Origin of the sequence: Flammeovirga aprica JL-4, assembly GCF_012844305.1 — a bacterium.
Lineage (GTDB): Bacteria > Bacteroidota > Bacteroidia > Cytophagales > Flammeovirgaceae > Flammeovirga > Flammeovirga aprica.
Genome location: NZ_JABANE010000063.1, coordinates 1 through 52,102 on the forward strand (window position 1 = coordinate 1; position 52,102 = coordinate 52,102).

Below are 52,102 nucleotides of genomic sequence, written 5' to 3' on the forward strand. Positions count from 1 at the left end.
TAATGTAAATCAGTTAACCGTAACAGAAGTACGTTTTATGATTTAGGGCGATCTAAGTTCATATACCTATATATATATATACAATGAAATGCTTCAGTAATATAAAAAGATATTTAAAATACGATTTGTATTCTGAAAGATATTATAAGTGATAAAGCAGTAATTTAATTGAAATGAGTCGCTAAAACTAACCAATTAAAAATGGAAAGGGGCTACTCTTAGTAGTAGCCCTCTTTTTTAAAAACTAAAACCACCAACATTGAAATCATAATACCTAAAACTATCTATGAAGTAAACACACAATTAGTATTTATAACAATAGTAGACTATCACAGAAAGCAAGAAAGTACTTACAATTTTACAACTGCTAATAAATCTTTGTCCTATAAAGGCGAGTTGAAACGGGATTTATTATACTCTTATGAGAGTAGATGTTTTGTAGTAATAGTGCTGAGAAAATGATTCTAGTATAGTAAGCTCATCTAATGGTTTAGGTGAGCTTTACTTTTGTCCCAGTATTTATAATGTTATCCTAATAATGTTTAAGTACTAACTAAATAAATTATTAAATAATGGTTGATATTAAACTAAATAAATATATTTGTTTCTGATTCATTCACAACGAATTTAATTAGAAATGAGAACTAAAATACTATCCCTACTTTTCATCTTGAACTTATTTATTTTTGATAAGGCTCAAGCATTTACTTTTATGGATTCCACTGAAATCAACACTTTGGAAGAAGGAAAAAAAGAGAAAAAAAAGAAGACTAAAAACGAAGAACCACAAAAAGGAAAACTTTATGCCGCACCTCTGCCGGTGGTGGCGTCAAACCCTACATTTGGTGTGCTTTACGGTTTTGCAGGATCTTTCAACATGTTTATGGGTGATCCTTCCACTACACGTATGTCGACCTCATTAGGTACATTGACTTATTCTACTAAGAATCAATTAATGTTTACTTACAAAAGCAATATCTATTTGCCAGAAGATAAAATGATTCTACTGGGAGATTGGAGAATGTTTGATACTTCTCAGCCTACATTTGGTTTGGGAACGGGACCTGCTGATCAAAAATCTTTAGCAGGTAGCTTGGGCGAAGGTTTTGCTCCAGGATATGATGCACAGCTTTTGGAATTTAAATATTTCAGATTTCATGAAACAGCATTATTCAAAGTAAAGAAAAACTTTTATGCTGGTGTGGGATACCATATGGATTATCATTATGATATCAAAGACACTTATTATGAGGAACATGGGTATTCAAGTCATAAAGCTTACTCTGATTACTATGGCATCAATGATGAAGAGTATGTGTTATCAGGTGTTTCTTTAAACTTGATGTACGACAGTAGAGATAATGCCGCCAATCCTTATGAAGGGAGGTATGCATTGTTAACCTACAGGATAAATCCAGAATGGATGGGAAGTACAGTGGCTTCAAGTTCACTTTGGTTAGAATATAGAGATTACTTCGCATTGGGTAAAAAGAAGTCTGGTTTACAACCTAATCATATGCTGGCATTTTGGGGATATGGTAATTTTGTGACATCAGGAGTGACACCATACATGAACCTTCCAGCTTTAGGTTGGGATCAGTTTGGACGATCAGGAAGAGCGTATACACAGGGAAGATTCAGAGGTGAGAATATTGTTTATACTGAATTGGAATACAGAGCACATCTTTACGGAACAAAGAAGAACCCTAACTTATTAGGTGCAGTGGCTTTTGCTAATGCTACTACAGCAAGCAGTGACCACGCTAATATTGACCTTTTCCAGAATTATAATTTTGGATATGGAGTGGGTTTGAGATGTATGTTGAATAAAAAGTCAAGAACCAATATTACATTGGATTATGCTTGGGGTGATTATGGAGCCAAAGGACTTTTCCTTAGTTTAAATGAAACATTCTAAATTTTAGGCATTTAAACTCTTAAGACTTAAAATGACAAAAGGCTATAATGTGGATACATTATAGCCTTTTGTTTTGAGCATGTTTGGAATATTTTTTACGAAAAAGATGTTTCAAACATGCTTTTATAGTATTTCGAAATGCTTGAACATCTCGTCTCTATTTTGTTTGCTGACAGGAAGTTTATAACGTTCGTCCAATATGATGGAGTTACTGTCAAATGAGGTGACATAATTAATGTTGATGATGTAGCTACGGTGAATTCTTAAAAAGAAGGGATACTTTAATTTTTCCTGAATCTTTCTCATTACCATGGAGTACGTATAGTTTACATCCTTGGTGTGAATGACCGTATAATTACTGTCAGCTTCAAGATACATGATATCTTCTATATTGACCTTTTTATAAATATTATCCTGTTTGATATACAAAGGTTTTAGTACTGTACCATTACCTTGTACAGCTCCGCTTTCATAGTGTGGACTGTCTTTTGGAGGTTCAAGTGCTAGGTCAATCGACATGCTTATCATTCTATCATTAAAGGGTTTTAGAAGGTAGGCGTTAGGTCTGAAGAGTTTTGCATTTTCAAAAGTTTTCTGGTCAGAATGGGACGTCAAAAAGATAAAAGGAATATGGAAACTCTCGTTTACTGTTGCTGCAAGGTCAATTCCCGATCTTTGTCCTTTTAAAGTGATATCAATAATCAGAAAATCTATTTTTGAAGTCGATAATACTTCTACTGCCTCTGTATAACTCTGAGCTAGTATTGTTTTGTAGCCACTATTAGTTTCAAGACGTAATTGTAAATCCTGAGCTAGCAGTACTTCATCTTCTACAATTAATATATGGATTTGATTACTCATAATTATTTATTGATCACTAAAATACAAGTTGTGCCTCTGCCTATCTCAAAAGAAATGTTGCCATCAAGCTGTTTTACCAGAGAGTCTACAAGGTTTAAACCGAAATTGGTGCCAGTTGACTTTCCGCTATTGAGTCCTACACCATTGTCTATAACTTTAATGATAACCTTATTATCAGATTCTCTTAAATGTATTTTTAGTTGAGGTTCTTTGATTCCATCAAATGCATATTTCATGGCATTCGTCACAAATTCATTGATAATTAACCCCATTGGGATTGCCTTGTCAATATGCAGCATTACAGGTCTGGTATTGAATTCAGGAGTAAAAGGAGCATCAAAACTATAGCACAGGTTAAGTACCAGTTCCTCGATGTAGTTTTCGATGGCAATTTCAGAGTGCAACTCGGTCTGATATAATTTTTGATGAATCAATGACATGGCTTCTACTCTGAATCTTCCAGAATCAATTGCTTTAACAGCAGGATGATCTCCTAGTTTTCTACTCTGCAGATTGAGCAGACTGGAGATCATTTGTAAATTATTTTTTACTCTATGGTTTAACTCTTTTAGCAACACTTCTTTTTCTATTTCTCTGCCTGCAATCAGGTTTTTCTGGAATTGAAGTTTAGCATTACTTTTCTTTCTTCTGAGATTGATGACAAAGAAATAAGCTAAGAACATTAAAATAACAACGATGATCGCCAAATTAATTTTATTGGTTTGCCCACGGAAGATGGCTTCTTGTCGGAGTAAATCCATTTCATGTTCCATCTCATTGATTTCTATCTGATGCTTCCCTTGTTCCATTTTCTTGATCGTTTCTTTATTGATCAAAGAGTCTCTGTATAGTGCATTTTCCCTTTCGTAGAACAAGGCTTTGTCCAACTGCTCTATTTCCTCATAAAAAGAGGCTAACAGTTCTGAAATATCTCTGATTTGTTCTTTTGCATGAAGTGATTTGAATCGTTTATAAGCACTAAGGAATATCGTTTCGGCATATTCCTCATTTTTTTCCTGTAGGCGTAGTTTTCCTAACTCTACTCTAAAAATTTCTGCAGTTAAATGATCTCCAACTCTTTTTAAGTAATGTACACCAAGTTTTAGATTTTTTTCAGCTTCAAAAGTTTGTTGGATGGACATCTGAGCCATGCCTAGATTACCATGTGCATACCCAAATATTATCTCATTTTTTTTTGTTGCTTCATTTAATGATAAAACTTCAGTGAATGAATTTATTGCTCTAGTGTAATCTTTAAGAATTCTGTAAGTGTCTCCTGTATTTAATATCAGCATCATATAGTTTAATAATGAAGCTTTTGAATTATCCTGAAAGTTTTTTGGAAAAATAGCTAAAGCTTTTTCATAATATTCTTTTGCTTTTATATAATCTTTGTCTGAATAGTAAATATTGGCAAGTTGAGAGTAGTTTAATGCTTCGAGATCTCTATTGTTGAACTCTTTATTTATTTCAATTGCTTGTAAGATATAGTTGATAGCTTTAACCTTATTTCCTAACAGTCGGTGAATGTTGCTTATATTTTCTAATATTTTTGATTGGAGTTCAAGGTTATTAGTCTTTTTTGTAATTTCAATTGCCTTATGCAAATATTGTAGACCATTAAAATTGTTTAAGTTGTAACCAATTCTAGAGTAATAAAATGCGGTAGAATCCTCAGATAAAATATCTTTATTTACATTAACATAAGTAATCAGCCTATCAGCTAATTTTTTATTTTCAGCTGATAGGTTATGACAACATAAAAAAAAGCTAATTAAAAAAAAGTAGTATATTTTCTTTATGTTCATGATAATATTTTATGTTTGATCTCTACTAATCTGCCCAATTGGATCAATTATGCAATAGTATTTTTGAACATCTCCATTTTCATCCTTCAGTTTAAATTTCAGAACTACATAATAAGAGATCAAAATATCATCTTTGTCTTCCTCAAATTTGACTGTTTTTGCATTGATTTCCCCATCGTCACCAGGCTCAAAATAGATACAGCCATTAGGAGCGATAGTTGTTAACTTTTTGTCAGTAGGGTCTTTAAAATCAAAATACTTTGACCAAGCTACTTTACCCATGATGTCTTTAGAGTTGGTAGTTAAGTTTTGTACTTGAAGGTAGATCAACTTTGCTTTTAGCTTATCTACAGTTTCTTGAGCAAGTTTGACATTGATTGTTTCTCCAGATTTGATGTTTTTGATACCACTGATATCCGTTTTTACAAAAGGATCAATGACTACAGGCTGTACAGGAGAACCTGTTTCAGTGTACATGTTGTTGAAGTTTTTGATGATTTCATCCGCATAAAGCTCAACCTCAATGACGTTGGGAGCAACTAGTTGTTCAGACATAGTCAGTAATTAAATTAAATAGTTTGTGATAAGTTTATAGAATAAACATCCTATAATAATAGATAAAGAAAAAACGCTGAAAAATCCATTGATTCTGATAATCAGGAGATAAAATAGAGTGCTTTTCCAGTAAATATTTTCCATATCAAGTTGCATACTTTTTTTTCAAAACACAAAAAAAAATCCATTTACTAAAAAAATAGTGCCATTCACACATTTCTTATTTCATTTTAAAAATGAATGTTCTTACTTGCGGACGTACCAAAAAGGAAACTATTAATGACGATGTCACAGAAAATATATGATGATAATAAAACTAATCAACTAATTGAAAGAGAAGCTCTTCAATCTAAGGAAGGAGATTTTGTTGTCTTTGGTGTTTATGAACATGTAAATGATAGATATACGAGGGTACCTGAGGGTATGGAAATCTGTATCTTATCAGATAGCAACTATCATGTTACAGATGCACTGGTAAAACAGCTGAAGGAACAGAAAGCTATTCACTCTCTGGGGTATTACAAAAAAGAAGAGTGGGTAGAAGTAAACCCTGTCATATATAAAGAAGGAGATATGGTACCCAACCATATGATGACAATGTTTCCTCAAGGGATGATTTCTCAAATAGGAACTTCCCATACTCAGGGTATCACACAAAGAATAAGTTTAGAGAATTTGTGGATTCACATGAAATCTGCAAATAATAACAATAAAAATATTAGGTGTTTTTGGACAGCCAATAAGTTGACTAATCCCGTGCTTCACCCACAACTATTATTTCATATTACCAAATCTTAATACTAATAATCAAATTTCAGAATACACATTAGACTTACTTTGCAAAGGAGATCGGTTTTGCCGATCGTTTTTGTTACATGTTGTAGGAGGTACTTTCACATTATAATGTGGAGTACCTTTTTTTGTGAAGAAAAGATGCTATCCAATTGCTTAAAAAAAGAATAAGTACCAGGACAAAAGTTTTGGAACAATAATTACGTGCACCATGACTGGAAGTCATGGGCTTATGGGAAGCAATCACATTTTTCAACTTTCATTATAATCTTGACATACCTCAAAGATTTACTGGCTTTATAGCCATTTAAATACGGATAAGCCAAATATTATAATTATAAGTTGATAAATGATTTATCTTCCCAAAAGCCCATAATTTCAATTATGGGTCTACGAAACACTCGTTTTCGTTTGTCCTAGTACTTACCAACACTAAGGCTAATATTCTTGTATGTATATGATGTGTGTGAAAAATTTTCATCCCTTAAAATTCATGTTTGTGTATTGGGCTAGAACTCTTTTTAAGGAAAAAATAAATTTTATTTACGGCCTCCTAAAGGGATGCTGAAGCTTACCCCTGCCGAAATACTTTGTTCTTGGTCTTGAATATCATGTACATACCCTACTCTTGGGCAGATGTAGCCAAATCCTTTGATAGGTATAAAGTACATCACAAAACCGTCGACATAATCATTGCCTAGTTTGAAATCACTTCCACTGATTATGTCTTTGGCATAACCACCACCAACACCCCAATGTTTATTTTTTCCAAAAAGATAAGTACCATAAATAGCAATTGAGCTTTTGAAAGGTTGGTCGGTTTCGACACTTCTCTGTACATCTCCAACAAATGATGTAGTGGTTTCTCTTTCCCAATCACCAATAAGTGACACACCAATCATCCATGAATCAGAGACATAATGATTATAATCCATACTTAAGATTTTTGAATAGGCATCTCTCTGCATTACTCTAGAACCTGAAGTCGTTACTGATAGGTATCCTTTTGGTCGGTCTTGTGCAGATAAATTACCAATGGTAAGTATAATTAGTGCCGCAATGAAGAAATAGGGCATGGTCTTAAATAACCTGTTTTCCATTTTGTTTTTATTTTTCTGAGTTTATTCACGAAAGAACTTTTGCCTCTCATATAGAAAAGGGAAATACAACTCAGAAAACCCTAAGCTTTATATAGAAATGATCTATCAAATAGAGTGATACAGCAAAAAATTATAGGTTTTGGGCTGAATAGAATGCATTTATGATGTATCCTCACTTAACTTTTATATAGAAGTTAAGTTCATGAAAAATAAGTGTACGTTTAAAATTGAAACAATAATGTTTTCTGAATTTAGAATCGATTAGAAATAACGGTTTATGTGTGTTTATCAAATAAAAAGAGATACGAAAGGAATGTCGCTATCGCTTAACATTCGCGTCAGTGGTCTCTCTATCCATTTCGTTTGGTAGTACTTCCCCGGCTTTTCACTTCTAAACTTTGAAGTAGAACATCAAAAATTTACTGAAATGCCTATTGAAAGTTTACGGTGATTTAGTTTAAGGCAATAGGAAATAGAATAGGGGAATTAGCAAGCAAATTCCCTTTTAAAGTAAAAGTGGCAATTTTAACGAAGAAAAATGAAAAACTTATTATTTAGCTTGCTGGCATCTATTGTGCTATTTGGAAATTATGTGATGGCACAAGATGAAACCATTGATGCATCAAAGCCCACCAACTTTTATTCTCAGGCAGATATTCAGTTTGAAGTAGGAGCCTCGAATCAAATTGGTTTAAGAAATTCTTTTATTATCGCACCTTCTGATAAACATTTGATTTTGGGTGAAATTCCTATTCTTATGAATACAGAGACAAATGCAACAGGTATTGGTGATGTTCGTTTGCGTTATTTCTATTTACCTTACAAGAATTACGATAAATTATTAGGAGCGTTTGGTCCCTCAGTAGACGTTTATAGCCCTACCGGTAATGTGGATCAAGGTCTAGGGAATGGCCGTTGGGTGGTTGCTCCAGGTCTTACATTGGGAGTGATGGCATTTGAAAAAGTGCAGTTTTTCCCAATTATCTCTTATCAGTATATGTCTGAAAAAGCAGGGCAGATCAATGAGAATGGAGAAAATGTAGCATTACACGGTATGACTTTCCAAGTGATTACACCTATTGTACTTAGTCCGAAAACTTATGTGCAAGTAACACCCATCGTACAGTTACCTGATTTTAGGTATTCGACTACAAATCTTGCGTGTGAGGTGTTAGTGGCTTACGCCTTGAAAGAAAAATTACAGTTGTCAGGCTTCTACAAAGCAGATCAAACTTACGGACAAACTTTCAGAGTAGGAACTACAATATTTTTCTAGAAAATATTTGATATAAATGTGAGTGAAGGCCTGATAATTTCGATTGTCGGGTCTTTTTTGTAAGGTAAAAAGCATAAAAAAATAGGGAGAAAGTTTATCATCTTAACAGAGCATAGTATATTGATGATTACCAGTAAATCTATGAAAATGAATTATTACCAACAATTACTTACTTACTTCACCTTCATCTGTACTTTAAGTTTATCTCCTTCAGTTGAAGCCGTCGAATTTGTTATCCATCAGCTCCCATTGCATCATCCAGAAGAGGAACCTCTTTTTATGGTAGGGTCTTTTAATGCTTGGAACCCTTCAGACGCGAAGTATCAGTTTCATCGAAATCAAAAAGGAGAGTGGGTGGCCACAATTTCTTCAAGCTTGAATGCCTTTGAGTATAAAATTACAAGAGGAAGCTGGGAAAAAGTGGAAGCTACGCATGATGGAAAGCCAAAAGCCAACCGTGTGTTTATCTCCGAAAATGAATCTGATACAGTCTTCTTAGATATATTAGGATGGGAAGACCTTGCCGGACAAACCACTATTTTACTTCAAGACTTACCTCCTTCAACGCCTTATGAATCTAAATTCTTCCTGACAGGTGATTTTAATAATTGGGAGCCTTCTGACTTGAATTATCAGTTTCATAAAAACGAGAAAGGAGTTTACGCCTTGACGTTGCCTTCTATTCTATCAAGTTTTGAGTTTAAAATAACTAGGGGAAGTTGGTCATCAATAGAATGTCTTTCCAACGGAAAATACAGGCCCAATAGAATGTATACGCATCATAGTAAGGGGCCGGAGCAATTGGAGTTAGTAATTGAGGATTGGGAAGATGTTCACAAGGCAAAGGTTTGGGAATTGCCTTCATTGACACAATTTGTACTTTTTCATCTTTTACTCTTATTGTTGTTTTTTCTTTGGATTAACCATGAACAACCACTATTTAAGTTCTCCTTGTTGATATTAAGTATCAATTTTTCGGTAGTATTACTGTTTGCAACTTCGCTCTGTATGCCCTTTAAAAATAGTTTTAGTGGATTACACTTAGTGCATTATCTCTCTATTCCATTATTATTGATTGGCAGTGGAATTATTCAAAATCTGACGTTCCGTTTCTCACAAAGCAATAAACCTATTCTATTAGTACTAATTATTTGTTCACTTATTTCTTTCAGTCTTTATTTCTTTCAGGAAGAAACACTGTTGACTATTTTCTTAGAGCGGAAATACCCTACAATTAATCTTTTTATCAAATTAATAATGGTATTGATTGTAGTTTTCAGTTTGAATAACTCACGGAAAAATTTACAAGCTTACCCTACAGATATGTTCCAGAGTAATACTGTAAAAGGAGTAAAAGAAGCATTCTTACTTCATCAAAAAAGTACTGTATTATTACTTGTTGCTTATGCAATTTCCGTTGTAATTCAAATTTACAGAGCTGTTGTTTTTTCTTCTCAATTTTTATTGCAGGATCTATCAGATGAAGTGATTTGGTATTCTACTTTCGCGTATCTGATATTTATTTCAGCGTGGATTTTTCGTTATCATTCTATTTTGAAGCCTATAGAATTAAAGAACACATATAAAAAAGAAGAACTTCCTTCTAATGATAAAGAAGTAACTGCTTTTGTAGAACAAATAACAGTGCTTTTTGAAAAAGAAAATTTCTATACCAAGCAAGACTTAACATTGAATGATGTTTCTAATGTAATGAATATCCCGTCTCATAAATTGACAAAATTGATTCAGCAGTCATTCAAAAAGAATTTTCCAGAATTGGTCAACGAGTATAGAGTGCAGGCATTTATTAAAAGAGTAATGATGGGAGATGCTGAGAAAACAACATTATTGAGTATTGCTTACGAGGTAGGTTTTCATTCCAAAAGCACATTTAACCGCGCTTTTAAGAAATCAACAGGAATGACGCCAAAGGAGTTTATGAAAAAAACAGCTGTGAAGAAGATTTTAGAATAAAAATGAGTATCGAATAAAGAATAAATAGGTGTCAATAATATAAAATGTAAAAAATACATCAAAAGATATATATAGTTGTATATGAATTGTTTATGAGTATCAATTTGTAAAAATGGTACTTGTTTTTTGAGTCTATTCATTTCAATTTATGAATCTTAGACGATTGCAATATGTTTAGGTTTGTAAGATTGCAACATCAATCTATTGAACATTTTTTTAGAGTTAGCGCTCTTAAGAAGATGCTCATTGTATAAATCTAAGTATGAAAAAATGAAAATGAATTTAAGATCAATTCTACTTTTCTCATCTCTGACTTTAGGAGGTTTATCTTGTACTCAAATTCTGGATCAAGAAGAAAGTAGTATTCCAGCTCATGAACCAAAAGCAAGCATGAACTTGCAGGTGACCAACCACGACGGTGCACCATTTGTAACTAACGAATCTTCCAACAAAAGATATTATGACAGCCCGGGAGGTCCGGTGATGATGCAGGCGTTTTACTGGGATGTACCTGCAGGCGGTAATTGGTGGAATACCGTAAAAGGAAAACTAAATGGATGGAGCAATCAAGGTATTGGTTCTATTTGGTTACCACCAGCTTCAAAAGCTCAAAACGGTCCTTTCTCTATGGGCTATGATCCAATGGATTACTTTGACTTTGGAGATTACAATCAAATGGGATCTACAGAAACAAGATTTGGATCTGGTTCTGAGTTAAGGTCTCTGATTGGTGAGGCACACAACCAGAATATGGAAGTGTATGCTGATATTGTATTGAATCACAACAGTGGCGGTCAACTAGAGGCTAATCCATACACTGGTACTAATACATGGACAAAGTTTGAGCCTGCTTCAGGCAAATTCTTCAGAACGTACAATGATTTTCACCCGAACTTAGACGCCAACAATGATGAAGGTGTATTTGGTGGATTCCCTGACTTGAGCCACGTAAAAGGTTACGTACAGGACTGGTTATGGAGAAGCAACGAAAGTGTAGGTAAGTACTATAAAAATAATCTTGGCTTTGATGGCTGGAGATTTGATTATGTGAAAGGCTTTGGCGGCTGGGTTGTCAAAGAGTGGATGAATCATGTTGGTGGATTTGCCGTAGGTGAGCTTTGGGATGGAAATGCCAATACACTAAAATGGTGGGTAGACAACACAGATAGAAAATCTGCAGCGTTTGACTTTGCCGCTTACTACGCCATGAAAAGAGCCTTTGATGGTAATAACCTTTGGGAATTGAATAGCGACATGCTTTGGAAAAAAGACAGCTACAGAGCAGTGACGTTCGTAGCGAATCATGATACTGATGAAATCTGGAACAAGCATTTAGCTTATGCTTACATCTTAACGCATGAGGGTTACCCTTGTTTATTCTACAAAGATTATGAAGAGTGGTTGGACAAAAACATGATGAATAACTTATTATGGATTCACAAGAGTTTTGCAACTGGTAATACTTCTATCCTTCACGTTGACAATGACGAATACATTGCAAGAAGAAACGGTTACAACGGCAATCCTGGATTGGTAGTTTATATCAATAACTCAGACAATTGGCAGGAGCGTTGGATTCCTACAAACTGGAGCAACAGACAGATCAAAGACTATACAGGACATTCTAATTGGGAGCCATGGGTACAAAGTGGTTCATGGGTGAAAATCCAATGTCCTCCAAGAAGTTTCTCGATCTGGTCGACAAAGTAATAATCATTTCAAGTTAATTTTCGAGTGCCTGGATTCTATTCAGGTACTCCTTTTTGATTTATAGCCAATGCGAATTTTAATACTTCTTCTTCTGTTTCTTTCGGCATGTAATATAAAACAACCTCAAAAGGAGACAGCAAAAAAACAGGATCAGTGGCTTTATGACGCCCGTCAAACCACTTTGAAGATAAATGATAACGACTGTGAAATAACGATCAAGGCAGTGCCGGAATCACATGAACTGCTATACATAATAAAGTATGACGGCAGTGGTTACTTAGAGCCATTGCAATTGTCTACCATTGACAGCAGACCTTCAGCAGTATTAGTTGCTGGAAGAACTTGGATAGAAAATGATACTATCATTTCAAAAACAGTCAGCCCTCTCAATAACACCTTAAAATATACTCAGATCAATGAAAGCGGCCCTTTGAGGAGTCATTATATGATCAGTTACCAAGAAGAAGGGCAGTTGCAGTACATCAGGTTTCAGCTGAATTCTAAAGTGTATAATTATTATTTAGAAACTTTCCCTTATGTATCCAACAAAAAGAGCTATCATTTATCTCAAAATAACCTCAATTGGGAGGAGAAAATAAGTGCTCACTTAAAGCAGAAACTTAGTGCTAAAAGAGACATAAAAGGAGCGGAAAGTATGGTGATGTCAGAAAATGAATGGAATGTGGCAGGGTTGATCAGTCATATAAATTGTGTGTATGATGGTGAGAAGCTCAACCTTGAAGTGATCTGGATCAATCATACAGAACTAGATCTGTGGCTTACTACTCCAAAACCTTATCTCCATATCGATCAGCAGAAAATACCTGTTTCATGGACTTCTTTTGAAGGTAAATTAGCATTGGGGAAAGGAAAAAGAATCAGTATGAAAACGAGCTTGGCAATAGATAAAGCACCAATTGAAGCGACGTTTCCGGTTGAGAATATTTTGTTTTATGATGAGGAAATATTTTTTCCGAAGGGAATGCAAATAGATTTAGTGAATGATGATTCTATTTAGTAGAAAAAATAAATGCAATAAAAAAAGGTCAAAATCTTTCGATTCTGACCTTTTTTAGTGACCCCGCCAGGATTCAAACCTGGAACCTTCACAGCCGTAATGTGATGCTCTATTCAGTTGAGCTACGGAGCCATTTTGCTCTCTAGGAAAAAGATTGTGACCCCGCCAGGATTCAAACCTGGAACCTTCACAGCCGTAATGTGATGCTCTATTCAGTTGAGCTACGGAGCCATTTGAAGTGCTTTTTCCTTTAAAGCGATGCAAAAGTAGAGGAATATTTTTTACAAACCAAATTATTGAACGTATTATATTAATAATAAACGTCAATATTTTATTTTATCTGCTCGTTTCCATGGATTTGTAGATAGCAGACTGAATATTCTCTCTTATATTTTCTTTCGCTAATTTATTATTTCTTGCCGTTGGGTACACTCTGTTAGATAAAAATACATAGACAATCTGATTATCCGGATCCACCCATGCACACGTTCCTGTAAAGCCAGTGTGACCAAAAGTAGATTTTGGAGCTTCAGGGGCTGTATTGCCAGAATCTCCTTTTTTAGGTGGTTTATCCCATCCTAAGCCCCTTCTGTTTTTAAATCTGAGGTAGGGCTGACGGTTATATTTGTTGAGTGTTGCTTTATCAAAATAAGTTTTCTCTCCATAAGAGCCATTTTGCAGGTTCATCTGCATCAGAATTGCTAAATCATGTGCATTGGAGAAAACACCGGCGTGTCCGCCTACACCACCCATCAAGTCAGCAGAAGGGTCGTGTACATATCCTTTGATTAAGGACTGTCTGTAATTGATATCCATCTCAGTTGGGGGAATTCTTGAAATATTCACCCTTTTCAATGGCATGTAGCCCAGAGTTCTTGTTCCTAATGGATTGTAGAGGCTGTCTTGAGTAAATCTATCCAGTGACATACGAGTCTTGCTTTCCACCACTCTTTGAAGGAAATAATAGCCTAAATCACTGTACCAGTACCTGTAAATTTCTGAAGTATATTTTCTTCTTGTAGAAATAGGAGATTCCAGAAGCCATTTCCACATAGTGTCTTTTATACTGTCGGTTGCATACAAATCAGGAGTAACCTGTACAGAGAAACCGTCTTTTTTGATGGGGCTTAAGTAGGTGGGATTGTATTTCTTTGTGTCTTTGTCATAAACATGTCCCCAGAAATAATAACCACCTCTGAGTGGAGCTGTGTGAGTAAGAAACTGAATCAGTCTTATATTTCCTTTATTGGTGGTATCAGTTTCAGGAAGATAATCTTTCAGTCTGCTATTGACATTGATACTGTCTTTATAATCCAGCATCATTAAAGCCTGAGTAGTAGAAGCTACTTTTGTAACGGAGGCAATATCATAAACGGTTTGGTTCGTAACGGGCACTTCTTTCTCATAAGTGAAATAACCGTATGATTTTTCAAAAACAATTTTTCCATTTTTAGCCACAACCACTTGACAGCCGGGAGTCGCTTCCATATTGATAGCTTGATTTGCTATGCTGTCTATCAGGTGACTTAAAACCTCTCCATCAAGGCCCACTTGCTCCGGTTTGCCATAACCAAGCCTTCCCATACTTTTAACTTTTTCTCCTGTATTTAACGCAAAACGATCTGTAATATTTACAGGCAGTTTACCATTAGTAGCCAAAGCTCCTGCAATCACCTGTGCATTTGCTTTTTGGGCATAATCAGTTGTGGAGTAATTGATCAGCAAGTTTCTAGTTTTAGAAAGATACTTTAAACCATTAGGCTGACCGCTTATCACTACAATCACATTTGTTTTTCGCTGTAGCTGTTCTATCAATTGCTCCGTAGCATAACTCACCCCGAAACGGTGCTTAGAATTTTCCTGCTGGCATACAATATTAATCAGTACAATATCTTTTTTCTTACAAGTTTCTAAAAGAAGATTGACTTGTGCGGTGGAAAAGCTGGAATGCTCAATCTTATGATAATCAAAATCAATAAACATTTTCAATGTACTGGCAAAAACATCGTCTGTTTTTCGTGTTCCAATACTGATCAGCTGATATTTCTTTGTATTCAGACTAGGGAGAGGAATTATAGAATCAAGATTTGAAAGTACTGTGACTGACTTTTCATAAGTTTCAGAACCAATAGCATCCAATTCATGAGGATTAGAATAGTCTATAATGTGATTATCCTTGTCAGCCTTATATTTTTTGATTTTCTCATAGTGCTCGTCAATAATTTCCATGGCTAACGTTCCTTGTTTCACCGCTATTTTAATGGCTTTGATTACTTCAAGGTGATGGTCCGAAAGCACCAGCACATCATGCCCTCTTTTCAGAGCTTCAATAGCATTTTTTTTTGTATCCTGAATACTTGCCCCTGCCGATAAATCACCTGTAAAGAGTAGCCCATTGTAAGAAAGGGAATCAGTCAGAAAGTGAATAAATGTAGTATTGAATAGAGAAACATCAAAAAGTACATCTGAAGGAGTGATAATATTCAAGCTGTCTTTCAGTAACTGTTTTAAAACCTGTTGCTCATTATTGTCTAAAGTCTCATAAAACTCAGATTTTACAGGCAGTTCAGTTCCTGCTAGAATTTGTGATTGATGAAGTCCCTTAAGAGCTGCATGATTTTTTTGTTGCACATTATTGGGGTCGCTTCCAAACCCATAAAGTTTTGAACTGTTGTTGTGCTGTATAGATAACGTTTCCGCAAGGAAAAAATCAATATTCAGTTTCTTATTGATTTTACCGATTTCATGATAAGTATTATAAGTGAAAATATTGCTTCCAATAGCACTCAAATGGTATTTATCAGGTAAAACGTTATAGTTGTTATCAAGACAATGGATAGCCTCTTGTGACTTCACTCCAATCAGTACAGGTACTTTATTAGGCAGTTTGTTGAGGTTGTTGAAATAAGTGTAGGTGTTTTTAGAACAGTATTTATCAAAAATAACACCCCCCAATTTATTTTCTCTTCCAAGTGCTTTTATCTCCTTGTCATTTTGCTGAGGAAGTGCAAAAACAAGCTGCCCGATTTTTTGCTCTAAGGTAAGCTGATTGAACAGGCTGTCTTTTTCTGCTCCGAAAGAAAAGTTCGGAATAGAAAAACTGCACATCAAAAATAAGGTAGATAGAATATATATATTTTTACTCTGAATCATTCGTACGGATAAGGTTACACAACAGTGTACAGAAGGCGGATTAAAAAAATTAAAAACTACGAATTTGTTTGTTACAATAGTAGCTTTTCAATTCGGTATCGAAATTTACATCATACTTTGTTAAAATTAAATGAAACTGTAAATCTTTGAAAAAAAATAGTAGGATTTAATAAACAAAATCGCTTAAAAATAGTGTTAACAAGTTACTATTTTACTTAGTATCAATTCTAATCCATAAAAATGTGTTAGATTTGTAATTAGAAAATCAAATAAAATTTACAAGTGGAAAGTACAACAGTTAAATACAAGGTTAAAGATATTTCTTTAGCTGACTGGGGAAGAAAAGAAATTGAACTGGCTGAAGCAGAAATGCCAGGTTTAATGTCTTTAAGAGAAGAGTTCGGACCTTCTAAGCCATTGAAAGGTGCTAGAATTGCTGGATGTCTTCACATGACTATTCAAACAGCCGTTTTAATCGAGACTCTTGTTGAGTTAGGTGCTGAGGTAACATGGTCATCATGTAACATATTCTCAACTCAAGACCAAGCAGCGGCAGCAATTGCAGCGGCAGGTGTTCCAGTTTATGCTTGGAAAGGTTTAACTGAGGAAGAGTTTGATTGGTGTATTGAGCAAACTTTACACGCTTTCGAAGACGGTAAGCCTCTAAACATGATCTTAGATGATGGTGGAGACCTTACTAACATGGTTTTCGACCGTTACCCTGAATTAGTAAGCGGTATCAAAGGTCTTTCTGAAGAAACTACAACAGGTGTATTGAGATTACATGACCGTGAGAAAAACGGTACTTTACCAATCCCTGCTATCAATATCAACGACTCAGTAACAAAGTCTAAGTTTGATAACAAATACGGATGTAAAGAATCATTAGTAGACGGTATCCGTCGTGCTACTGACGTAATGATTGCAGGTAAAGTTGCAGTTGTTGCTGGTTACGGTGATGTAGGTAAAGGTTCTGCTGCTTCATTAAGAGGTGCAGGTGCTCGTGTTATCGTTACTGAAATCGATCCAATCTGTGCTTTACAAGCTGCAATGGACGGTTTTGAAGTGAAGAAAATGGATGACGCTATTTTAGAAGGTGATATCGTTGTTACTACTACTGGTAACAAAGACATCGTTGTAGGTCGTCACTTCGAGAAAGTAAAAGATAAAGCTATCGTTTGTAACATCGGTCACTTCGACAACGAAATCGATATGGCTTGGTTAAACGAGACTTATGGTGACACTAAAGTGAACATCAAACCTCAAGTAGACAAGTACACTGTTGCTTCAGGAAATGATGTAATCATCTTAGCAGAAGGTAGATTAGTAAACTTAGGTTGTGCTACTGGCCACCCTTCGTTTGTAATGTCTAACTCTTTCACTAACCAAACTTTAGCACAGCTTGAGTTATGGCAAAATACTGATCAGTACGAAAATAAAGTTTACATGTTACCTAAGCACTTAGATGAGAAAGTAGCAAGACTTCATTTAGCGAAGATCGGTGTTGAGTTAGAGACACTTTCAGAAGATCAAGCAAATTACATCGGTGTAAAAGTAGATGGTCCTTACAAAGTGGAGCACTACCGTTACTAAGAATTGATCAGACACTGTCTGTTTAAAAATATAGAGCTAGTTCATTGATTTGAGCTAGCTTTTTTTGTGCCTTAATTTTAGAGTAAACCAACGCCTGTTATCATTTGTGGGTCAATAGAGTAGTGTCAATGAACTATTTACAAAACTATAACTCTAAATGAATTACTTCTTCAGCCTTTTTATTCTTTTATTCATTCATCAGCTTACTTACAGTCAAACAGCTTTTAATGGTCAAATTAAAAGTGAAGAATCAGACAATGTAATACCTTATGTCAATATTGGTTTAGCCGATAAAGGTATTGGGACTATTTCAGATCAAAAGGGAAATTTTGTACTAAAAATACCTTCAGGTATAGATGAAAAGGAGATAGTGACATTTTCTTGTATTGGCTATAAAACGAAGGGAATTTCAATCGAAAAACTTCATCATACTTCTGAAATCTTATTGAAGAAGGACACGGTTTTTCTAGAGACCGTGAGTGTTACTTCTGAAAATCATAAAGAGAAGAACCCTAAACCTAAAAAGCTAGGGAAGGCCTATACTTTGCTCGCTTTTTTTCATAATAATTTTTTTATCTACGGAGAGGTTGAGTCTAATCATATAGGGAAAGAAAGAGGAATGATTCTTCCAGTAAAGAAAAATTGCTTACTACAATCTCTTAATTTTCACGTCAGCAGTAATGAATATAGGTTTGTCAAATTCCGCTTACATTTTTATACAATAGAAAACGGTGAGCCTGCTGAACTAATCAATGATCAAGACATTATTTTCAAGATAGAGAATCAGTTTAGAGGCTGGCATAAAGTTGATTTGAAACCTTACAGCATTCATCTTGATAAAAGCTTAGAAAATGTTGGGGTTTCATTGCAATGGATAGATAGTGAAAATACGGATAAAGAGAGTAAGTTTTTCTCTATATCTGCGACTCCTCTGTCTTCAGCTCGTCATATTGCAAGAGAAAAGGTATTAGGCAAATGGAAAGTGAGCAAATTCAAACTTAATTTTTATCTGGATTACTTGGAGGAAGAAAACCTCTAAGCGAAAGCACTCTCAGAAGCTATTTTAATGTTTAAGCACAGGACAGAAAAGGGATATTTTTTGATGAAGAATGATGAATGAAGAAAAATGTGTAGTGTTCTGGTAAATAAAATGGTATTTATGATGGTGGATACCGTTACAGAGATGTTGTATTGCAACGTGCACACGGACCACAGTACAGATCACCTTGTCTTAATTCTTAACTCTTCATTCAAAAAGTCCTAGTACTTATTACACTGTAAACTAAATTATGGCAATTAGAAATCAGGAGATTTCTGATGATCTGTAGGATACAAATGACGCTTATGCTTAACATTCGCGCCAATGGACTTTCTACTCTATTCATTTGGTAGTGCTCCCCCGGCCTTGAAGGGAAAAGCGTTAAGAATTTCATGTATTGAGCCGTTAAAAATGATTTTCTTGTTTGAGCTTTAGCGAGTTTAAAATCATTTAGGCGAGAGGAATGGAATTTAGCTTTTGACTTCAAAGCCTTGACTTTTTTGCTTCGTTTTTGTGTTAAGACAAAAATGAAGAAGAAGGTTGCTTGGAAGTAGAACATAAAAAGCTTACAGAAAAATCGATTGAAAGTTGACGAAAATTGAAGAGTATTCTTAGCACATAAAAAAGTCCTACCCTTGGGAGGGGTAGGACTATATATTTTCGATTTGGGGCTTACAATAAACCTAGTTTACGGGGTAAATACAACGGTATTCACCTTCGACTTAAGATTTGTGCTGGGATTACTCAGCAGCTTCTTCAGTTGACTCTTCTGAAGCGTCCTCTGCAGGAGCCTCTTCAGCAGCTTCTTCAGCTTTTTTTGCAGCTTCAGCAGCGGCAGCAGCAGCAAGAGCTTCAGCCTCAGCTTTTTTCTCAGCTTCTTCAGCAGCCTTACGAGCAGCAATACCAGCTTCTAATTCAGCTTTAACAGCAGCTTCAGCAGCAGCTTTCTTAGCTTCTAAATCAGCAGCATAAGCAGAAGATCTTTCTGACATCCAAGCGTCAAATAATTGATCTGCCTCTTCTTGTGTTTTTGCACCTTTGTTAACACCAACTTGAAGGTGTTTCTTGTACATCGCACCAGCTTTAGAAAGAACCATACGAGCTGTATCAGTTGGTTGAGCACCATCTAATAACCACTTAGCTGCAGCTGCAGGATCGATATCGATAGTTGCAGGATCAGTGTTAGGGTTAAAAGTACCTAATTTCTCGATGAAACGACCGTCACGTGGAGCTCTAGCGTCTGCTACTACTACGTTGTAAATAGGTCTTCTCTTACGGCCACGACGTGCCAAACGGATTTTTACTGCCATTTTTAAAGCAATTTGTGTGTTGGAAAGGAACTCGTCCTTTATGACACAGTTAAACATTGAGGAAACTCGTTCCCCTTAAAGCGGTGCAAATATAATAGATTGAAACTTAAAGTACTACAGTTTTCTGTAAATAAAGACTTATCAAATTTTAATACTTGTCATTTATTTACAAATACACCTTACAAAATCATAATTTATAACGCTTCCTTACTCACTTTTTTTAAACCTACACTTTATCAACTAACTTGCAGTCTCAAAGTTATAATTTAGATTACGTACATGAATCTCACATTAATTCTTATCATATTAAATGTTGGCATCAGTTATTATGCATGGCAAAAACCTGCCTTATTGGATAAAATGATGATGCAGCCTTATTTGGTGCAAAAGCAAAATCAATGGTACCGTTTTGTATCTTCTGCTTTTGTACATGGAAGTTGGATGCATCTTTTCTTCAATATGTTTACACTGTATTTCTTCGGGAGCAATATTGATGCATGGTTTAATTATCTGTTAGGAGATCCAATTTTAGGGGCTGTAGCTTATTTTGGTCTATTTATATTAGGAGCTGTGGTTGCTGATATTCCAACTTTTCTTAAGCATAAGAATAATTATCACTATAGATCTTTAGGTGCTTCGGGCGGTGTTTCTGCTATTATTTTCGCAAGCATTTTATATACACCTTTAAATGATATCTGTTTATATGGAGTTTTATGTTTTCCAGGTTTCATTTGGGGTGCGATTTATCTGATTTATTCACAATATCAAACCAATAATATGGATAGTAATATCAACCACTCAGCTCACTTATACGGTGCTTTGTTCGGTATTGTCTATGCTATTATTATTGAGCCTTCTTCAGTTCCTCATTTTATTCAGCAAATAGCTTCATGGAGATTTTAGAAAAAATCCGTCTTTCTGTCAAACATACAGTTACACACCGTGTTTTAGTACCGTTGCGTACACTATTAAGACAAGGTTTAACTCCTTCTAAACTAGCGTGGAGTTTTGCAGTAGGATTATTGATAGGTTCATCACCATTGTTGGGTTTTTGTACATGGATTTGTCTGATTGCCGCTTCAGTTTTAAGACTGAATCAACTGGCAATACAGATTGCCAACTATGCTATTTATCCTCTGCAAGTTCTTCTGATAGTTCCTTATATCGAACTAGGTTCATCATGGTTCGGAAAGAAAGCGGAAGGTGTGACTTTTGAAAAACTACAAGCGAGTATTGATGCAGGCTTATTGGAGGGTTTGAAAGAAATTGGTCTTTTGATGCTTCAAGGCGGTGCAGCTTGGTTAGTTGTAGCTTTGATTTTGGTGTATCCAATGAAGGTAATTTTAGAGAAAATATTTAGCAAGATGTTGACAAGAATGCAACATCTTGAAAAGGCAGAACAATAACAATGGACTTTTCGACACAGCTAATCAGCTGGTATGAACAAAATAAAAGGGATTTACCCTGGAGGCATACCAACGACCCTTATAAGATTTGGCTTTCAGAAATAATACTACAGCAAACAAGAGTACAGCAAGGACTTCCTTACTATGAGAAGTTCCTTCAAAACTTCCCCACTGTCAAAGATTTTGCAGAAGCAGAGATTGACAAAATACTTCATCTGTGGCAGGGATTAGGTTATTATTCCAGAGCAAGGAATATGCATAAGGCCGCTAATGAAGTAATGGAACAATGGGGAGGAAAATTCCCGGAGAATTACAAAGACTTGTTGACCTTGAAAGGGGTTGGTAAATATACAGCGGCGGCTATTGCTTCTTTTGCATTTGGAGAAAAAGTAGCCACAGTTGACGGAAACGTATATAGAGTACTTTCCAGAGTTTTTGACATAAAAGAAGACATTGCTTCAGGAAAAGGACAGAAAGTGTTTTCGGAAGTAGCCAATGAATTGATATCAGAAACCTCACCCGATATTTTCAATCAGGCACTCATGGAAATGGGAGCAATTCAATGTGTTCCAAAGAGTCCAAAATGTGAACCCTGCCCATTTGTTCAAGAATGTCTGGCAAGGGAGAATGACAGTATTGGAAGCCTTCCTGTAAAGCTAAAAAAGGTCAAAGTCACAGACCATTATTATCAGTATCTCGTTATAGAATATAAAGGGAAATTGATGATGAAGAAAAGAGAAGGAAAAGGAATATGGAATGGACTTTATGACTTTCCTTTGATTCATCATTCAGAGAAGGTAGAAGAGTTGAAAAAAGAGCAGGTGAAAGAACAGACACTTTTAGAGCTTTCATTTCCAGTTCATTATCAAAAATCGGAATCATATAAACACATTCTTTCTCATCAAAGATTGTACATTGATTTTTATCATATCACTTTAGAAAATGAAATTGATCTGTCAAATGGTCAGTTTGATTATAAATGGTATGATATTGATGCCATAAAAGATATCGGGAAGCCGATTATTATAGAGAATTATTTGTCGAAATATATTTATTAAGTATTTTGTTGAATGGAAGAAAATCTTCACATATTACATCATTAGACTTAATGATTCATATTTTAATTTATTATCGAAACAACTAAAAATACAAAATGGCCGGAGTAAACAAAGTCATACTAGTAGGACACTTAGGTAGAGACCCAGAAGTTAGACACCTTGAAGGAGGTGCTAGCGTTGCTTCATTCTCTCTTGCAACAACTGAGAACTATACAGACAGAGATGGTAATAAACAAAGTCAAACAGAATGGCACAACGTAGTAATGTGGAGAGGTTTGGCTACTATCGCAGAAAGATATTTGAAAAAAGGTAGTAAAATTTACGTAGAAGGTAAATTATCTACTCGTAGTTATGAAAAAGACGGTATTACTCGTTACACAACTGATGTTGTAGCTAGAGAGATGCAAATGCTGGATAATAGACCAGAAGGTCAAGACAGTGGTTATGTACCTCCAACTGCAGCTGATGCACCTGCAGCAGTAAACGCAACACCATCTGCACCAAGTGCTAGTCCTGCGGCGACACCTACTCCTGATTTAAGTTCAACAGAAGGTGGTAACGACGACCTGCCTTTCTAATAGATTTTTGATTTTAAGAAACATACATGGAAGGTGATCCTTTAATACCACTATTAGCGTTTATACTCAATGATATACCATTGGGTCCTTCACTGATAGTGGTGCTTTTACTTATTACTTCTGGCTTGATATCAGGTTCAGAAGTCGCATTTTTCTCCTTAACCGCTGATCAAGTCAAAGCGTGCCACGAAGACGACGATAATATCGGAAAGAGTGTTTTCGAGCTTTTACAAAAACCACAGGAGCTTTTAGCCACCATTTTGATCTGTAATAATTTTGTCAATGTAGCAGTTGTAATGATTTCAACTTTTATTGCATGGCAGATAGCTGATCAGATTGATATCCCAAGAGACGGTATTGAGATTTTTATATCCCTGACTTTTGTGGTGACTGCATTAGTAGTCTTTATTGGTGAAATTGTACCTAAAATTTACGCAACAAACAACAGCCTGTTATTTGCCAAAAAAATGGTGATCTTCTGGGTAGTAGCCATCAAGATCTTTAAGCCGTTTGCTTACTTGCTTACAAGTATGGGCAATTACATGGAAAAAGCTTTAGCTAAAAGAAATTATAACCTTGAAGTTTCCGTACAGGAAATTGACCAAGCTGTAAATCTTGCCACTGATCAATCTGATGATAAAGCCACAGAAATGTTGAAAGGCATCATCCGTTTTGGATCGAAAACAGTAAAGCAAATCATGGTTTCGAGAACGGACATGAATGCTTTGGACAAGTCGATTAATTTCCATGAATTAATGGATACAATCAATAAGTCACGTTTTTCAAGACTGCCGGTTTACATCGATACTATTGACTCCTTATTTGGTGTATTATATATCAAAGACCTTCTTCCTTATTTAGATAAAAACGAGCATTTTGAATGGCAGCGTATCGTTCGCAAAGACATTTATTATGTTCCAGAATCAAAGAAAATTGATGAACTGCTACGTGACTTCCAAGAGAGAAGAGTTCACATGGCTATCATTGTGGATGAATATGGAGGAACAACAGGATTGGTAACGCTTGAAGATATTATTGAGGAGATCGTAGGAGAAATCAATGATGAGTTTGATGCTGATTTACTAGAAAACTTCCAGACTGAAGACGCTTCCTTTATCTTTGACGGGAAAACGTCTTTGATTGATTTTGAAAGAATGGTGCTTCTTGATCCTGATTATTTTGATAAAGTAAAAGGAGAGTCGGAATCTTTGGGTGGGTTGATGCTGGAACTGCTTCAGGAAATGCCATCTACAGGTAAAGAGATCGAATACAAAGGCATTACTTTTACGATCAAAGCGGTAGATAAGAAAAGAATCAAGACCGTTCATGTGAGGTTCCATGATGAAGAACACATCAGAAGACTTCAGGAAGAATTCAATGAAGAAGAGAATTAACAAACCTACTTTAAATACTGTTATGAAATCATTTTTTCAACTGTCAATAGCACTCCTTTTAAGCTGCTGTATTTACAGTTGTGGAGGATCCACAGAAGAAGCTTTTTTTCCGAAACCAAGAGGCTATTATAGGATAAATTTACCGGAGCATCAGTATAAAAGTGAAGAATTTAAGAAAGGAGAATTAAAAGATTATCCTTATTTATTTGAGGTCGCTTCTAATGCAGTAGTCGTACCTGATGAATCATTTATGTCAGAACCTTACTGGATAGAAGTGCAGTATCCGTCATTAAATGCGATGGTGGATATTTCGTATAAAAAATTGCTGAATTACGACTCATTGGTGGGGTACATCAATACTTCCAATACGCTGACTTTCAAACACGACGTTAGAGCAACGGCAATTGATGAATATACAACCACAACGGAAAAAGGATATTCGGCGGTGATGTATGAAATAGATGGCGACGTTCCGAGTCAGTTTCAATTTTTTGTAACAGATTCTGCACAGCACTTTTTCAGAGCAGCATTGTATTTCCCAACTTCCACTCAGAATGATTCTTTAGCACCTGTCATAGAATATATCAAAGAAGACATGTTGCATATGATGAATACATTGGAATGGAGAAAGTAAAGTTGAAAAATCATCTAACTGAAATCGTATTCATTTCTGATCAGGAAACAGGCAACCTGAATTGTTTTCTGAAGGTATTTTAAACAGCCGTCACTTTTCACAATGTAATTGAAAATATCTTGGTTTTGAAGTTCCGCAATCACTTCGACATCTTCTTGAGCTGAGATTACAATCACCTTTACTTTTTTGTCAATTTTTTTGAGTTGGAAAATCAATTCCTGCCCATGAAAATCAGGAAGTATAAGGTCGGCTACGACAACATCCGAAGGAGATTCAGTGAATTTTTTTAATAAGTCAGTCCCATTTTCAAAAAATGTAACCTCAACATTTTTGATTTGTTGCAAGGCAAGTCTCATTAGCATGGTTTCCGTTGGGTTGTCTTCTACAAAGTACACTTTAAATAGGTTTTCTTCCATGGTATTCTCAGGTTTTAGTACTCGATGAATTTCGTAATCTTGTTTCAGTTTTAATTGGGTTTACACTCAGAATTTTGAGAGAAGTAAAGTAACTTTAAGTACCATTACATAAGTTACAAAAATTAGTCAGACAATAATTATAACATTATGTGATATTTATGTATTCTTTCTACGATTCTTTTTAATCAGAATAGAATACAACTTTTTTTGTACTTATTATTAATCAATCATATATAGACTTAAAGAAAATGAAAAAATATAGCATTATAGTAGCCGGTGGCAAAGGTACTCGAATGCAGAGCAGTACGCCGAAGCAGTTTATGGAAATAAACGGTCTTCCTATATTAATGCATACCATCGATAAGTTTAAAAAAGCAGATAGTTCTATTCAGATTATTGTAGCATTACCTAAAAATGAAATTCCTGCTTGGAATGCTTTAGTAGAGCAACATGGCTTTACGACAGCTCATCAGGTAGTGACAGGCGGTGATTCTCGTTTTCAGTCTGTAGATAATGCATTACAATATATTCCTAATCAAAATGATTGTTTGATTGCAGTACATGATGGAGTGAGACCTCTTGTAGATACAAGTGTGATTACACAAAGTTATGTAGATGCGGAGCAGTACGGTTCTGCTATCCCAACCGTAGCCATCAAAGAATCAATTAGAAGAGTAACGGAGGAAGGAAATGAGATGGGCAACCGTGATGAGTTCAAATTAGTACAAACACCTCAGACGTTTAGAGGAGATGTTATTTTCCCTGCCTTTGAGAATGGTTATATTCCTTCATTTACTGATGATGCGAGCGTAGCAGAGTTTTCAGGACACGCTATGCATTTGTTTGAGGGGAACTATGAAAATATTAAAATTACAACGCCTGAGGATTTAAGAATAGGAGAGGCGTTGATTCAATAAGGTGAGAACATGCTCTTAGGCATTTTTGCACAAAAAAAGCTGACTTTGTTATTACAAGGTCAGCTTTTTTATTTTAATAATATCTCTAAGCGGTAAAGCTTTAAAAAGGTATTAGTTATTAATATTCGTCTTCGTTGAAGAAGAAATCATCCTTTGTAGGGTAATCAGGCCAGATCTCCTCAATACTTTCGTAAGGTTCTCCGTCATCCTCAAGTTCTTGAAGATTTTCAATCACTTCAACAGGAGCTCCAGTACGATCAGAATAATCAATTAGCTCATCTTTTGTTGCCGGCCATGGCGCATCTTCTAAATAAGAAGCCAATTCTAAAGTCCAATACATATGAATATATTTTATTTTAAAGTCTTACATTGATAATGCATCAAACCCCAAATCTAACAGCAAGTGTTCAGTACTTCAAGGTTAATATTAATTCTTGCGAAAATACATTTTTTTTTCAATTTGTCAATCTCGCAATAGAATTTATATCACTAATTACTTAAATCAAATAAAAAGGTTACATTTTAAGATCTAAAAGTGCAAAATCATTTAGTTGACGTATACGATTCTTGATTTGTAAACTCCATTCAGGTCACAACCTTTTACCTCAAGCGGTATAAAACCAGAACCCACTTTTCTAAAGTGCTTCTTTCTCCATGACCCATCTGATTTTTGTAAATACATGGTCACTTCTACTTTTTCCCCTTTAGGAGTAAAAACTTCGCCCTGCTTGAAATAGGTTCCCACTACGCCGTTCTCACATTCCTTTAATGGGAATTTTTCAGTAACACGAAATTTTGGGTTATTACCTTGGCTATCATGCTTTTCCTTTACCTGTGCTATACTAGGCATTCTTTTACCTGAGTTATACGCATAATCAGCAAGTGCATAATAATTACCTGTATAATTACATGATGAGAGGTCTAATTTCACAACACCTCCACCTTTTCTTTTAAACTCTTGTTTTGTCCAAGATCCATCATAGTTCTGCAAGTAGATGTAAACATCAACATATTCTTCAGAATTAGCAGATCTTACAATACCTTCTATGAGATGCAATCCCCCTAGTGGACATGATTTAGGCACTCCTTGTTTGATCACAGTGAAAGTAGGACGATTGTTTTGGTCTTCTGCAAAAAAATCTCCTAAGGAAGTGAATAAAATAAAAGAGAAAACTGAAAGAGTATATAATATAGTCTGCATGGTGATAAATCAACAATTTTATATGCAAATTGAATCGGTTACTCTACCTACGTGTTTATTAAAGAATTATGATTTAAAAGCGAAAATAATAGTATATAGAGTTACGATCATACTAATATAATCAAAAGTATATTTAAACCTACTCAAAAACTGTACACACTTAGTGTTTTACGCATTAATTTTTTTGATTTGATTGGTTTTTGAAAATTTAAACTTTGATTCATCTAACACAAAATCCACATAAAAAGTTTAATCTAAGAAAAATACAAAAAAATAAACCTCCTGCAAATCAAAGATATAAGCGCTATTTGTAAACGAATGTGAATTAAAGTGTTAATAAATTTGAATATGTAAACTAAAAAATCTTAAATTTACATCATACAAAGACATTAAAAACGCTAATTGCTACTTAACTCGTTACTTTCTACTAGACATTATTTGTAGATAATTGAATATCTACTTGTTGTTTGTTCACCCTTATCGCTATTTACTCATCGCTACTTTTTTACTATGAAAAAATAACTTGCTACTATCTATAAGGCACTTTTTAAGGTGCCTTTTTTTATTTTAGAATCGTAAAAACAACTCTTCTATTTTCTTGCCTGCCCTCTTTTGTAGAGTTTGAATCAATAGGTCTTTCCTCTCCGAAGCCATAAGCGTCTAATCTTGATGTGTGAATTCCTTTGTTAACAAGGTATTGTTTCACTGCATTGGCTCTAGCTTTGGAAAGTTCAATATTATATTCCTTTGTATCTACGTTATCAGTGTGTCCTTCAATCACTAAAATCCAAAGCTGATTTCTAGTCATCATCACTGCTAAGCGGTCAAGATCAAAGAAAGACTCACTTCTGATATTTGAAGAATTAGTATCGAAATTCAAACTTGTCATGATAAAAGAAGCATCACCGGATTCATCTTTTAAGTCCACCGTCTCCATAGGCTGCAGTAGAAGATTATGATCAGGATCGTCTGTTAATTCCACACTGCTTCCGATATAATTCTCGTCATCTACATAAATAAGGTATTCTTGATCTTGGGGTACAGCAATTTGGAATTCTCCATTATCAGCTGTTTTTCTTTTTAATATTTCTTCCCCGTCTGCAGAAACAACTTTAATGGATAGCTCTGGAATTCCTTCTCCGTCTGGGTCAACTACTTTACCATGGGCAAAAAGCATAGGCATCGGTCGTACAGCTTCAGGAATTTTTAATTCATAAATATCATCCCTGCCATAATTTTCTTTTTCCTTAGAAGATACTACCAATGCTTTATCACCAACGGAAGTTAGATAAAACGCATCATCATCGACACCATTGACAGAGATACCTAAGTTGATAGGTTCACTCCATTTGTCCCATCTGTCATGATCCAGTCGCTTCGCCATAAAGATATCATAGCCACCAAGACCAGGATGTCCATCCGAACAGAAGTATAAAGTTTCTTTGTCAGGATGTAAGTATGGGTTTTTCTCAGCAAAAGGTGTATTGATGGTTTCTCCTAGATTGATAGGTTCTCCCCACGATCCATCTTCATTTTTTACAGAAACATAAATATCAGTGTTGAATTCTCCGGAACCATGAAAATACAATCCATCATCAGGGTAATTAGGGTTATAGCCCCCAACGCCTCCAGGACGGTCTGAAGTGAAAAAAGCAAGATCGCCCTCTAATGATAAACTTAAACCGGCTTCATAATAAGGTGTGTTGATAGGGTATTTGAAGACATTGACGGCGCTCCATTTCCCATCTTTCATTTTTGTTGAATAGTAAAAATCTCCTTTTCCAAGTCGACTTTCGGTATTTCGAACATAAGAGAAGCGCTTTATCTTACTATAGTTGCCATACAGTAATAAAGTACGTCCATCACCGCTTACCCCTAAAGGCACTTCATGTGACTCTGTATTCACTTCAAAAATTTCTTCTGCAAAACCCCATTCTCCCGTAATATGATCTTTTTTAGAAACATACACATCTTCACCTGATTTAGCCGTTTTTCGAGCAAAGTACAGATACTCTTCATCAAGTGTAATGACAGGTTGATATTCTCTGGCTATCGTATTGACATTATTACCTAAGTTGGCAAGATAACGTGGAGTTTCTTCTCTGGTGAAAAGCTCCAATATGCTGTCAAAATATTTCTGCTGTTCAGGAAAAAGAGGTTTGTATTTTTTATAAATGTTTTGGACCTCAGTAAAATTGTGAGCCTTAAAAGGAGGAGCTGTCATTTTCTTTACGGCAATCAATGCAATATCCATTGGTGCCATATGACGGATAAAACGGTCGTACAAACCTTCATTTTGTGTTTGACAATCACCATCATGAATATTGAGCTGACATAAAACCTCTATCATACTCAGCCCTTCACTATCAGCAAAAGATTTTAATTTCTTGTATCCTTCTGCTTTATACATATTCTCTTTCGAGAAGCCATATTCTTTACCATAGTAAATAGGAATAAGGTCTTTAAGTTCCTCTTCAGGATAGAGCTCTATGATTTCATGGCAATATCTTTCAAACATATGCCCCGATTTATCGCCGTATTGTCTTAATGTAGTATTAGTAAGATATTCTTTTAATACACCTTTTCTCAGTTCATTGACTTTTTGCAGATAGGGTGATTTAGGATAATCATCTATATATTCTCCACACTGACGGATAAAGATTTCTCTCAAAGCCATCAATGTGTCGCCTTCCATAATTCTATTGTAAACTTCAGTTCTATACAGCTGATGTGTAGGTCTTCTGTAAGGTGCTTGATTAAGGAACGCAAAAGCTTCTGATTGTATTCGAGATGTCAGAAACCCGGTAACTTCATCGCCTGTAACAGAAAGCGACTGTCTGATTCTTTTCTTTTCTTCTTCAGTGAGTTTTTTATAGTTTTCAGATGCAACCAATGACCACTCATAGGCTTCTTTAAAATCTTTGAAATAGCCGTCCATATTTACGAACCGGATATTTACCCTGTTTCTTTTTTCATCAGCTTCTACTTTTTCAAATAATTGATTGGCTAAAGCAAATTGTGAAAGTACCGCAGTAGAGTCTTTTTCTAAAGACAGTCTAAGGTCTGTGATAGCTCCCTCAATGTTCCCTTCAAGTATTTTTTTTATTGCATCTTCCTCGTGAATATTCTGTGCTGTTATTGTATTACAAAGCAACGGAAACATCAATAAGGATAGTAGTATTCTTTTTAGCATCTAAAAATATAGTTTTTTAATAGGTTTAATAATCTTCAAAACCGTACCGTATCTATAATTTCCCTTTTAATTCATCGGTTTTCATATTAATGAATTGATAAATCTTATATATTGAAGTATTAATATATGTTTTTTTTAAATTTTTTAAGTAAATTTACCACTGTAACTTATAAGTGTATTTTTTACTAATATACTTATACTTCAATTTATTATTCATTTGTCAATTGTTATAACTATCGTCAATTTTTTTTGAATAATCAGCTACTAACAAATTTAATAGAATAGAGTATTATGAGAACATTAACATTATTAGCAGTCGTAGGGATAATTATACCCTCTCTGCTATCATTATTTCAAAATGATGAGAAATTATCCTTTTTAGAAAGAATTATCAACTCTCTTGCTAGAATGGTAAAGCTCTCTTTAGTCCTTGGCTTTGTCTTTGGTGCAATTGGCCTTGGTGCTGCAGTCATTTATTATGTAGCCCCTCAAGTAGGATTTGCTATCGATTCAGATGTGATTGAACTGTCAAGTACGGCGCTTCAGTACTATGCCTTAATCGGTGTTTTATTTCCAGTTGTAGGTATTTTGATTGGGTCTGTTTTAACAAAACGTCAATCAGTATAGGTGATTACATAAAAACGAATTTTTAATCAGCCCTTCATCTTGTAAATAGGTGAAGGGTTTTTTTTGTAAATCAGAGATTCATTTTAATGGAATAGATGCTTAACTTCACTTTTTGATTAAGAACTATACTTTTTAGACTTTATGGCCTTAAATTATATATGGATATTTTTTATACTTGGAGCATTTGTCGTTGCTCTCAGTAAATGGATATTTTTTGGTGATGCCACCACTTTTGCTTTGATTATTGACAGTACATTCAGCATGTCCAAAACAGCATTCGATATCTCTATTGGATTAACAGGAACGCTGGCATTATGGATGGGACTGATGAGCGTAGGAGAGAAAGGCGGGGCAGTACAGGTAATGACCAAATTAGTAGGACCGTTTTTTTCAAGAATATTCCCAGATGTACCCAAAAATCATCCTGCTATTTCATCTATGATGATGAATTTTTCAGCGAACATGCTGGGTTTGGATAACGCTGCTACACCTTTGGGGCTTAAAGCAATGAAAGAATTGCAGGAGTTCAATAAGAAAAAAGATACTGCCTCTAATCCTATGATTATGTTTCTGGTATTAAATACGTCAGGTTTGACATTGATACCAATTACAGTCATGATGTACAGAGCAGAATTAGGAGCGGCAAACCCCACAGATGTCTTTATTCCTATATTATTGGCCACGAGTATCTCATCATTGGCAGGCTTATTAATCGTATCAGTTTATCAGAAAATTAATTTATTGGATGGAGTAATACTTTCCTATATTGGAGGACTCGTATTATTGATCGTTGGTACGATTACTCTTTTTTATCACTTGTCGCCTGAAGAAGCGAATACTGTGTCTTCGGTAGCAGGAAACCTGATTTTATTAAGTATTATCTGTTCATTTGTAGGACTGGCGGCTTATAGAAAAATTAATGCTTATGATGCATTTATAGAAGGAGCCAAAGAAGGATTTAAAACAGCGGTAACAATTATACCTTATCTCGTAGCAATACTTGTAGCGATCGGTATGTTTAGAGCTTCTGGAGCATTAGAATATATTATGGACGGGATTAAATGGGCGATCCAAGATGGAATTGGCATTGATGCCGCATTTGTAGATGCTCTTCCTGTAGCATTTATGAAACCGTTGAGTGGAAGTGGTGCAAGAGGAGTGATGTTGGATATTATGAATGCAGAGGGGGCTGACTCTTTTGCAGGAAAGCTGTCTTCTATGATGCAGGGAGCTACGGATACCACATTTTATATCATAGCCGTTTACTTTGGTTCTGTCAATATCCGAAAAACAAGATATGCCATCACTTGTGGTTTATTCGCTGATTTTATGGGTGTAATCGCTGCAATTTTCCTTGCCTATCTCTTTTTCTAAGATGAAATAAAGTTGTTTATAACTTTAAACACACATTTAAAATTGCTACATTTATCTCAAATATAAATTCCTGTTCTTTACCTAGAATCATAAAGAACAGGAATTTTTGATACTTGTCTACATGGCACTAGGACAGCAAAATACCAATTCATCCGTCATAGTGCATTTATACTAAGCTCTACTCCATTGAAATTAACAAAATGCTACCCATTGATTTGGTTCTTTCAACTAGTGCCCTTTATTGCACTTTGTCAAATTAATGAAAATAACCACGAAGAAAAGAAAACTTATTTTACTCGATCTCTCGAAAACAGCGAAATTACCATAGATGGTAAATTTGATGATCCTGCATGGCAAAATGTTGATTGGGCAGGAGATTTTACACAACGGGATCCTATAGATGGAGCTCCTCCTTCTCAAAAAACGGCATTTAAAGTAATGTACGATGCCAAATACATGTATTTTGCTATCAAAGCTTATGATACTGCTCCGGATAGTATAGTCAAAAGAATGTCAAGACGAGATGGTTTTGAAGGCGATTTTGTGGAAGTTAACATAGATTCTTATCACGATTTGACCAATGCCTTTTCATTTACTGTCAGTGTTTCTGGAGTGATTGGAGATGAAGCAATTTCGAATAACGGAAGGAATTGGGACTCCAACTGGGATGCAATTTGGTGGGCAAAAACGACCATTGATAAAGACGGCTGGAATGCAGAAATCAGAATACCACTTTCACAGTTACGTTTTACTAATTCAGAAAACCTCACATGGGGATTACAGGTGACTCGCCGTTTATTTAGAAACAATGAACGTTCTTACTGGCAATATATTCCTAAAGATTCTCCAGGTTGGGTGCATCTTTTTGGTGAATTGAAAGGTTTGAAAGGCATCAAACCTCAAAAACAATTAGAGATAGCTCCTTTCGTTCTCGCTAGAAATGACAGAGGAAAGAAAGAGGAAGGAAACCCTTATAAAACAGGTTCTGAATATTCTGCCAATGCAGGTGTGGATGGAAAAATTGGTATCACAAGTGATATTACTTTAGATTTTACTATCAACCCTGATTTTGGTCAGGTGGAGGCAGATCCATCACAGCTGAATTTATCAACTTTTGAAATTTTTCTCAGAGAGAGAAGACCCTTTTTTATTGAAGGTCGAAATACACTTTCATTTCCCGGAACACGTTCCAATGCCGGAGGTAATTTTTCTAGGGATAACTTAGTTTATACAAGGCGTATAGGTAGATCTCCGAGTTATGAACCAGAAACGGAAGAAGGACAGTTTATTGATCAGCCTAAAGTAGTACCTATTTTGGGAGCATTTAAATTGACGGGTAAAAATAAAAATGGTTTTGCTTTTGGTGTGATGAACAATATCACAATGGCTACTACTGCAGAAATTGATACAAAAGGTGAAAAATCCGAAGAGACTGTAGAACCGTTTACGAACTATTTTGTAGCAAGAGCCACTCAGGATATCAATCAAGGAAACTCTGTTGTAGGAGTAGCTTTTACAGCTACTAATAGAACAATTGATTCTGATAACCTACGATTTTTACATACTGATGCTTATTCAGGAGGAATAGATTTTCTTCATCAATGGAAAGACAGGTCTTATTATATCCAAGGTAATTTTATGGTGAGTCATGTAGAAGGAGATCCTGAAGCGATAACAAATACACAAGAATCCGGAAGGCATTTCTTTCAGCGTCCTGATGCTAGTTATGTGAATGTAGATACTACAGCTACTTCTATGACCGGAACAGGAGGATATTTGAAGTTTGGTCGAAATGGAGGTAGTCCTTGGAGATATGAAATTGGAGGAACTTGGAGATCTCCTAAATTCGAGATTAATGATATTGGTTTTATGAATGCCGCCGACCTGATGAATCAATGGAGTATGGTGGGGTATCAAACTTTACAGCCTGTATCTATTTTCAGAAGGATTAATGCGAATGTAAGACAGTATGCTTATTTTGATTATGGAGGTAAGAATACCTATTTAGGTTTACATGGAAATGTAAACCTTGAGTTTAAAAACTTCTGGGAATTCTCAACAGGTGGTTCACTTCAAAGACAAAGACTCAGCAACTTTATGTTAAGAGGAGGGCCAGCTTTCTTAAGACCGAACAGAAATCAATTTTGGTATAGCATAGAAAGTGATGGAAGGAAAAAACTCGCTTTTGAATTTGGGAATGAGTTTGCTGTTACTCAAGATAATGCAGGAAAAAACTTTGATGCTTGGGTGGGGATGAATTACAGACCAATTAATGCATTGGAGATTGGTATATTCCCATTTATCTCTTATAACCAAGATCATATTCAGTATGTTACTACAGAATCAAATACTGCAGGAGATAATTATGTTTTAGGAAGAATAGAACAACATACTACAGGTGTAACCATCAGAGGGAATTTAATTTTAAGACCCAATCTTTCATTACAGTATTATGCACAGCCTTTTGCTTCAAGGGGTGATTATTATGATTTCAAAAGAGTAGAAGATCCAAAAGCAGGGAAATATGAAAATAGGATTCATACTTTCACTACAGATGAGATCAGTTATAACTCAGAAAATGAAGAGTATACTGTATTTGATCAGAATGGTAATTATACTTTTGAAAAGCCTGATTTTGATGTCATTGATTTCAATTCCAATTTGGTATTAAGGTGGGAGTATAAGCCAGGTTGTACCTTTTTTATGGTATGGTCACAGGGCAGGGGAGATTTAGCTGAGCCTTTCAGAGAGTTTTCATTTTCAGAAATAGTGAATGGTATTTTTGATTCGCCTTTGGAGAATGTTTTTATTGCTAAGTTGACTTATCGATTTAGAAAATAATAAAATTAGGATGACGTATTTCATCAAGAAGAGTGAAGAGAAAAAAGCTTTTTTTGATGAAGTACTTAGGCCTTATTTTCTTTCATTAAAAGACATAAATCTTCATCAATCAATAAATGTCCTTTTTCTAATTCATAAAACCTAACATTATCAATTAACTCTGAGAAACGAATAGCACCTTCCATTAAAATCACTTCATCTCTTTTACCAAAATACATATCAACGGGGATCTTATGTTGATTAATTTGGGAAGCAAGTTGTTTTAAGTCAGGACTCATATACCTTGAAGAAGTAGCAACACCAAAAAAGCGTCTTCTCTGTTCTTGGGTTGCAAAGTGATTCATAAAGAAATCGTAAAGGAATTTTGATAAATAACCTCTTCTATGTATCCATCCCACTAATTTGAACATCGCTTTCGGGAAACGAAGCAACAGCATGGTCAATTCCAGATACAATCTTGGAAGCTTTGAGACGTCATAAAGAATATGCGTTTTTAATCCATCAGAAGCACATAATATCAGTTGATCAATAGAAGAACTATAGTACTTTTGAATACAATACATTGTAATCTTTCCACCCATACTATACCCCAAAATAGAAAATCGATCTTTCTGAAACCTTTCAAGAATAACATCAATGATCTCTTTTATATTTCTAGAAGAAAAATAAGAAGGTCCCCAATCTGTTTTGCCATGATAAGGCAGAGAAAAAGCAACCATAGTATAATCTTTTTCCCAAGCAGGAGCAATAGATCGAAAGAGATTGACACTGTCTCCAAAACCATGAATGCAGATCAAAAGTTTTTCACCTTCGCCGAATTGAAGACATTCGATATTGCCTTTTTCTAGATTTAAAAAAAAGTGTTTTGGAGTTTGAGATGAGATGGTCATTGGTAAATGATTGTATATTCATTTACTAGATACAAAAAAAAACAGCCAAAAAAAAGAGGTACAGAAATACTGTACCTCTCTTTGTATCTTTAAACAGCCAATGACTACTCGTCTCCTGCTGCGTCCATTGCTGAACGAAGAGTTCTTGGAATAGCGATTGATGCTACTGTTACAGAATCATTGTAAAGAATCTCGTAGTTGTCTGGAGTAATTGATCCAATACGAACTGATTTACCAAGATCTAAACCTTCTACAGAAACTTCTACAGACTCAGGCATGTTAGCTGGAAGAGCTTTAACTTTGATTTTTCTAAGTTTAGCTACAAGCTTACCACCCATTTGAAGACCTGGAGAGTTACCAACGAATGTTACAGGTACATCCATTTTGATAGCTTTGTCATCGTTTAACTCTAAGAAGTCAACGTGAAGAAGCACCTCAGAAACTGGGTGTAATTGGAAATCTTGAACGATAGCAGTTTTCTCTACACCTTCGATGTTGATTTTTACGAAACAAACCTCTGGAGTATAGATAATGTCTCTGAACAAGATCATTGGTACTGCAAAGTGAATTGGTTGCTCACCACCATAAATTACACATGGTGCTAAACCTTCTTTTCTTAAATCTTTGGCAGCTTTCTTACCAACAGTCTCACGGTTGTAACCGATGATTTCTACAGTTTTCATCTGATTTTTTAAATATAAAAGTAAAACATGTTATAAACGCTTTGGTACTTGATCGTTCTTTTCTCGAAAGGTGGACCCCATCCCAAAACATGCTTAACGATTTCTATTACTAGAAATAGGCTCGCAAAGGTAATAATTTTCGTATTAAAAACGAAAGAATTATTCAACCTTATTAAACAAAAAAGGCTATCTACCAACAAGTTATGGAGGTAGATAGCCTAATCTTATAAAAAAAGCTCTAGGTTCCTAGATGAACAAAGAGCTAATTGATTCGTGATCTTGGATCTTTCTGATTGCTTTAGCGAAAAGCTCAGCAACTGAAAGTACGTTGATTTTCTCTCTGTTTTCTACAGGAAGAGTATCAGTAACAACTAATTCTTCAAGAACTGAAGCGGCTACACGATCGTAAGCTGGTCCAGACAGAACACCGTGTGTACAGATTGCTCTAACTGATTTTGCTCCTTTCTCCATGATGATCTCAGCGGCATTACATAAAGTACCTGCTGTATCTGCTAAGTCATCAACAAGAATTACATTTTTGTCTTTAACATCACCGATAACTTGCATCGATGCTACTTCATTTGCTCTTTCACGGTGCTTGTCACACATCACGATATCAGCTTTGAAGTGTTTTGCATAAGATCTTGCTCTCTTAGCACCTCCCACATCTGGAGAAGCGAAAGTCAAGTTATCTAATCCTAAGCTCTCAATGTAAGGAACAAAGATTGGTGAGCTTTGTAAGTGAACTACAGGGATGTCGAAGAATCCTTGAATTTGGTCAGCATGTAACTCACAAGTAACTACACGTGTAGCACCTGAGGCAGTTAACAAGTTGGCGATTAGTTTCGCACCAATACCTACTCTTGGTTTGTCTTTTCTATCCTGACGTGCATATCCGAAGTACGGAAGAAGAACTGTTACCGTAGAAGCGGAAGCTCTTTTTGCAGCATCAATCAGTAAAAGAAGTTCGAGAAGGTTATCTGCTGGAGGACAAGTGGATTGAATGATGAAAACATCACAGCCTCTTATTGACTCATTGAAGTGTGTAGAAATTTCTCCATCACTAAAACGTTGAAGAACTACATCTCCTAAAGATTTACCATAAGAGTGTGCTATTTTGCTCGCGAGATATTCTGTTCCCGAAGCTGAAAAGATTTTAACTGAAGACATCAGTATATTTTTTTTGGTACGCTATCTATAATTCAAGACGAAAGACAGGAGGATCTGCAGGTGAGAATTAATAATTTAATAACACCACATTTCCTTTGTCACTGCAAATTTATAATAATCAAGATAATGTTACTCTATTCATTTGAAATAATTATAATTAAAAAGGCAATCTTGCTATAGATTGCCTCAATTTTAAATAAATACTTCTAATTTTTTTATTTATTAATCTCTTAAAACGTAATAATAAGTACCATCATTGTTCATTAGAAGATCCGCTTTTTGTGCTATTTGTTCTAAGTCTACATCATGAACATCTCCATTGTGATAGTGGATTAATCTGAAATCATCAGCACTGTAAACATAAACTTCTGATACAAGTGTACTTTCTTCGTGAAGGGCATTAAACTCTTCATGATTGTTTAAACCCCAGTCTAATTCTGTAAGCGTAGTTTCTAAACTGCTTAAATATTGGGGACCTAGTGACTCTAATACTGAATACTCTACTTGTGAATATTCTTCTTCATTAATTTTTTTAATTTCTTCTGTTTGAGCGAAAACAAAGGCAGAAGTAAACCCAATTAAGAGGGCAAGGATGAATGTTTTTTTCATGATGATAGTTTTTTGATGACGAATAAGAATACAGTATTAAACGTTGTTATAAATGTTAGAGATGTTTATAGGTTGAGGTTGAAACGTAATATTTTATTCCTTTTTCTATAATTTTAAAATATGTTAATTTTATGAGAAAGTCAAGTTTAAAGTGTAGTAATTACATTTCACTGTTTAATATCATCAAATAGTACCGTCATTACCGATTTATCTGCAATCCACCCGAATGTAAAACAATGATTTTCTGTCCTTTATTAAAGTATCCTTGCTTTATTAAGTCCGTTACTCCATAGATCATTTTGCCAGTATAAATGCGTTCCAGCTCGATGTTATATTTTTGATGAAATTGATCAATAAATGCCATCAATTCAGGCTTTTTCTTGGCATAACCACCAAAATGATAATCGGTATTGAGCGTCCATTGAGGGAAAGATGAAGCGTCTAATCCTTCTAAAAATTCATTGATGTCATCATACAAAAACTCACCTCCTTTTAAAGCAGGAAAGCCAATCACATTGACATCAGACCTTAAAGATGAGATCAAACCCGCTAGTGTTCCTCCTGTACCACAAGCCGTACAAACATAATCTCCTGCTTCAAGCACTTCGTTCAATTCCTCACCCAATTCACCAACACCTTTGAGAGCAAGTGTATTTGATCCTCCCATAGGAGCCATATAAAATGAACCAAACTTTTCTTCAAGTACTGGAATATGGCTTTTATAATCCCGAAAAGAAGAACGGTCAAGATAGGTAAGTTCCATTCCTTGTTGAGTGGCAAAATCAAGAGTAGGGTTTAATGGCAAATGTTCTTCACCTCTGATTACTCCAATGGTATCAAGTCCGTATAATTTTCCAGCCGCCGCAAAGGCGTGTATATGATTAGAGTAAGCACCGCCAAAGGTGAGTATCTTCTGATAGCCTTCTTTTTTAGCTTGAAGTAAATTGTATTTTAATTTCCGCCATTTATTTCCTGAAACTTCAGGGTGGGTAAGGTCATCTCTTTTAACAAAAAAACGAACTCCATTTTCAGAAAAAATAGAGTCCGTTAGTTCTTGCAAAGGAGTATTTTCGATGGGTAATTCGAAAGATTCCATGCTTTATTTTTATGCTTTTACTTTTTCAATCACAAAGTTGTGGTTAGTGTAGATACAGATATCAGCGGCAATGCTTAGTCCTTCACGTACCATCTCTTCAGCAGACATATCGCTAGCATGTTTTTTAAGGGCTAAAGCGGCCGACTGAGCATACATACTACCAGAACCGATAGCAGCAATATCATGATCAGGCTCGATTACATCACCTGTACCAGAAATGATTAAAACATCATTGATATCCGCTACAATCATCATAGCTTCTAATTTTCTCAAATATCTGTCCATACGCCAATCTTTCGCTAAGTCGATTGCCGCACGCTTCATATTACCATTAAAAGCATTTAATTTTTCTTCAAAACGCTCCATTAAAGTAAAAGCATCTGCTGTAGATCCTGCAAAACCGCAAACGATTTTACCTCCCATTAATGTTCTTACTTTTTTTACATTACTTTTTGCTACTGTATTTCCAAAAGTAGCTTGTCCATCAGCACCAAGTGCTACCTCTCCATCTTTTTTGATGGCAAGGACGGTTGTTGATCTAAATTTTTCCATATATCTTTTTTGGTATGTACTAAAATCAAATATTGAAATAAGAAATTTTGTTTTGGTACTTCGTCTCAACCAATAAACGACCCATGAATGGAATCCTCGACAAATTGTCAGTATTGGGCAGATTGAATGGTTAATTTCTCTATGAAGTTATATAAATCTGTCGAATTTGTCATATTAAAAGTGAATATCATTCTAACTCTCGATTTTCTGAGCTATTTTCATAATGAAATTTCACAAAAAGAAGAAAACCATTTTATGCTATACAAAATTAAACGATCTGTATCAGTGCTTTTTGTAATTGGTGCTTTGAATGCCTGCAAAACCACACAGCCTACAGCTCAGGATAATGGAAACCTAACAGAAGTAACCCCTGTCGCTCCAATAGCTCCAGCAGCACCAGTTAAAGAAGAGAAAGTAGTTCCAGATTGGGTCGCTAAAAAAGGGCCTTATAACCCATCTTTCAGTACTGCTTTTGATTTATTACATACACAATTAAAAGTGAGCTTTGATTGGGAGAAACAAAGAATGTCAGGTGATGCAGTATTGACTTTACAGCCTCATTTTTATACTCAAAATGAAGTAATTCTTGATGCAAAGAATTTTGATATACATAAAATTGAATTAACAGATAAAAAACAGAACGTATTACAGTCTTTAGATTACAGCTATGATAGCTTGCAGATAACGATTGCATTGGATAAAGACTATACAAGAAAGGATATTTTTGGTTTGCACATTTCTTATACTGCAAAACCAAATGAAAGACAGACTTCAGGTAGTGAAGCCATCACAAGTGATAAGGGATTATATTTTATCAATCCATTAGGTGACGAAATTGGTAAGCCACAGCAGATATGGACACAAGGTGAAACAAGTGCTAACTCTTGCTGGTTCCCAACATTTGATCACCCTAATGTAAAAATGAAGCAAGATATCTTCATGACGGTACAGGATAAGTATGTGACACTTTCTAATGGCCGTTTGGTTTCTCAAAAGAAAAATTCAAATGGAACAAGAACGGATCACTGGAAACAGGAGCAACCACATTCAGTTTATCTAACCATGATGGCAGTAGGTGATTACGCAGTAGTGAAAGATGAGTGGAGAGGGAAAGAAGTGAGCTATTATGTAGAGCCTGAATATGAAAAATATGCAAGAACAATTTTTGGAAATACCCCAGAGATGTTGGAATTCTTCTCTAATAAGTTTCAGTATGAGTACCCTTGGGATAAATATTCTCAAATCATTATCCGTGATTTTGTGAGTGGAGCAATGGAAAATACTTCGGCTTCTACTTTTATGGAAGCTGTACAAGTAGATGATAGAGAAAAGCTGGATCAGGATTGGGATTTTATTGTAGCACATGAGTTGTTTCATCATTGGTTTGGTGATTTAGTAACAACGGAGTCATGGGCTAATTTACCTTTGAATGAATCATGGGCCAATTACAGTGAGTATTTATGGAGAGAGTATAAGCACGGAAAAGATGAGGCGGATTTTAATTTGCAATCGGAATTAGAAAGCTATTTAGCAGAATCGGAGATGAAGCAAGAACCGCTGATCCGTTACCATTATATGAATAAAGAGGATATGTTTGATAGTCACTCGTATGCAAAGGGTGGTTACACATTGAATTTATTGAGAAACACAATTGGTGATGACGCCTTTTTTGAGGGAGCGGCACTTTATTTAAAGAATAATGCTTTTAAGGCGGCGGAAATTGCACATTTAAGAATTGCATTTGAAGAAGTGACTGGCCAGGATTTGAATTGGTTCTTTGATCAGTGGTTTATGAAGGCAGGGCATCCTGATATTCTTGTAATGGAAAAATTCAGCGGCAATACTTTGAAACTGACTGTACAACAACGTCAAGATCCAGAGTATACTCCAATTTATCGTATTCCAACAAAAGTTCAGTTTTTATGGAAAGATGGTAAAAAAGAAGACAGAGCTATCGTTTTAGATAAAGAACAACAGACATTCTCTTTTATGTTGGATACAAAACCTGATTTGGTCATCTTCGACCCTGCTCATATTATTCCAGGAGTTATTTCTCATACTAAAAGTACAGATGCTTATTTAATTCAAGCTAAGCGTGCAGAAAATGTGATGCATAGAGTAGAGGCTTTGGAAAATTTAGGGAATTCAATTATTGCAGACCCTTCATTGGTCAGTGAATTGAATACTTACTTAAAAGATCCATTCTGGGGTATTAGAGAAACAGCAGCCGGTCTTTTTGACGGTTATCAAGGCACAGGAGATTTGACTGAAACAAAGGCTATTCTTAAGAACCTGGTTGTAAATGACCCTAATTCATCCGTAAGAGCAACTGCATTGACAACATTAGGTGGTATTAGTGAAGACTTTATTCCAATCGCCAAGCAAGCTATGAATGACAGTTCTTATATGGTAGTAGCTACAGCTTTATATGCAGTATCTGAAATAGAAGGACCTAGTGTTATTCCTACTGTTGAAAAATTTGAAGAGGCTCGAAATCCAAATATCGTTTTTGTTTCCTCTATGATTTATGGTCAGTTTGGAACAAAGGGAAAATTAGAATGGTATGATAAGAAATTAGCAGAGATGAATGATCAATTCCGTCAGTATATGTTCAGAACCATGACAGGTTATATCATTACACTAGAAACAGAAGAAGAGAAATCACAAGCAACAGATATTATCTTGAAGTACTCTACTAATAGTGGAGCAAGTACAGATACTAAAGTGGCGGCCTATCAGGCCATTAGCCCAATTTTGGAAAGTGAAACAGTCAATAAAAGGGTGAGTGAAGCACTTTCAAAAGAAAAAGATCAACAAGTATTAGACGCATTGAAAAGCCAGGGGTATTAGACTTTTTTGAATGAAGAGTTAAGAGTGAAGAATTAAGAAAATGTGGATTGAAATTCTTCACCAAAAAATATATCACTCCAGTAATTATAAAATGAGAGGGAAGTAGTGTAACGTGAAACACTCTTCCCTCTTTCTTTTACTCCTGACCTCAAATTGACACTAGTAATCTAAAAGGTCTAAATGATACCTTTTGATTATTTTCTTTAATAATTCACCATATAAAGGTGAAGTAGCATAACCTACTCCTCCGTATTTTGTGGAACCAATCATATCTGCCCAAGAGGCATAATCCCTTCCTTGGGTAAAAAGTGGAGCATATCTTTTTTGCTTATTAAGGAAAAGTGAATGTGCTCTGAAAGATTCCCATGGTGATTTGTACTCTGCAAAAGAGTCTTTCACTACGCATTTGTACAAGACTTTACCATTTCGTTTTACCTTTTGCGAAGAAACAATGATTCCTTTATTTCTTTTGAATTCTTCTTTTGTGTAATATTCAGTAGTAGTGATAGGAGTAGTTTTACCTGTTTTATCCTTTACTCCGAAATAATTATTACCAATCACTCTTTTTCCATAACCTGTTTCCAAAGCGGCTTGAGCTAAAGTGATAGAGGCAGGGACATGATATCTCGCTTGTTCCATTAATGCTGTTTCTATCTTTTTCAATGGAGAAGAAGAAGTAAAAAACGCATACACATGAGGAGGAGCCTGCATCTGATCCAAAACATAATTTTTGAAGAGGCCAGAGATTTTTGAATTGAGTTCTATTAAAGACTCACTTTTTAATTGATCTACTCTAGTCACCTTCTCTTCGATCAAGTAATCAGTCACTAATAACTGACGTTCAATCTGAAAACGATCCAAAGAGGAGGCAACACTGTTTAATTTCTGTTCCTTGTACTGATCAGAAATATTTTGGGCGGTTTTAACAGGAATGATGGTAGTGCCTGCATGATTGACTTCTTCTATATTGATACCAAAGTCTTCGATAAACTCATCCATTGTCGGTTCATTATTACCGTAATTATACTGGATGGGTGCCTGCACAAAAATTACTTTTTCTTCAGGGCTAGAAAACAATTGAACCATTAAAAGAGTCAACATCAAAGCGATTGTTGCCAATAAGAGTTTTGGGTTGATGATGAAAGAGTAGACATTACCTCGGTAACGTAAATACAGATTGTTAGGAAATTTAATTCCTACCGAAACATTATTACTGGAAACAGCTAATTCTGATTGATTTTTAAGAAAATACATGACAACAAAACTTTACCTTTGAGAAAATTGAAAACTTAGAGCATGTTTGGAGTATATATTTTAGAAGTAAAAATTTTCCATTTTAGGTTGTGAGGAAATTAATTTCAGAGAAAATAGTGGTTCTATAGTTGATGAAATTAATAAACTCACGTTCTGAAAGGGTGGATTTTTACTAAAATAGATATTTCAAACACGCTCTTACTTACTACCTCGATCAAATGATTTAAAAATGAACACTTGATAGCTGGAATGATTAAGGTGTCATCTTTAAATTTGATTACGATGTAAAATTAGTTTAAAATTTAAACATTGTCAATAAATTAAACATAATTATTAAAAATAATTCAAAATGTCCATTAGTTTCAATATCATGAGGGTTGGTAGAACCTATAAATTAATTAACTACGGGGAGGTGTTTATTTTTGAAACATTGTCTATTACTCCAAATGATGATTATTTAATCAAAATAGTAGATACTCTGGAGCAGTGTTATTTAAGTGAGCTGTATCAGTTTGGGAAGGGGAAAGACTTTATGATTGATGAGATATAAAATTTTGAGCATAAAAAAACGCCTTTGAAGTGTATCATCAAAGGCGCCTTTTCAATTATTATTTTCTTGGAATCCAGTAATTCTCATCTACTTTAAGGTCAGCTGCCATTTTTCTTGACAGCACAAAAAGGTAATCAGACAATCGGTTCAGATAACGAACAATAATGTAATCTGATAACCCATCTTCTTCATCCAAAGAAATAGCAAGTCGCTCAGCTCTTCTGCAAACAGTTCTTCCTAAATGACAAAAAGAAACTGAAGTGTGTCCACCTGGAAGAACAAAATACTTTAAAGGCTGAAGGTCTACTTCCATTTCATCAATGGCGTTTTCCAAATACTCAATATCTGACTCGTATAAATCAGGTTTTTTCAATTGAGGTTTGTCTGGGTCGGCAGCTAATTCAGCTCCAATAGTGAAAAGCCTGTCTTGAATTTCTTTTAAAACGGCACTTCGTGGAATATTGACATCCTGATCACGAATAAGACCAACATATGAATTCAATTCATCAATGGTTCCATAAGCCTCAATTCTAGGGTGAGACTTTTTTACTCTTTTACCTCCAAATAAGGAAGTTTCTCCTTTATCTCCTGTTTTAGTATATACTTTCATGATCATACTTTTGTAATATTTTGATTGATTTCGTCCCTCTCCACTAATCCGTCTCTTAGTCTAATGACCCTGTGAGCATAATTGGCAATATCCTCTTCGTGCGTTACCATGATAATGGTATTGCCTTGCTGATGCAATTCATTAAAAATGGCCATAATTTCATAAGAGGTTTTAGTATCTAGGGCACCTGTAGGCTCATCGGCAAGGATAATACTAGGTCTGTTGACCAATGCTCTTGCAATGGCTACTCTTTGCCTTTGTCCACCAGAAAGCTCATTAGGTTTATGGGAAACTCTATTGCCTAATCCCACTGCATCAAGTGAAGCTTGAGCTCTTTCCAGACGTTCTTCTTTTCCCACACCAGCATACACCAATGGCAAGGCTACATTGTCAAGAATAGTAGATCTTGGAAGTAAGTTGAACGATTGGAATACAAAGCCGATTTCTTTATTTCTTACTGCGGCAAGCTCATTTTCTGTCATATCACTGACATCTTGGTCGCTCAGCCAGTACTGCCCCTCACTAGGTGTGTCAAGACAACCGATGATGTTCATCAAAGTAGACTTTCCAGAGCCTGAAGGTCCCATAAAGGCAACATATTCACCTCTTTGTATAGAAATATCGATGGTTTTCAAGGCTTTGATCACTTCATCACCCATTTGGTAAATTCGAGAGATGCCTTTCGTTTTAATTACTTCTTTTGACATAAAGTTATTCTGTTAGTGTATCCCATTGGTTAATTTTCTGATTGTAATCTTCTAGGAGAGAAGCATAAAGCTGATTGACTCTTTTCACAGCTTCATCGGACAATAAATACTCAGCTTCCACCTTTTTAGAATTGGCAAAATCTTTTAAACCTAAAGAAAAACAAGTTTCCAAATAGCTATTGGTAATGATTTCAGAATAAGGATTTAACTGCAAATGCTCTGAAACAAATTTGAAAGCCTCTTCCGTTTTTTCTTCTTTCAGTAAATTATCAGCGTAATATTGGATAAATGCACTATTAAAATATAACTGCTGTTGATCTTTTTGGTTTAAAAAGTTTGTTCCCTTAAAGATATCACTATACAGCTTACCTTCCACATTATTGATGTCTAATTGATCCACCCAAAGCGAAGTATTTTCCAAATTCAATCCTAATAAATAATCAGCTTCAATGCATTTTGCTTTAGCTTCATTACTTAATTCCAAACCGGCTAATTGATTAATAAATTCCTTAGTAGCTTCCTTTTCATTCAATGAAACATAGTGATCTATAATTACATCAATTAAGTCTTCAGCATGATTCGAACTTCTTATTTCTTCAATTTTTTGAGCTGTGCTTAAATCCTTATGATTTAAAAGAACTTGGAAGTAATACTCATTTTCCTCATTGCTTCTTAAATCAGTACTGTTCAAATAGTGTTTGATGATCTCAACATCCGAAGATTGAAGAATATTGAGTCTGAAAACAAAATCCCATAGTTGCGTTGAATAATCACGGTCATCCAACTGAGTCGACGCCATTGCTAATGGATATGCAGCTGCTTTTTGTCCAGCTTTAAAAGCTTGATTTAATTGATCAACCGCTAAGTGAAACTGATTATTCTTCAGAGCATCCAATCCAAGCAAGAACAAATAATACCCGTTTGTTCTACCATATCGCTCATTGAGCTCCAGTAAATTATGCCTTCCTTTATAAAATGCTTTTTGATTATAGTGATTGACAAATGAGGCGAATAATAGTTGTTCCTTGTTTTCTAAGTTAAGTCCTGAGTTTAATTTCTCTTGAATTACCGCATCCAAATCATAAGGAGTTTCTTTGCCTATTGTATTGATACTGTAATTATAGATGTAACTAATTTGATTGCCATTCAGAATAGAATCTTTCACTAGGTTATTGAAAAACGGGCTAGTACTATTGATCTCACTTTCATTCAAATAAGCAAGTTGATTAACAGTTTGATTTAGATCAGTAGATTCTGATAACTCTTTCAAGTATTTACTGTCATCATCGATTGGTAATTTACCCAAAGCGGCAATAGCCAAATAGTTACTTTCCAGTATTGGAGCATCACTATTTGAAATCTGAATTCCTTTATCCAAATAATGTAAAGCACTATCCACTTCACCGATTTTGTAAAACACTAAACCAAGGTTATTATGAATCTCCTTTGAATCCGGAAACTTGTCCAGTCCTTTCTTTAAAGCGATAATAGATTCAAGATATTTTTTGTTGTCAAAATCAATCAATGCCATCTGTATAAAGCTTTGCTGACTCCCTTCGTTTTTTGAAGATTTATCATAAGCTAAACGAGCCATATCTTCTCTCTTATTATCTTGAGCGATATTCGCTAGCATATAGTTGGAATGAAGGTTCCAAATACTATACATTTTTGACATTCCATACCTTTCTTCCGCCAAGTAAGTATTGCCATTGAAATACTCAGCATCACCAAGGTTATTATAATAAGAAGCCCATAAAGAACGGTAAGCACTGAAATTATTGATATAAAACAGTCCGCATGTAATAAGAAGACCAACACCCCAAGTTGAAAGAAAATCAATATTCTGAGGTTTAAAAGCAATCTTATAGACGGGAAGGTTTTGTTTGATGATATCGTAAAAATTGTAAGAAATATAGAAGAGCAATAAAAAGCCAAAACCAATAAAACATAGCACTATTGCATCTTCTATGGCCATGACATAAGCGGTGTCAAATTGCGCAAGGTGATATGCATATGTAGATGAGGCTACAATACTTCCTCCAAGGTATACCCAAAACAAAATCGAATCTTCTCGAGTAATACTCCCAAATATCTCATCTTGTTGAGTAATAAGCCAAAGGCCAATTAAAGTACTTACAACAAATAGTAGAAGAGGAGGGAAGTAATAGAACCCGAAATCTATATTATGGAAAATATTGAGATAGACATAAATCAGATTAAGCAGATATATAATATAGAAAATATAGAAATGCTTTAAACTATCTCCACCTTGACCTGTGTTTTTAAATGTAGTGATATAAAGTATACCAAATGGAATACACAAAGCAAGAAAAAGTATAAACAGAAAGGTGATAATAGTAAGACTCGAAAACGAGTAACTAATACTTTCTACATACCAGTATTCATCTTTGGCGAACGTGCTGATCAGCAGAATGATACCACTACTTACACTGAAATAAGTGATGAAACGGATGAAAAGGGAAACCTTTGAGTTGAAGTGAAAATAGAAACTGATACATATATATACAGTTAGAACAATTCCCGTGAAGGCTTTATCATGAATGCTTGCTAAAAATTGAAGATTTTCTAAGTGCAGCGTCCCGATTAATAATGCAAAAACACCAAATGAAATCCCATGCCATATCCTTGTAAGTCCACTGATACTACTCAGGAAAATTGAAAACCCTATAATCAGGAAAATACCGTAAATCAGCGCATATTCTGGCTTCAATTCCATGTTTTGCCCTACAAAATGCTCCAGTACCAAAAAAGAATCGGTTTGTATACTAAATGCGGTTTTCCACTTATCAAAAGAAAAAAGAGGGGTCTTTATGGCGTCAACATATCCCGAAATACTCCAACCTATTCTTTCAGAAATGTCATTTATAAAGTAATAAATCAACATCATAAGTGTTGATAACAAGGAAGTTAATCCAATTGACTTGATAACAGGGCTACTCTTTTTAATCCAAAAATCCATCTGTTTGTGTATTAGTTGCACCCAAAAATACAAATATTTTAAAATGTAATCATTTTAATTATAAAATTAGTGAAGTCGTGCAATCGGTTTCGTTTTTATTCTGTTTTTTATTTTATTTGTATATAATAAACGTAAGTGTAGTGCCGTTCAAAATTTTATCCTTTTTTTTAAAAGATCGAATAACAGCCAAAAATTATACTAACAATTATTTATATATTATTTTTATTAAAACCGTCTATAACCTTGGAAACATTAGAAATGTCAATAACAACAGAATTTCGTCCTGAGGATCTCGAATTAATGAAGAATAAAGGGATTTCTCAAGCAGTAGTCGAAAAACAACTTAATTACTTTAGAACAGGGTTTGAATTCGCAAACATTATTAGGCCTGCTACAATTGGAGATGGTATAATAAAACTACAAGACAGCGAAATAGAAGCTTTCGTAAACGAGTACAACTCTGCGATCGAAGGAAAAGACCTCGTTAAGTTTGTGCCAGCATCAGGTGCTGCAACTCGTATGTTTAAAGCTCTTCTTGAATTTAAAAATGACTTAGAAGCGAAGGATTCATTTGCTGAGCCGGATCTTGAAAAGAGTAAAGGTTTGGTAGCAGACTTCTTCAATAACATCATCCACTTCCCACTTTACACTGAAATCTACTCAGAAGTAGCACAAAAGTTAGGTAATCTTGATGTATTGGTAGCAAATAAAGAATATAAGAAAATTCTTGAAGCCACTTTCTCAAGTGACCGTTTGCACTTAGCCAACCGTCCTAAAGGATTAATTGGATTCCATAAGTACAATGGAGAGGTAAGAACTCCAGTACAGGAGCACATGATCGAAGGAGCTAATTATGCTAAAGATAAAAATGGTAAAGTGAATATTCATTTCACTGTATCACCAGAGCATCTTAATCAATTCCAAGAATTGACAGATGTTTATAAGGAAGTATATAATAAGAGATATGATGCAGAGTACGAGATTTCGTTCTCTACTCAAAAGTCTTCAACAGATACAATAGCAGCAACAGCACAGAATGAACCATTCAGAAAAGAAGATGGTCAACTATTATTCAGACCAGGTGGTCACGGTGCACTCTTAGAAAACCTAAATGACATTGATGCTGATCTTATCTTTATCAAGAATATTGATAATGTCACAACAGATAGATTAAAAGAAGATACTTTCAAATACAAAAAAGCATTAGCTAGTATTTTAGTTGACACGCAAAAGAAGATCTTCTCATTCTTAGAAAGACATGAAGCAGGAGAATCAAGTGAAGAATTAACTTCTGAAGTGATTGAATTCTGCATGAAGCGTCTTGGCTGGAGCTTAGGAGAGGAATTGAGTGGTTTATCTAAAGAAGAAATCGAAAAGTACTTCTTTGAAAAACTAAATAGACCAATCCGTGTTTGTGGTATGGTGAAGAATGAAGGCGAGCCAGGTGGTGGTCCTTTCTGGTTGAAAGATGGGGAGCATAGATCATTGCAGATTGTAGAAAGTGCTCAAATCAACTTTGCAAACCCTGTAAGAAGAGAAATCGCAAATGCTGCCACTCACTTTAATCCGGTAGATTTAGTATGTGGGGTGAAGGATTATAAAGGCAATAAATTTGATTTGATGGAATTCCGTAATGAAAATGCAGGTTTCATTACTCACAAATCAAGAGATGGTCAGGAAATCCAGGCGATTGAATTACCAGGTTTATGGAACGGATCAATGGCATATTGGACTACTTTATTCGTTGAAGTACCAGTTTCTACATTTACTCCTGTAAAAACTGTCAATGATTTATTGAGACCAGAACATAGATAATCCTCTAGTAATTAGAGATCTATACTAAGAATGCACTTACTGAAAAGTAGGTGCATTTTTTTATTTGCGTTTATTTAATGTAATTTTTTATAGAAGTTATTGCATTTAAAAAACATCCTATTACCTTTGCACTCCCTTCAGCAAACGGCTGAGGAAAAAACATGATGTAAAAGAAGACTTTTAGGAAGCATAATAATTTGTTTCTAAGTTGATTAAAGCAATGGAAAATTAAGTTTCTAAACAAAACAAAATAAGCATTGCAAATTAAATTTCTCTTCTTACCTTTGCACTCGCCTTTAACGAAAGGCTTTTGAAACTTCTCTTTTGAAGTTGAAAATTCAGAGTGTTGAGCGTTGAGAAAATCAACGAAAAAAAAACTTCAAAAATTTTTGAAAAAAGATTTGGAAGTTAAAACAAAAAGTTCTTACCTTTGCACTAGCTTCTGAAAAGAAGTAGCGATAAACAAAAGAGTTTATCGGAATAAAAATCTGAAAAACAGATCATTGAACTTCGGTTCAAACGTTCTTTTGATGTAATGAAAAAGTAATTATAAGATCAGCGAAAGCGGATCCCAATTACAGTTAATTCTT

41 protein-coding genes and 2 tRNA genes are annotated in these 52,102 nt (G+C 35.1%); 21 read left to right on the forward strand and 22 right to left on the reverse strand.

Annotated features, from left to right (window positions below):
* Positions 1-637: 637 nt before the first annotated feature.
* On the forward strand, positions 638-1,918 hold the full coding sequence (locus HHU12_RS20560) for a BamA/TamA family outer membrane protein (protein WP_169658622.1): 1,281 nt from the start codon (positions 638-640) through the stop codon (positions 1,916-1,918).
* 123 nt (positions 1,919-2,041) lie between these two features.
* Here the strand turns inward: HHU12_RS20560 and HHU12_RS20565 are convergent, their stop codons facing one another.
* The 3 genes from HHU12_RS20565 to HHU12_RS20575 form a co-directional block, all read right to left on the reverse strand.
* Positions 2,042-2,779, reverse strand: coding sequence for a LytR/AlgR family response regulator transcription factor (locus tag HHU12_RS20565; protein WP_169658623.1), 738 nt, complete (start codon positions 2,777-2,779; stop codon positions 2,042-2,044).
* A 2-nt stretch (positions 2,780-2,781) separates the two neighbouring features.
* On the reverse strand, positions 2,782-4,386 hold the full coding sequence (locus tag HHU12_RS20570) for a histidine kinase dimerization/phosphoacceptor domain -containing protein (protein WP_169658624.1): 1,605 nt from the start codon (positions 4,384-4,386) through the stop codon (positions 2,782-2,784).
* Positions 4,387-4,596: 210 nt separating this feature from the next.
* Positions 4,597-5,142, reverse strand: a complete 546-nt coding sequence (locus HHU12_RS20575; protein WP_169658625.1) for a hypothetical protein — start codon at positions 5,140-5,142, stop codon at positions 4,597-4,599.
* Positions 5,143-5,427: 285 nt separating this feature from the next.
* Between HHU12_RS20575 and HHU12_RS20580 the strand changes: the two genes are divergently transcribed.
* On the forward strand, positions 5,428-5,940 hold the full coding sequence (locus tag HHU12_RS20580; RefSeq protein ID WP_169658626.1) for a hypothetical protein: 513 nt from the start codon (positions 5,428-5,430) through the stop codon (positions 5,938-5,940).
* A gap of 533 nt (positions 5,941-6,473) precedes the next feature.
* Here the strand turns inward: HHU12_RS20580 and HHU12_RS20585 are convergent.
* A complete protein-coding gene (locus tag HHU12_RS20585) occupies positions 6,474-7,034 on the reverse strand; it encodes a hypothetical protein (RefSeq protein WP_169658627.1) in 561 nt (186 codons plus the stop codon).
* Positions 7,035-7,572: 538 nt separating this feature from the next.
* On the opposite strand from HHU12_RS20585, the gene HHU12_RS20590 reads away from it, so the two are divergent.
* The 4 genes from HHU12_RS20590 (at position 7,573) to HHU12_RS20605 (ending at position 13,012) form a co-directional block, all read left to right on the forward strand.
* Complete coding sequence (locus HHU12_RS20590) at positions 7,573-8,310, forward strand: transporter family protein (RefSeq protein WP_169658628.1); 738 nt, start codon at positions 7,573-7,575, stop codon at positions 8,308-8,310.
* Between the two features lie 147 nt (positions 8,311-8,457).
* Positions 8,458-10,284 (forward strand): helix-turn-helix domain-containing protein, encoded by a 1,827-nt coding sequence (locus HHU12_RS20595; protein ID WP_169658629.1) that lies wholly within the window; start codon positions 8,458-8,460, stop codon positions 10,282-10,284.
* A 276-nt stretch (positions 10,285-10,560) separates the two neighbouring features.
* Positions 10,561-11,994, forward strand: a complete 1,434-nt coding sequence (locus tag HHU12_RS20600; protein WP_205959940.1) for an alpha-amylase — start codon at positions 10,561-10,563, stop codon at positions 11,992-11,994.
* Between the two features lie 67 nt (positions 11,995-12,061).
* Entirely contained in the window at positions 12,062-13,012 is a 951-nt protein-coding gene (locus HHU12_RS20605; protein WP_169658631.1) for a hypothetical protein, read from the forward strand.
* Between the two features lie 58 nt (positions 13,013-13,070).
* Here HHU12_RS20605 and HHU12_RS20610 read toward each other — a convergent pair.
* The 3 genes from HHU12_RS20610 to HHU12_RS20620 all read right to left on the reverse strand — a co-directional run bounded on the left by HHU12_RS20610 (position 13,071) and on the right by HHU12_RS20620 (position 16,120).
* A tRNA-Arg gene (locus tag HHU12_RS20610) sits at positions 13,071-13,144 on the reverse strand.
* A gap of 25 nt (positions 13,145-13,169) precedes the next feature.
* Positions 13,170-13,243: transfer RNA gene (locus HHU12_RS20615), tRNA-Arg, on the reverse strand.
* A gap of 105 nt (positions 13,244-13,348) precedes the next feature.
* Positions 13,349-16,120 (reverse strand): serine hydrolase, encoded by a 2,772-nt coding sequence (locus tag HHU12_RS20620; protein ID WP_169658632.1) that lies wholly within the window; start codon positions 16,118-16,120, stop codon positions 13,349-13,351.
* A 327-nt stretch (positions 16,121-16,447) separates the two neighbouring features.
* Here HHU12_RS20620 and ahcY point away from each other — a divergent pair, with 327 nt between their 5' ends.
* Together ahcY and HHU12_RS20630 are read left to right on the forward strand one after the other, a co-directional pair.
* On the forward strand, positions 16,448-17,758 hold the full coding sequence (gene ahcY / locus HHU12_RS20625) for an adenosylhomocysteinase (RefSeq protein ID WP_169658633.1): 1,311 nt from the start codon (positions 16,448-16,450) through the stop codon (positions 17,756-17,758).
* Positions 17,759-17,915: 157 nt separating this feature from the next.
* The gene (locus tag HHU12_RS20630) at positions 17,916-18,797 is read left to right on the forward strand and encodes a carboxypeptidase-like regulatory domain-containing protein (RefSeq protein WP_169658634.1); all 882 of its coding nucleotides are present in this window, start codon (positions 17,916-17,918) and stop codon (positions 18,795-18,797) included.
* Positions 18,798-19,537: 740 nt separating this feature from the next.
* Here the strand turns inward: HHU12_RS20630 and HHU12_RS20635 are convergent.
* Positions 19,538-20,107 carry a 30S ribosomal protein S16 gene (locus HHU12_RS20635; RefSeq protein ID WP_169658635.1) on the reverse strand — a complete coding sequence of 190 codons (570 nt, stop codon included), beginning with the start codon at positions 20,105-20,107 and terminating at the stop codon, positions 19,538-19,540.
* A gap of 279 nt (positions 20,108-20,386) precedes the next feature.
* Between HHU12_RS20635 and HHU12_RS20640 the strand changes: the two genes are divergently transcribed.
* The 6 genes from HHU12_RS20640 (at position 20,387) to gldD (ending at position 25,177) form a co-directional block, all read left to right on the forward strand.
* On the forward strand, positions 20,387-21,010 hold the full coding sequence (locus tag HHU12_RS20640) for a rhomboid family intramembrane serine protease (protein ID WP_169658636.1): 624 nt from the start codon (positions 20,387-20,389) through the stop codon (positions 21,008-21,010).
* A complete protein-coding gene (locus HHU12_RS20645; RefSeq protein WP_169658637.1) occupies positions 20,998-21,513 on the forward strand; it encodes a DUF2062 domain-containing protein in 516 nt (171 codons plus the stop codon). The genes HHU12_RS20640 and HHU12_RS20645 overlap by 13 nt, the downstream gene beginning before the upstream one ends.
* 2 nt (positions 21,514-21,515) lie before the next feature.
* Positions 21,516-22,571, forward strand: a complete 1,056-nt coding sequence (mutY, locus tag HHU12_RS20650) for an A/G-specific adenine glycosylase (protein WP_169658638.1) — start codon at positions 21,516-21,518, stop codon at positions 22,569-22,571.
* A gap of 95 nt (positions 22,572-22,666) precedes the next feature.
* A complete protein-coding gene (locus HHU12_RS20655; protein ID WP_169658639.1) occupies positions 22,667-23,149 on the forward strand; it encodes a single-stranded DNA-binding protein in 483 nt (160 codons plus the stop codon).
* Positions 23,150-23,175: 26 nt separating this feature from the next.
* Complete coding sequence (gene gldE, locus HHU12_RS20660; protein WP_169658640.1) at positions 23,176-24,543, forward strand: gliding motility-associated protein GldE; 1,368 nt, start codon at positions 23,176-23,178, stop codon at positions 24,541-24,543.
* Positions 24,544-24,565: 22 nt separating this feature from the next.
* Positions 24,566-25,177 carry a gliding motility lipoprotein GldD gene (gene gldD / locus HHU12_RS20665; RefSeq protein WP_169658641.1) on the forward strand — a complete coding sequence of 204 codons (612 nt, stop codon included), beginning with the start codon at positions 24,566-24,568 and terminating at the stop codon, positions 25,175-25,177.
* A gap of 14 nt (positions 25,178-25,191) precedes the next feature.
* On the opposite strand, the gene HHU12_RS20670 is transcribed toward gldD, so the two are convergent.
* Positions 25,192-25,593: a response regulator gene (locus HHU12_RS20670; protein ID WP_169658642.1), complete on the reverse strand. Its 402-nt coding sequence runs from the start codon at positions 25,591-25,593 to the stop codon at positions 25,192-25,194.
* 248 nt (positions 25,594-25,841) lie between these two features.
* Between HHU12_RS20670 and HHU12_RS20675 the strand changes: the two genes are divergently transcribed.
* Entirely contained in the window at positions 25,842-26,510 is a 669-nt protein-coding gene (locus tag HHU12_RS20675; protein WP_169658643.1) for a 2-C-methyl-D-erythritol 4-phosphate cytidylyltransferase, read from the forward strand.
* A 118-nt stretch (positions 26,511-26,628) separates the two neighbouring features.
* On the opposite strand, the gene HHU12_RS20680 is transcribed toward HHU12_RS20675, so the two are convergent.
* The 3 genes from HHU12_RS20680 to HHU12_RS20690 form a co-directional block, all read right to left on the reverse strand.
* On the reverse strand, positions 26,629-26,850 hold the full coding sequence (locus HHU12_RS20680; RefSeq protein WP_044211605.1) for a DUF2795 domain-containing protein: 222 nt from the start codon (positions 26,848-26,850) through the stop codon (positions 26,629-26,631).
* A gap of 207 nt (positions 26,851-27,057) precedes the next feature.
* Positions 27,058-27,711, reverse strand: a complete 654-nt coding sequence (locus tag HHU12_RS20685; protein ID WP_169658644.1) for a hypothetical protein — start codon at positions 27,709-27,711, stop codon at positions 27,058-27,060.
* A gap of 562 nt (positions 27,712-28,273) precedes the next feature.
* On the reverse strand, positions 28,274-30,904 hold the full coding sequence (locus tag HHU12_RS20690; RefSeq protein ID WP_169658645.1) for an OmpA family protein: 2,631 nt from the start codon (positions 30,902-30,904) through the stop codon (positions 28,274-28,276).
* A gap of 291 nt (positions 30,905-31,195) precedes the next feature.
* Here HHU12_RS20690 and HHU12_RS20695 point away from each other — a divergent pair, with 291 nt between their 5' ends.
* The 3 genes from HHU12_RS20695 to HHU12_RS20705 all read left to right on the forward strand — a co-directional run bounded on the left by HHU12_RS20695 (position 31,196) and on the right by HHU12_RS20705 (position 35,746).
* Positions 31,196-31,531 (forward strand): hypothetical protein, encoded by a 336-nt coding sequence (locus tag HHU12_RS20695; protein ID WP_169658646.1) that lies wholly within the window; start codon positions 31,196-31,198, stop codon positions 31,529-31,531.
* 141 nt (positions 31,532-31,672) lie between these two features.
* The gene (locus HHU12_RS20700; RefSeq protein ID WP_169658647.1) at positions 31,673-32,905 is read left to right on the forward strand and encodes a nucleoside recognition domain-containing protein; all 1,233 of its coding nucleotides are present in this window, start codon (positions 31,673-31,675) and stop codon (positions 32,903-32,905) included.
* 186 nt (positions 32,906-33,091) lie between these two features.
* Positions 33,092-35,746: a DUF5916 domain-containing protein gene (locus HHU12_RS20705; RefSeq protein ID WP_169658648.1), complete on the forward strand. Its 2,655-nt coding sequence runs from the start codon at positions 33,092-33,094 to the stop codon at positions 35,744-35,746.
* A 65-nt stretch (positions 35,747-35,811) separates the two neighbouring features.
* Here the strand turns inward: HHU12_RS20705 and HHU12_RS20710 are convergent, their stop codons facing one another.
* The 6 genes from HHU12_RS20710 to hslV form a co-directional block, all read right to left on the reverse strand.
* Positions 35,812-36,636, reverse strand: a complete 825-nt coding sequence (locus HHU12_RS20710; RefSeq protein WP_169658649.1) for an alpha/beta hydrolase — start codon at positions 36,634-36,636, stop codon at positions 35,812-35,814.
* Positions 36,637-36,740: 104 nt separating this feature from the next.
* On the reverse strand, positions 36,741-37,319 hold the full coding sequence (locus HHU12_RS20715) for a 50S ribosomal protein L25/general stress protein Ctc (protein ID WP_169658650.1): 579 nt from the start codon (positions 37,317-37,319) through the stop codon (positions 36,741-36,743).
* Positions 37,320-37,565: 246 nt separating this feature from the next.
* Positions 37,566-38,489, reverse strand: coding sequence for a ribose-phosphate pyrophosphokinase (locus HHU12_RS20720; RefSeq protein ID WP_044211598.1), 924 nt, complete (start codon positions 38,487-38,489; stop codon positions 37,566-37,568).
* Between the two features lie 222 nt (positions 38,490-38,711).
* A complete protein-coding gene (locus HHU12_RS20725) occupies positions 38,712-39,098 on the reverse strand; it encodes a hypothetical protein (RefSeq protein WP_169658651.1) in 387 nt (128 codons plus the stop codon).
* Positions 39,099-39,297: 199 nt separating this feature from the next.
* Positions 39,298-40,194, reverse strand: coding sequence for a 1-aminocyclopropane-1-carboxylate deaminase/D-cysteine desulfhydrase (locus HHU12_RS20730; protein ID WP_169658652.1), 897 nt, complete (start codon positions 40,192-40,194; stop codon positions 39,298-39,300).
* Positions 40,195-40,203: 9 nt separating this feature from the next.
* Entirely contained in the window at positions 40,204-40,746 is a 543-nt protein-coding gene (gene hslV, locus HHU12_RS20735; RefSeq protein WP_169658653.1) for an ATP-dependent protease subunit HslV, read from the reverse strand.
* 255 nt (positions 40,747-41,001) lie between these two features.
* On the opposite strand from hslV, the gene HHU12_RS20740 reads away from it, so the two are divergent.
* Entirely contained in the window at positions 41,002-43,596 is a 2,595-nt protein-coding gene (locus tag HHU12_RS20740; protein ID WP_169658654.1) for a M1 family metallopeptidase, read from the forward strand.
* Positions 43,597-43,755: 159 nt separating this feature from the next.
* On the opposite strand, the gene HHU12_RS20745 is transcribed toward HHU12_RS20740, so the two are convergent.
* Positions 43,756-44,850: a glycoside hydrolase family 73 protein gene (locus HHU12_RS20745; RefSeq protein WP_240971053.1), complete on the reverse strand. Its 1,095-nt coding sequence runs from the start codon at positions 44,848-44,850 to the stop codon at positions 43,756-43,758.
* 349 nt (positions 44,851-45,199) lie between these two features.
* Between HHU12_RS20745 and HHU12_RS20750 the strand changes: the two genes are divergently transcribed.
* Positions 45,200-45,400, forward strand: coding sequence for a hypothetical protein (locus HHU12_RS20750; RefSeq protein WP_169658655.1), 201 nt, complete (start codon positions 45,200-45,202; stop codon positions 45,398-45,400).
* 58 nt (positions 45,401-45,458) lie between these two features.
* Here the strand turns inward: HHU12_RS20750 and HHU12_RS20755 are convergent, their stop codons facing one another.
* Genes HHU12_RS20755 through HHU12_RS20765 form a run of 3 tightly spaced genes read right to left on the reverse strand, consistent with a single transcriptional unit; the run spans position 45,459 to position 49,697 of the window.
* The gene (locus HHU12_RS20755) at positions 45,459-46,010 is read right to left on the reverse strand and encodes a cob(I)yrinic acid a,c-diamide adenosyltransferase (RefSeq protein ID WP_169658656.1); all 552 of its coding nucleotides are present in this window, start codon (positions 46,008-46,010) and stop codon (positions 45,459-45,461) included.
* A 2-nt stretch (positions 46,011-46,012) separates the two neighbouring features.
* Complete coding sequence (locus HHU12_RS20760) at positions 46,013-46,717, reverse strand: ABC transporter ATP-binding protein (RefSeq protein WP_169658657.1); 705 nt, start codon at positions 46,715-46,717, stop codon at positions 46,013-46,015.
* Between the two features lie 4 nt (positions 46,718-46,721).
* Positions 46,722-49,697 carry a tetratricopeptide repeat protein gene (locus HHU12_RS20765; protein WP_169658658.1) on the reverse strand — a complete coding sequence of 992 codons (2,976 nt, stop codon included), beginning with the start codon at positions 49,695-49,697 and terminating at the stop codon, positions 46,722-46,724.
* A gap of 258 nt (positions 49,698-49,955) precedes the next feature.
* On the opposite strand from HHU12_RS20765, the gene HHU12_RS20770 reads away from it, so the two are divergent.
* On the forward strand, positions 49,956-51,512 hold the full coding sequence (locus HHU12_RS20770; protein ID WP_169658659.1) for a DUF4301 family protein: 1,557 nt from the start codon (positions 49,956-49,958) through the stop codon (positions 51,510-51,512).
* Positions 51,513-52,102 lie beyond the last annotated feature (590 nt).

Excerpts from the sequence above, each read along its gene's own strand:
- HHU12_RS20560 (WP_169658622.1), top strand. The coding sequence starts at position 638 with ATGAGAACTAAAATACTATCCCTACTTTTCATCTTGAACTTATTTATT.
- HHU12_RS20565 (WP_169658623.1), bottom strand. The coding sequence starts at position 2,779 with ATGAGTAATCAAATCCATATATTAATTGTAGAAGATGAAGTACTGCTA.
- HHU12_RS20575 (WP_169658625.1), bottom strand. The coding sequence starts at position 5,142 with ATGTCTGAACAACTAGTTGCTCCCAACGTCATTGAGGTTGAGCTTTAT.
- HHU12_RS20580 (WP_169658626.1), top strand. The coding sequence starts at position 5,428 with ATGTCACAGAAAATATATGATGATAATAAAACTAATCAACTAATTGAA.
- HHU12_RS20585 (WP_169658627.1), bottom strand. The coding sequence starts at position 7,034 with ATGGAAAACAGGTTATTTAAGACCATGCCCTATTTCTTCATTGCGGCA.
- HHU12_RS20590 (WP_169658628.1), top strand. The coding sequence starts at position 7,573 with ATGAAAAACTTATTATTTAGCTTGCTGGCATCTATTGTGCTATTTGGA.
- HHU12_RS20595 (WP_169658629.1), top strand. The coding sequence starts at position 8,458 with ATGAATTATTACCAACAATTACTTACTTACTTCACCTTCATCTGTACT.
- HHU12_RS20600 (WP_205959940.1), top strand. The coding sequence starts at position 10,561 with ATGAATTTAAGATCAATTCTACTTTTCTCATCTCTGACTTTAGGAGGT.
- HHU12_RS20605 (WP_169658631.1), top strand. The coding sequence starts at position 12,062 with ATGCGAATTTTAATACTTCTTCTTCTGTTTCTTTCGGCATGTAATATA.
- HHU12_RS20620 (WP_169658632.1), bottom strand. The coding sequence starts at position 16,120 with ATGTGCAGTTTTTCTATTCCGAACTTTTCTTTCGGAGCAGAAAAAGAC.
- HHU12_RS20630 (WP_169658634.1), top strand. The coding sequence starts at position 17,916 with ATGAATTACTTCTTCAGCCTTTTTATTCTTTTATTCATTCATCAGCTT.
- HHU12_RS20635 (WP_169658635.1), bottom strand. The coding sequence starts at position 20,107 with ATGGCAGTAAAAATCCGTTTGGCACGTCGTGGCCGTAAGAGAAGACCT.
- HHU12_RS20640 (WP_169658636.1), top strand. The coding sequence starts at position 20,387 with ATGAATCTCACATTAATTCTTATCATATTAAATGTTGGCATCAGTTAT.
- HHU12_RS20645 (WP_169658637.1), top strand. The coding sequence starts at position 20,998 with ATGGAGATTTTAGAAAAAATCCGTCTTTCTGTCAAACATACAGTTACA.
- mutY (WP_169658638.1), top strand. The coding sequence starts at position 21,516 with ATGGACTTTTCGACACAGCTAATCAGCTGGTATGAACAAAATAAAAGG.
- HHU12_RS20655 (WP_169658639.1), top strand. The coding sequence starts at position 22,667 with ATGGCCGGAGTAAACAAAGTCATACTAGTAGGACACTTAGGTAGAGAC.
- gldE (WP_169658640.1), top strand. The coding sequence starts at position 23,176 with ATGGAAGGTGATCCTTTAATACCACTATTAGCGTTTATACTCAATGAT.
- gldD (WP_169658641.1), top strand. The coding sequence starts at position 24,566 with ATGAAATCATTTTTTCAACTGTCAATAGCACTCCTTTTAAGCTGCTGT.
- HHU12_RS20670 (WP_169658642.1), bottom strand. The coding sequence starts at position 25,593 with ATGGAAGAAAACCTATTTAAAGTGTACTTTGTAGAAGACAACCCAACG.
- HHU12_RS20675 (WP_169658643.1), top strand. The coding sequence starts at position 25,842 with ATGAAAAAATATAGCATTATAGTAGCCGGTGGCAAAGGTACTCGAATG.
- HHU12_RS20680 (WP_044211605.1), bottom strand. The coding sequence starts at position 26,850 with ATGTATTGGACTTTAGAATTGGCTTCTTATTTAGAAGATGCGCCATGG.
- HHU12_RS20685 (WP_169658644.1), bottom strand. The coding sequence starts at position 27,711 with ATGCAGACTATATTATATACTCTTTCAGTTTTCTCTTTTATTTTATTC.
- HHU12_RS20690 (WP_169658645.1), bottom strand. The coding sequence starts at position 30,904 with ATGCTAAAAAGAATACTACTATCCTTATTGATGTTTCCGTTGCTTTGT.
- HHU12_RS20695 (WP_169658646.1), top strand. The coding sequence starts at position 31,196 with ATGAGAACATTAACATTATTAGCAGTCGTAGGGATAATTATACCCTCT.
- HHU12_RS20700 (WP_169658647.1), top strand. The coding sequence starts at position 31,673 with ATGGCCTTAAATTATATATGGATATTTTTTATACTTGGAGCATTTGTC.
- HHU12_RS20710 (WP_169658649.1), bottom strand. The coding sequence starts at position 36,636 with ATGACCATCTCATCTCAAACTCCAAAACACTTTTTTTTAAATCTAGAA.
- HHU12_RS20715 (WP_169658650.1), bottom strand. The coding sequence starts at position 37,319 with ATGAAAACTGTAGAAATCATCGGTTACAACCGTGAGACTGTTGGTAAG.
- HHU12_RS20720 (WP_044211598.1), bottom strand. The coding sequence starts at position 38,489 with ATGTCTTCAGTTAAAATCTTTTCAGCTTCGGGAACAGAATATCTCGCG.
- HHU12_RS20725 (WP_169658651.1), bottom strand. The coding sequence starts at position 39,098 with ATGAAAAAAACATTCATCCTTGCCCTCTTAATTGGGTTTACTTCTGCC.
- HHU12_RS20730 (WP_169658652.1), bottom strand. The coding sequence starts at position 40,194 with ATGGAATCTTTCGAATTACCCATCGAAAATACTCCTTTGCAAGAACTA.
- hslV (WP_169658653.1), bottom strand. The coding sequence starts at position 40,746 with ATGGAAAAATTTAGATCAACAACCGTCCTTGCCATCAAAAAAGATGGA.
- HHU12_RS20740 (WP_169658654.1), top strand. The coding sequence starts at position 41,002 with ATGCTATACAAAATTAAACGATCTGTATCAGTGCTTTTTGTAATTGGT.
- HHU12_RS20745 (WP_240971053.1), bottom strand. The coding sequence starts at position 44,850 with ATGTATTTTCTTAAAAATCAATCAGAATTAGCTGTTTCCAGTAATAAT.
- HHU12_RS20750 (WP_169658655.1), top strand. The coding sequence starts at position 45,200 with ATGTCCATTAGTTTCAATATCATGAGGGTTGGTAGAACCTATAAATTA.
- HHU12_RS20755 (WP_169658656.1), bottom strand. The coding sequence starts at position 46,010 with ATGAAAGTATATACTAAAACAGGAGATAAAGGAGAAACTTCCTTATTT.
- HHU12_RS20760 (WP_169658657.1), bottom strand. The coding sequence starts at position 46,717 with ATGTCAAAAGAAGTAATTAAAACGAAAGGCATCTCTCGAATTTACCAA.
- HHU12_RS20765 (WP_169658658.1), bottom strand. The coding sequence starts at position 49,697 with ATGGATTTTTGGATTAAAAAGAGTAGCCCTGTTATCAAGTCAATTGGA.
- HHU12_RS20770 (WP_169658659.1), top strand. The coding sequence starts at position 49,956 with ATGTCAATAACAACAGAATTTCGTCCTGAGGATCTCGAATTAATGAAG.